The following is a 55,083-nucleotide window of genomic DNA, read 5'->3' as shown; positions in this document are numbered from 1 at the left end:
GGTCGCCGCCGAGTTGCTGGCGCAGGGCGAAAAGCTCGCCGACCTCAGCGACGGCAAGCAGGCATGGCTGTTCAAGGGCGCCGCCGACAGCACCATCCTGCGCGAGATAGGCCGCCTGCGCGAGCTGACCTTCCGCAAGGTGGGCGAGGGCACCAACGCGCGGCGCGACCTGGACGCCTTCGACCCGCACTACGAGCACCTGCTGCTGTGGGATCCGGCAGCGCTGCGCATCGTCGGTTCCTACCGTTTCGGCCACGGCGGGCGGCTGATCGCCGAGCGCGGCCTGGCCGGGCTCTATACCGCCAGCCTCTTCAATTACTCGCCGGCGCTCGAAGCGCGCCTGGCGCAGGGACTGGAACTTGGCCGCAGCTTCATCGCGCCGGCCTACTGGCGCTCGCGTGCGCTGGACCAGTTGTGGCAGGGCATCGGCCTGTACCTGCAGCGGTATCCGGAACTGCGCTACCTGTTCGGTCCGGTGAGCATGTCGGTCAACCTGCCGCGCGAGGCGCGCGAATGGATCGCCGCGGCGCACCAGCATTACTTCGGCGCGCCGGGGCTGGCCTCCGCGCGGCAGCCGTTCGTGGTGTCGCCCGGCGTGATCGGGCTGGTGCGCCGGGCGCTGGAAGGGCTCGATGCGCAGGCCGGCCTGGGCAAGCTCAAGCATCATCTCGATGCGCTCGGCGTGAGCATGCCGGTGCTCTACCGCCAGTACGTCGACCTGGTCGAGCCCGAAGGCGTGCAGTTCCTGGACTTCGGCGAGGATCCGGGCTTTTCCGGCTGCGTCGACGGCCTGGTGATGCTCGATCTGGCCAACCTCAAGCCCGCCAAGCGTGCGCGCTACCTCGGCAAGAGCGGCGCGTGAATCCGATCACCGCAAGGGGTGATTCGGTCGTCGTCTTGTCATAAACTATCGTTAAGTTTGCTTAACAACTGGTCGGTAGATGGGGTGGCCCCATCGCTGCTGGACGATAGCTGCGCCAAGAAGTTAGGGGTGACGAAAAACACGAGACATGCCAGGCCTGCGGCCCGGCATCGGCGTGCTTTTTTGTCCCGACATCGAATTTTCCGTTGCAAACCAATACAGGTCGATATGACGATGAAAAATCCAATTCGTGCCAAGGCCCTGCCGTTCGCCATCGCTTCGTTGCTGGCGGTCGCGGCGGCTCCCGCCCTCGCGCAGAACGTGACGTCCTCGGCGGTGAGCGGCCGCGTGGTCGACGCCGCGGGCCAGCCGGTGGCCAACGCCACCGTGCAGATCGTGCATGAGCCTTCGGGCACCACCAAGGTCGTCACCACCGACGCCGACGGCCGCTACACCGCGCAGGGCCTGCGCGTCGGCGGTCCGTTCGACATCACCGCGACCAAGTCCGGCATGGCGCAGGGCGAGCAGGGCAACGTCTACCTGCAGCTGGGCCAGGTTTCCGCCGTGAACCTGAAGATGGCCGCGGTCGAGGCGCAGAACCTCGGCGGCGTGACCGTCACCGCCTCGGCGCTGATGAACACCTTCACGCCCGACAACAAGGGCATGGGCACCAGCGTCTCGCATCGCGAACTGCAGGCCGCCCCGTCGCCGAGCCGCTCGATCACCGACATCGCCCGTCTCGACCCGCGCGTCTCCATCACCGATCCGGGCGACAGCTCGATCTCGATGATGGGCATGAACAGCCGCTACAACTCGATCAGCGTCGACGGCGTCGGCCAGGGCGACCCGTTCGGCCTGAACTCCAACGGCCTGCCGTACGTCGGCTCGCCCATCTCGGTCGACACCATCGACGAGTACAACATCTCCACCGCCAACTACGACGTCACCTCCGACGCCGTGGGTGCCAGCATCGACGCGGTGACCAAGTCCGGCACCAACGATTTCCACGGTTCGGTCTACTACGCCTACCGCAACGCCAACACGCTGGTCGGCGAACTGGATGACCAGCCGTACAACGGCTACAAGCGCGACTGGACCGCGGGCGCCACGCTGGGCGGCCCGATCGTCAAGGACAAGCTGTTCTTCTTCGTCAACTACGAGAAGGAGAAGACCGTCGGCCTGGGCGCCGACTCGGCCAACGGCCTGGATACGAGCCTGGGCAACGGCCCGTCCACCGACAACAAGGTCTCCCCGGGCGACCTGCAGCGCATCATCAACGCCGCCAACGCGCTGGGCCTCTCGCCCGGCACCTTCAGCGGCGGCAACGTGGACCTGGAAGACAAGCGCTACCTGGCCAAGCTGGACTGGAACATCTCCAACAACCACCGCGCCAGCCTGACCTACCAGCGCACCAAGGAAACCCAGCCCATCGTGCAGGGCAACAGCTCCAGCGCGATCGGCCTGACCAGCTACTGGTACACCAAGAACAGCGACACCAAGAACACGGTGCTGCAGTTCTTCGACGACTGGACCGACAGCTTCTCCACCGAAGCCAAGATCGGCTACCAGCGCTTCCAGCAGGTGCGCACGGTCGACACCCAGCAGCCGCAGGTGTTCGTCGACGTCACCCGCTTCGACAACGACGACGGCACGCAGAGCGGCGGCACGCCGTTCGTGGACCTGGGCGAAGACCAGTACAGCCACTACAACGTGCTGGACGTGAAGACCTGGCGCGGCTTCCTGGCCGGCACCTACTACCTGGGCGACCACACCCTCAAGGGCGGCGTCGACTTCCAGCAGAACAAGATCTACAACCTGTTCGGCCGCACCCAGTTCGGTGCGTACACCTTCTACGGCATCGACAACTTCGAGAAGGGCATCTACGGCTCGTACAACATCTACCAGCCGGCGCCGGGCTACACCCTGGACGACGTGGCCGCGCAGTGGACGATGCGCCAGTACGCGTTCTTCCTGCAGGACACCTGGCAGGCGAACGACAACCTGTCGCTGCAGTACGGCGTGCGCCTGAACATGGTCAAGACGGGCGACAAGCCGGTCTACAACCCGACCTTCGAGCAGACCTTCGGCTACCGCAACGACAACACCATCGACGGCATGCGCGTCGTCGAGCCGCGCCTGTCGTTCAACTACACCTTCAACACCGAGCGCATGACCCAGCTGCGTGGCGGCGTGGGCCTGTTCCAGTCGAACCCGCCGACGGTGTGGGCGACCAACCCGTACCAGAACAACGGTATGACCACGGCCACCTACCAGATCTACAACGACTGCGGCTTCGCACCGAGCGGGACCGACAACGGTCAGGTCTGCGACGGCGACCCGGTGGGCGCCCTGCCGGTGTTCAGCCCGGATCCGTTCAACCAGAACCTGCCGCCGCCGGCCGGCTCGCAGATGACGGTCGACACCATCGACCCGAACTTCAAGCTGCCGTCGGTGTGGAAGTTCAGCCTGGCGCTGGATCGCGAGCTGCCGTTTTGGGGCGTGATCGGTTCGGCCGAGTACCAGCACATCGACGTGCGCAACGGCATCCTGTACCAGAACATCAACATCGGTGCGCCGACCGGCGTGCTTCCGGACGGCCGCAACCAGTACTGGGCCACGCCGGGCGAGCCGGGCAGCTCGCGTGACGCACGCGCCAACCAGGAGCGCGCGTTCTCGGGCAGCTCGACGCTGCTGACCAACACCCACAAGGGTTCGGCCGACAGCCTGACCCTGTCGCTGAAGAAGCCCTTCTCCGAGTCGTGGTTCGGCAGCGTGGGCGTGACCCTGGGTCACTCGACCGAAGTGAACCCGGGCACCTCCAGCCAGGCCAGCTCCAACTACAGCAACAGCGCCTGGGTGAACCCGAACGACGACGTGGCCTCGACCTCGAACTACAACGTCGGCCGTCGCGTCACCGCCGCGCTGACCTGGCAGCACAAGTTCTTCGGTGACTACACCACCGCGATCAGCGCGTTCTACGATGGCCACGAAGGTCAGCCGTACAGCTGGGTGTTCAGCAACGACGCCAACGGCGATTCTTACAGCGCTTCGGACCTGGTCTACATCCCGACCGCCGGCGGCGACTCCAAGGTCACCTTTGCCGATGGCACGGATCCGGCCGTCATCCAGCAGTTCTGGAACTTCATCAAGAGCGACAGCTACCTGAGCAAGCACCAGGGCGAGATCGCCAAGCGCAACGGTACCCGTGCCGCGTGGGTGAACCAGGTCGACCTGAGCTTCCGCCAGGAGATCCCGGGCATCTTCAAGGGCAACAAGGGCGAGCTGCGTCTGGACATCTACAACTTCCTGAACATGCTCAACCCCGACTGGGGCCAGCAGAGCTACGTCGGCTTCCCCTACACCCGCAACCTGGCCAGCTACGCGGGCGTGGATGCGCAGGGTCGCTACATCTACGACCTGCCGACCGACGAGAACGGCAACTACCAGCCGGAACAGAAGATCATCTACGACGCCGGCCGCAACACCAAGACCAACGTGGTTTCGCGTTGGTCGGCGATGCTGACGGTGCGTTACAGCTTCTGATCCACCTAAAGTTGCACCACCTCGAACCGGCGCCCGCGAGGGCGCCGGTTTTTTTCTGCTTGACCCTTCACGTGTGTGCGCGGGAAGCTAAACGGTCCGCCACGGCCCCGGCATCAGGCCGGACACCGTCAGCGGCAGGAGAAGGCAACGCATGAACGACACCCACGCCGGCCGCGCCGGCAAGCCCGCCACCGTCAGCGCGCGCATCTCGCCGGCCGGCGGACTGGACATCCTCTCGCGCAACGAAGTCGCCCGCCTGCGCGATGCCAGCGGCTCGGGCCTGCACGCCCTGCTCCGCCGTTGCGCGCTGGCCGTGCTCACGTCCGGCAACATCAGCGACGACCCGCGCTCGATGTTCGAGCAGTACCCCGACTTCGACATCCAGGTGCTGCAGCAGGACCGCGGCATCAAGATCGAGCTCTCGCACGCGCCTGCACAGGCGTTCGTCGACGGCCAGATCATCCGCGGCATCAACGAGCTGCTGGTCGCGGTCATGCGCGACATCGTCTACGTGTCCAGCCAGCTGGAGCAGGGCGGCTTCGACCTCGACGACACTGTGGGCATCACCCACGCGGTGTTCGAGATCCTGCGCAACGCGCGCATCCTCAAGCCGCACATCGATCCCAACCTGGTGGTCTGCTGGGGCGGCCATTCGATCTCGCGCGACGAGTACGAGTACACCAAGTCGGTCGGCTACCAGTTCGGCCTGCGCGGCATGGACATCTGCACCGGCTGCGGCCCGGGTGCCATGAAGGGGCCGATGAAGGGCGCTACCATCGCGCACGCCAAGCAGCGCCGGCGCAACAACCGCTACATCGGCATCACCGAGCCGGGCATCATCGCGGCCGAATCGCCGAATCCGATCGTGAACCAGCTGGTGATCATGCCGGACATCGAGAAGCGCCTGGAGGCCTTCGTCCGCATGGCGCACGGCATCGTGGTGTTCCCCGGCGGCGTGGGCACCGCCGAGGAGATCCTCTATCTGCTCGGCATCCTGCTGCATCCGTCCAACGCGGGCACGCCGTTCCCGCTGATCTTCACCGGACCGAAGCAGTCGGCCGCCTACTTCGAGCAGATCGACCGATTCCTCAAGCTCTCGCTGGGCGAAGAGGTGGCGCAGCACTACCAGATCATCGTCGACGATCCCGCCGCGGTGGCGCGCGCGATGGTCAAGGGCATCGACAAGGTGCGCAACCATCGCCTGGACACCAAGGACGCGTTCTTCTTCAACTGGGCGCTGGACATCCCGTTCGCCTTCCAGTTGCCGTTCCGCCCGACCCACGAGGCGATGCGCGCGCTGGCCCTGCACCGCGGCCGCCCGCGCCACGAGCTGGCGGCGGACCTGCGCCGCGCGTTCTCCGGCATCGTCGCCGGCAACGTGAAGGAAGAGGGCGTGCGCGCGATCGAGCAGAACGGCCCGTTCGACATCGACGGCGAGGCGGACATCATGCGGGCGCTGGATGCGCTGCTGCAGGCCTTCGTCAACCAGCACCGCATGAAGCTCCCCGGTGGCTCGGCCTATGTGCCGTGCTACCGCGTGCGTGCGGAGGGCAAGGAGACCGCTCCGGCCGCTTGACAGCCTACGCAGCGCTATTCAAACTACGCAGCTCGCCCCGCCCGAATAGCTCAGCTGGTTAGAGCACTTGACTGTTAATCAGGGGGTCGTTGGTTCGAGTCCAACTTCGGGCGCCATATTGAAGGCCTTGCAGCGATGCAGGGCCTTTTTCTTTATGGGCTATTCGCACTGCCATCCATCGGTCGATGGGTCGAATCTGCCCGGCCTCACGAAACATTTGCCTGACATCACGGCGACTCGCTGCACGCCGTGGCGACGTTTGGATACGCCGCGCGGAAAGATCGTGAAATCTTCCTGATACGAGTGGATCACGACACTCGCCATGGCGATGCAAACCCCGGCTAGGTGCGCCAGGTCACAAAAGCCGTCATTGTGGCGGCGTATATCGCTTCTTGCCCGGTGGATCTTTCTCACCTCACTCCGACCATCGGGCCATCGGGCGCCCGGGGCCACACCGGGCGCCCTTCCTTTATCGGGCGAACAAATGGCCCGCCCGCGACGCCGAGTTTTCGGCCCGCTCTTCGGATTCGCAGGCAAGCTTATCGAGCCGTGCGACCCCCCATGGGTCAGCTCGAGCTCCCATGTGGCGCGCTGAAGGCACACGAACCTCGTCCCTCGTATATCCCCGCACTCGTGCAGCCTTCAATCGCCGGCGCCACCTTGCGCTGGCAAATGGCTGGCCAGCATGGCGAACAGCTTGTCGGAGGGCGAGCCGATGGCAACCAGCAGGTCGCCTTCCGTGCTGCGCACGAGGCAGGCCGACATGCCCGCGCTTTCCAGGTGCCGCTGCGCGGCCTCCAGCAGCGGGCCGGCGTCGGGCGGCGGCTTGGGCGGTTCCGGGCGGCGGCGGGAGGCATCTCCGTAGGCCATGGCGAAACTCCGGTGCAGGGTATTGGCCGCTTGTGGCACCCCATCCGTGAACAGCCGGTATAGCGCCCGACAAGGCGTGCACCCACGCCGGCAGTCCCGTCTTCATCCCTCCTGGGAACAGCCGGCCGCCTGCTTGCCGCGGGGCCGGCTTCCACGGGCCCGCCCGGAGTTGGAAACCACGACGCCCAATGCCCCTTCCGCGTGGTCGCGGCTGCAGAAGAGCAGCGTGAGGTTGCTGCCGCTGGCGCTGCCATCGGACAGGAACGTCACGTGCCGGCGCGCCTCGCTGCTCAGTATGAGCAGCCGCGCATGGGCCTCGCCGATCCGCAGTGGCGCCCCATCCGGCTGGTTGTCGCGATCGTTGTCGACGCCGACCAGCCAGCCGCCGTCCCAGCGGCTTTCCTCGCTGCAATGGACCTTGTCCAGGCTCGGGCAGAACAGCACGCGCGAGCGCCGCAGCACGGCTTCGCCGCGCGCAAAACCGAGCGCTTCCAGGAAATCCATCTGCGCCGATTGCACGCGCGCGCGGCGCACGAAGGCGGCCAGTGACGGGCTGGCGATGCCGGCGAGCACCGCCAGGATCGCCACCACCATCACCTGCTCGACCAGCGTGATGCCGCGCGAACGGCCGCGCCCGCCTTGCTGCATCCCTGCCATGCCATCGCTCCCTGCGAGGAGCGGGCATCATCGGCGGCCCGGCCGGCCCACCGTAAGCGGCGCCCAGGCCGCCAGCCTGTGCGCCTGTACTGACAGGTCCTGTCAGCAGGGCGCCTTTAAGATCGACCCATCCGCCCGCATATCCGTCAGCCATGACCGACCGTTTCGAACTCGTCTCCCCGTACCAGCCCTCCGGCGACCAGCCGCAGGCGATCGCCAAATTGAGCGAGGGCTTCGAGGCCGGCCTCGCCGCGCAGACGCTGCTGGGCGTCACCGGTTCGGGCAAGACCTACACCATCGCCAACGTGATCCAGCAGGTGCAGCGTCCCACCGTGGTGCTGGCGCCGAACAAGACACTGGCCGCGCAGCTCTACGGCGAGTTCAAGGAATTCTTCCCCAACAACGCGGTCGAGTACTTCGTCAGCTACTACGACTACTACCAGCCCGAGGCCTACGTGGTTGCCTCGGACACTTTCATCGAGAAGGACGCCTCGATCAACGACCACATCGAGCAGATGCGCCTGGCCGCGACCAAGGCGCTGCTCTCGCGGCGCGACTCGATCATCGTCGCCACCGTCTCGGCCATCTACGGCCTGGGCGATCCGGAGGACTACCTTTCGCTGCGCCTGATCCTCTCGGTCGGCGAGCACATGGACCAGCGCAAGCTGATCCACCAGCTCACCGAACTGCAGTACACCCGCAACGAGATGGAGCTGCGCCGCGGCACCTACCGCGTGCGCGGCGAAATCATCGACGTGTTCCCCGCCGAATCGGAAACCGAGGCGCTGCGCATCGAGCTGTTCGACGGCGACGTGGAAAACCTCTCGCTGTTCGACCCGCTCACCGGCGAGACCATCCGCAAGATTCCGCGCTACACCGTCTACCCGCGCACCCACTACGCCAGCACCCGCGAGAGCGTGCTCAACGCCATCGAGACGATCAAGGTCGAGCTCAAGGAGCGGCTGGAGCTGCTCTACCGCGACAACAAGCTGGTCGAGGCGCAGCGGCTGGACCAGCGCACCCGCTTCGACATCGAGATGATGGCCGAGGTCGGCTTCTGCCAGGGCATCGAGAACTACTCGCGCCACCTCACGCGCCGCGGCCCCGGCGAACCGCCGCCGACGCTGTTCGACTACCTGCCTCCGGATGCGCTGCTGGTGGTGGACGAATCGCACGTCACCGTCCCGCAGCTCGGCGCCATGTACAAGGGCGACCGCTCGCGCAAGGAGACGCTGGTCGAGTTCGGCTTCCGGCTGCCCTCGGCGATGGACAACCGCCCGTTGCGCTTCGAGGAATGGGAACAGCGCGCGCCGCGCACCATCTACGTCTCCGCCACGCCGCGCAACTACGAGCTGGAGAAATCCGGCGACGCCGTCACCGAACTGGTGGTGCGCCCCACCGGCCTGGTCGATCCGGAAGTGGAAGTGCGCCCGGTGCGCACCCAGGTCGACGACCTGCTCGGCGAAGCCAAGAAGCGCATCGCCATGGGCGACCGCGTGCTGGTCACCACGCTGACCAAGCGCATGGCCGAGAACCTCACCGAATACCTCTCCGAGCACGACGTGAAGGTGCGCTACCTGCACTCGGACATCGAGACGGTCGAGCGCACCGAGATCATCCGCGACCTGCGCCTGGGCGAGTTCGACGTGCTGGTCGGCATCAACCTGCTGCGCGAGGGCCTGGACATGCCCGAGGTCTCGCTGGTGGCGATCCTGGACGCCGACAAGGAAGGCTTCCTGCGCTCCACCGGCTCGCTGATCCAGACCATTGGCCGCGCCGCCCGCAACGTGCGCGGCAAGGCCATCCTCTACGCCGACGAAGTCACCCGCTCGATGCAGGCGGCGATGGACGAAACCGCCCGCCGCCGCGAAAAACAGATCGCCTGGAACGAAGCCAACGGCATTACCCCGCAGACCGTCGTGCGCCGCATCGCCGACATCATGGAAGGCGCCCGCGCCGAGCCCGCCAGCCGCGGAAGGGGCAAGGCCGCCAAGGGCGTGCGCGGCAAGGCCGTGGCCGAAGGGGCAGGGGAGTACGCCAACCTCACCGCCACCCAGGCCGCCGCCGCCATCCGCAAGCTCGAAAGCCAGATGTACAAGCACGCCCAGAACCTGGAGTTCGAAGAAGCTGCCCGCCTCCGCGACCAGATCCACAAGCTGCGCGAACAGGTCATGCAGAGCTAGCAAGCTCTGCTCCCTCTCCCCTCCGGGGAGAGGGCCGGGGTGAGGGGCCACTCTTGCGTTGAACCATCATCGGGCCCAAAGGCTTGGCACCGCCCCCCACCCTTGCTAAACTTCGCGGCTCTTGGGCGGTTAGCTCAGCGGTAGAGCACTACCTTGACATGGTAGGGGTCACAAGTTCGATCCTTGTACCGCCCACCAAGATTTCGAACAGGCCGGCAGCAATGCCGGCCTGTTTGCATGAGGGCCACCGGTTTTCGCTTTAGGACAGCGCCCGCGAGCCAGTGAAAACCGTTGCGCGTTTCCATCCGGCGCAACCGGCATCGAGGGGTGCTGCGACGGGCTTCAGATCCGCCACGCTCGATACCGGTTTTCTCCAAGGGCTCCCTCCGACCAAGGAGGCCGTACCGTGTCCGCTTCTCCCCGATTCCGTCTCGCGTTCGCCACGTCCGTGCTGGTGCCTGGCATCCATCCGGACGATGCGCACCTCGCCGCCTGCCTGCGTGACCGCAGCATCGAGCCCGTCGCCTGCGTGTGGAACGACCCGGCCGTGGACTGGACCGGCTTCGACGCAGTGCTGATGCGCACGACCTGGGACTACTTCCAGCACTACGCCGCCTTCCTGCAATGGCTCGACCTTTTGCCCGTGCCGCTGATCAACGACCGCGCACTGGTGCGCTGGAACAGCGACAAGCGCTACCTGCTGGACCTGGCCGCGCAGGGCGTGGACATCATTCCCACCCGGCTAGCCACGGCTGCCGAGCTGCCGGCCTGCACCCGGGCGATGGCGGGACAGGAGCTCATCGTCAAGCCGACCGTCAGCGGCACCGCCTGGCACACCGTCCGCGGCCGCGCCGGCGATTCGGCGTTCGGTACGGAGCTGGCCGCACTGCCGCGGGACTTCCGCTACCTGGTGCAGCCCTTCCTCGCGGAAGTGCTCGGCGCAGGCGAGTGGTCGCTGCTCTTCTTCGATGGCCGCTATAGCCATGCCGTCATCAAGCGTCCAGCCGCGGGCGACTTTCGCGTGCAGGGCGAGTTCGGCGGCACCTCGCGGTTGGCCGAGCCACCGGCGCACGTGCTCGCCAGCGCGCAACGCGCGCTCACTGCCACCGCTGCGCTTGGCCACGCCGGCGTCGCCTACGCCCGCGTGGACGGTGTGGTGGCCGACGGCGGCTTCCGGCTGATGGAGCTGGAAATGATCGAGCCCTACTTGCACCTTGGCGTGCGGCCCGAGGCGGCCGAACGCTTCGCCATGCATTTGGCCGAGCGGTTGACCAAGCGGACGATCGTATCCTGAAGGTGCGGAGCCTGGCATGTTTACGGGCGTGGCTAGTTAAGGCAATTTAATTAGCCAACGTCCCCTTTGGCTCCAACCGCGCGACATTCCCGAGGAACGATGAACGTCAATTCGCCTCCGCCGATGCACATGACGTCTTCGGTCCTCGTACGGAGCAACCTGGAAAGGGTTTGGTCGTTCATCGTGGACGAGCGCAATGCCCCGCGGTGGGACCGCAGCGTGGCGCGCGCGGAGCTTCTCTCGCCATCACCACTTCGTGTTGGCTCGATCGTGCAGACCACCGCGCCGTCGGGGATGGTGCAACAGTTTCGCGTCGACGAAATCTCCCCGTCCCGTGTTCTTCGGTTCAGTCTGCTGCGCTCTCCATGGTTTCGTACGGCACAACTGACTTTCAGGCTGGCGCCGGTCGAAGATGGCGTGTCCATCACCCACGACATCGCAGTCGCGTTCCGATTCCCCTGGGCGATCCTCATGCCCGTTCTCGCTCTTTTCAAGAAGCGCGCCCTCGGTGCGGATCTCGAATCGCTCCGACGCGCGATTGACGAAGGACTCGACTTGACCGTTCGGAACGGGGCGTAAAAGCAGGCGTGACGCCTAGCGAACGCTGCGGCAGACGGGCGCGTGATGGCGGCCGAGATAAAGGGGACAGATAAAAGGGGCGGAGGGAATTAAACCTACCGATAATCCCTTGCCAGCGGAAAAAGATGTATCTGGTTTAGCTGGCGAGCGTGGGCGGCAGGAACCGGCAGGAACGGGGGCAGGAACGGGGTCAGAGCCCCTTATCACGCACAGAAACCAAAAGCGTGGATAGGAGTGCCCTTTCATATGGGAAGGCGGATGCGAGCTGTCATCTTGGCTTTAGTGTGTGTTCTCTGCGCGTGCTCGAGCAGGCCAGCGCCCCTGTTTCCGGATGCTGGCGAGGTGGCCTATGCGACGGTGGAGGAGGGCTACACCGATCAATCCACCCGCGTGGTTCGGCAACACCTTGTGATCGAACGGGCTCTGGAGTTGGTCCAGCATCGCCAGTGGCACGCGGCCAGCACGACTTACCCTACGGGCGAGACGAGCGTCGCCTTCCAGGCTCTGGACGGTCGCGTCTTGTGCATGCTCTGGTTCGGCCCCGGATGGGTCGGCGCGGCTTCTTCGCTCGATCATTCGGGGCCTGTGCTTCTGGACGCCGACAAAGAACTGCGTGGCGAGCTACGCAGGCTGTTCGGGCTGCAACCCGAACGCTAGACGGCACTCCGAAAAAAAGGGACGGAGGCAATTAAGTCCCACGTCGACCGCCTCCAGCCAAAGGCCCAAGCGCCAGTATGTTCAGCGCTCCGCGGCCCCGTCAGGGCGTTCGCCATCCCAAGCCGCGGCCCTTCACTTGCAAGGCATGTCGACTACGCTGGCCTGGCGCGCCAGAAAGCGCCAGGCGCCGTGGTCGAAGATGAAGACGTTGGTGAAGCGGCGGGTAAGGTCCCTGCTGCCGAACTTCTCGCCGAGGTTGCTGCCTGCGGCCGGTTTGACGGTTTCCCTTCCCATCACGATGCCGACGTTTCCGGTGATCGCCGTGCCCTCGATCGTCCGTTCGAAACGGTCGCTCGCCATCTTCCCTTCGCCCAGCATCTTCACCAGGACGGCCTTTCTCAGTACACGGTTCGAAGGTCCGTTGAGGATGTAGTTCGGGTGCATGAACCTGCTTTGTGCCTCTGCGTCGCCCTGCACGATGATCCTCATCTGTTCCGCGTCGGCGGCCCGCAGCGAATCCTCGGTGGGCCCGGCGGCCAGGCAGGGGAAGGAAGGCAGGGCAGCGCAAAGCATGAGCGCGAGTCTTGCGACGGTCGGCATGGGAGCCTCCACGGCGTGCGTGTAGTCGTGCATCGGCCACGCCATGCATGGATGCTCGCGTGATGGACCCCAGGCCAGTGGTCCATACGCCCAGGCGCGGGTGGCAGCGGCCTTGTAGTCCCGGCCGCGTGAAGGGCGTGGCACCAGGCTTGCGGCAGTCCGGGTGTGCCCCTCTTGGCGAAAAACACGGCAAGACGGGTGAAAGCAGGAACGGGATCAGGGTCACTCATCGAGAGCAGGTTAGAGTCCTTATAGTTTTTCCTCCTGGATTCGCCGCCGAACAGGGTTAACCATGACTCTCACATGCATCAATCCCGATGATCTGCCGCCTCAGCAAACCTACACTCAGGTCGTCGTTGCCACGGGCAGCAAGCTGGTGTTCGTCTCGGGTCAGGAGCCCGAGGACATCCATGGCAATCTCGTTGGCCACGGTGATCTCGCGGTCCAGGCGCGCCAGGTCTATGCCAACCTCGGCCGTGCGCTGACTGCGGCTGGTGCTGTACCGGAGCAGGTCGCAAGAATCACGATCTACGTCGTCAACTACGAACGCGACAAATGCTTGCCGATTATTGAAGAAGCGCGCAGAACGCTGTTCGGAGATCACAAGCCTGCGGACGTGGTGCTCGGTGTGGCGTCGCTGTCCCCGGGCTACCTGATCGAGGTCGATGCGATCGCAGTCATTGATTGACCGATAACCGACGGGGCTGGCGACGCTTGGTCGCTTGGCCTGGTTGCCATGCCAGCGAGCTGGGATTCGTCCATGGAGATCTCCGCCTACATCCAGAACGCCGCCGCCGGCCAGTCCGTGCGTGTGTCCACCGCCGGCCGTTCCCGGCTCCTGGGCGTACCGGGCAAGCCCGAGGGGCGCGGGAGTGCGGTGAATGGTGGCGAGTTGCTCATGGCGGCCCTCGCCACCTGTTACTGCAACGACCTTTACCGGGAGGCCGATCGGCTCGGGATCGGGATCAGCGCTTGCGAGGTGATCGCCACGGCCCGGTTCGATGGCGTGGGACTTGCCGCCACGTCGATCACTTACGCGGCGAGGGTCGAGTCGCAGGCGCCAGCGGAAGAGGTCGAGCGCCTTCTTTCGGAAACGGATCGGTTGGCCGAAGTCCACAGCACGCTTCGGGCCGGTTGCCCGGTCGAGCGCGTCGCCTGGACACCGTTGGCGACCTGATCCCGCAGCCGCAAGCGGCCTTCACGCGCAACGGGTCGCTCGGATGCATCAAGGCGCAAGGTCGAACAAGGCCTTGCCGCTCGCGACCTCGATCGGTACGGAAACATGCTCGTGCGTCGCCTGCCACCGGCCGTCGATCAGGCGGAAGCAGACGGTCCAGCGAAGCCAGCGCTCGGTGGTGCGCCCGTCTTGCAGCGTTCCACGCATCCAATTGAGGCTGTGGCTGAAGGACAGCCGGTCGCTCGCCTCGATGGCGAGGTCGTGGATCTCATAGGCGACCGGCCCCTGCAAGGCAGCGAACGTCGCCTCCCAATGCTTCCTGAGCGCTTCGGCTCCGACGCACCGCAAGGGCGGCGCGAGGTCGAACGAGATGATCGTTGGAGCGAACAGCGACATGACGCCGCCGATGTCTTTCGCGCGAAACGCCGCGGCGAAGCTCTGGATCGCTTCACGGATGCGAGCTTCGCCGACGGTCTCGTGTTCATCGGGCATGGTGCGCATATCCCCTGGCGGATGACGCGGATCTTCCACGGTGCCGCGTGCATTCATGGTTTAAGGGGGCGCCGATCAGGAGGGCGCAAACCGGGTCCGGTCCATTTGCCGCACGGCAACAAGCGGACCGGACCCGGTTTCGGGCCTTTACGCTGCCGCTTTGAACATGTCGTCCAGGCGGGTGTAGCTGTGCTCCATGCCGTCGGTCATGCCGGTGGAGGCCGCGCCGTCACGCGCTTCCTTCGAAGCGAACTTCAGGTTGCAGACGAGCGTCGTGACACCGTTCTGCTCGGTGAGTTCGACTGACACGATGCAGGGATCGCCGGCGGGCATCGTGAGGTCCATGTTGCCCGGGTCGAAGTATTGTTCGTGCGCGATCCTGGACGGGCGATCGACTTCGGTGAACGTTCCGAAGAAGCCGAATTCGTTGCCGTCTTCGCGGTTTTTCCAGCGCCACTTGTACGTGCCGCCGACGCGCACATCCATGTCGCACACCGGCATGTCCCAGCCTTCATAGCCCTGCCATTTCTTCACGAGTTCGGGCTTGGTGTGCGCATCCCACACCAGTTGGCGGGGCGCGTTGAAGGTGCGTGTGACGCGAACTTCGCGATCGCTCGGCAATGTGACTTCTGCGGGCTTGGGCATGGTGTTCTCCTTGGTGCGTCAGGGTGATTGCGCGCCGCCCCGGGCAGGGAAGAGCGAACGGCGCGTCGACAGGTCCGCGCTATTTCTTTGTTCGCTTGCGCCTGGACGGTTTGGCCTGGAGTTCTCCGAGCAACGCATCGAGGCGCTGGTAGTTCTGTTCGAAGATCTCGCGGTAACGGTCGATCCAGCCCACGGCTTCCTCCAAGCGCCTCGGTTCCAGCTTGCGCGGACGCCGTTGCGCATCGACGTCGACCGAGATGAGGCCGGCGCGCTCGAGCACTTTCAGATGCTTGGAAATGGCCGGCTGGCTCATCTCGAACGGCTCGGCGAGTTCCGTCACCGTGGCTTCTCCCGTCGCCAGCCGCGCCAGGATGGCGCGCCGGGTGGAGTCGGCCAGGGCGGCGAAGGTCAGGTCGAGGCGTTCCGAGGAGTTCATAACCATCTATTTAGATAACCTATTGGTAATATAAAGAGGCGAGACACGCCCAGTCAAGACCCCGGAACCGGGTTGAGGCCACTTACTGCAGGGGCGATAAGCGAGCCCGTTTCTCTTCGGGCCGCGGGCGCGTCTCCGGCATGGCCAGGAGTACGGGCAGTACGGCCAATGCGACCGCGGCGATCATGGCGCCGGGCGCGGCGTGCCAGCCGGTGCGCCGGACCAGCAGTTCGGCGAGGAAGGGCGTCAGGCCGCCGAAGAGCGCGGTCGCCACGGTGACGCCGAGCGCCAGGCCGCTCAGGCGTCCTTCGCCGGGGAACTGTTCGGCGGTGGCGGGCGCGCCGACGGCGCTGACGCCGCCGGCCAGGCAGGCCAGCGTGATGGCGCCGCCTGCGATGGCCGATTCGCCGCCGCCGCCCATCAGCCCGAACATCGCCAACGGAAGCAGCATGCTGGCGACGGCCAGCCAGACCAGCACGGGCCTGCGGCCCACCCGGTCGCAAAGCGCGCCGGCCAAGGGCGTGACAAGGATGACCGCCACGGCGGCGAGCGTGGACATCCACAGCGATCGGCTCTCGACCAGGAGGCCCGAGGACACCAGGAACGTCGGCACGTAGGTGATGCCCACGTAGTAGGTGATCGAACCCAGCGCGGAGATGGCGAACGTGCGCAGCAGGGCGGGGCGATGGTGGGCGAGCGTGTGGCGCAGCGGCGACTCGGGCAGGCTCTGCTGCCGCACCTGGCGGAGGAAGTCGGGCGATTCCTCCATGGTGGACCGGGCAAACCACACGCAACCGGCCAGCGCCGCGCCGACGAAGAAGGGAATGCGCCAGCCCCAGGCATCCAGTTGCGCGGGACTCAGCAGGCCGACCGTCAACGCGGAGACGGCGACCGCCAGCAGCGCGCCGACCTCGCTGGCGGCGGAGGCCAGCGACGTGATCAACCCGCGACGATCCGCCCGGGCGCCTTCCAGCAGGTAGGCGACCACGCCGGTGTACTCGCCGCCGACCGAGAACGCCATGAAGCAGCGCAACAGCATCAGCACCGCGCCCGCGGCCGGGCCGATCGCGGCGTAACCGGGCAACAGCGCCGTGGCGAGCATCGCCAGGGTCATCAGCATCATCGACAGCAGCAGCGTGCGTTGCCTGCCGATGCGATCGCCCACGTGCCCGAAGACCATTGCGCCCAGCGGCCGCATCGCATAGGCGATGGCGAAGCCGCCGAGCGTGGCGAGCAGCGAGGTTTCGCCGCCACCGAAGAACACCCGCGACAGCACGGTGGCGAAATACAGGTAGAGCGTGAAGTCGTACCACTCCACCACCGTCGACAGCGCGGCGATGACCATGGAGGCGCGTGAGATCTCGCCGACGCCGTGCGGATGGGGGAGGGGCATGCGGAGCCGGGCCGGAAGCTTGCGGTGGTCCGATGGTAACCGCCGCCCGCGCGATCGACCCAACTGACGGGGCAGGTTGACCGGAACGGTTCCGCTCGAGCGTCCCGCCGGTGTGTCTGCCTCGGGCCGGGCGAGGCGCTGCAGGGCGAGGCGATCTCCGATCCGCTGTCCGCCGCTTTGCGCCGGCCCGGAGGAGGCCTTTACCGGAGTACGGCACGGACACAATCGACGGTGGCCGCAGGCGTGCCTCCCGCGCGCCTGCGGCATCGGTTCATGGACTCACGGGGTGGGTACGTGCCAATCGTAGGCCGCACCATCAGCGACGTAACGGGCGCTGCCATCGGCCAGGTTGATGACGTACATCTGGGTGGGCAGGCGCACGTACGGGGTTTCCTGTTGCACGTAGCAATTGGCGAGCAGTTGTTGCCCATCGGGCGAGAGGCGCACGGCTGCCCAGGTCACGACGATGTTCCCGTTCGGGTCCAACGGGACGCAGGGCTGGGTGAGCTGACGCAGCCCGGTACCGTCCGTATTGATCACATAGAGCTCTTCCGTGCTCGAGTAACGATCGATGGTGTTGACGATGGCCTGCGAGCCGCCCGGCGTGAGCAGCAGTTGTCCGCCTGCAAGGATCAGGGCGCCGCTGGGGTCGACGAGCGCGACCTGCTGGCCCGTCAGCATGTTCCTGGCGCACAGGACCATCTGCTCCTGTTGGTCCGGTGTGCAGGAACCGGGCGTGTTCGTCTGGAACACGATTTCGTGGCCGTCGTAGGACAGGTCGCCGCCCGGGCCATGCAGGTTGGAAGTGACGTTGGCCTGCACCAGCGTCGCGGCGCCCGTGGCGACATCGACGCGGTAGAGGTCCGAGCCGTGCGGGAACGGGCTGTCCGGCGTTGTCAGCTCCACGTAGGCGAGCAGGCTGCGGCCGTCGCCCGACCAGCGCAGGCTTTCGACCGCCTGGTTGTACTGCGGGTAATAGCCTTGGGGACACCACAGCTTGCGTTCGCCCGTGCCGTCCGGGTGGATCACGCCCACGCAGGCGTGGTTCACCGGCGCACCGTTGGCCGAGTTGCTGAAGGCGATCAGGTGAGTACCCGCCGGGCCCCAGGTGAGATAGCCGTAGCTCGGGCTGTTGTTGCCTGATGGGAGGTCGTTGCCGTCGTGGAAGAGGGGCAACCTTTGCTGACCCGATGCATCCATGACGTAGTACTTGCCGGAAACGTACGGGTTGTTGCTGGTGGAGCCGCTGCCGGTATATGCCTGGAGGAACTGGCTGTAGTGCCCGCCGGGAGAGAACGCGCTGCCGACCCAGTTCTCCAGGGCATCGAAGGGAGCGGGCCAGGCATCGGGCACATTGAACACGCCTTCGGCGTAGGGAGTGAGCTGGAGCAGGTCGGAGCCGTCGTCGTGGATGCTGAAGATCGCGCTGCCGATGATCTGCTGATGTCCGTTGACCGTGCTCGCCAGCGGCCGTACGAGGATGATCGTGCCGGGCGAGGTCGAGTCGATCGAGGGTTGCGCGTTCTGTGGAAGAACCCCTGGCCCGGCCGCCGCCGCGGCTGCAAAGGTGAGGGTTGCTGCAAGGGTGGTAAGCGAGAAAACACGCATGAGCGTTTCCTCCATTTTTTGGGGGCAATACCCCTTCGCTGTCGCAACGTTGCGTTGCGGCATCAGTTCGGTGCCTGGTTTTCCCCTGCAGTCAGGATGCATTAATGCATGTATCGGCGCCGTGACAATTACTGTCGGGGCTGACGTCGGCCAAAGAAAGCAGATCAGCTTCATTCAAGGCATCTGGTCGACGGCCAGCGAAGCAGACCCATCCGGGGACGCTGACAAAATCCCGATTCAGAGCACACTTTCAGCCGGCGTGGCGTATCGAGCCGTGCCCCGGACCGGCCCATGCCACGGCGACGCGCGAGCTTCGCCGGGCCCTACGGAGGATGTAGCGATGATTTCGTCCAGCACGATCGCCTTGACCGGCTTCATCACTTGGACGCTGCTGTTGCTGGTGCTCATGGAAGTCATCCGCACGCAGCTCGTCCTGCGCGGCAAAGTGCCTGCCAACGGCTTCACTCCCGGCAACGCAGGTTTGTCTCCTTTCATGCAGAGGCTGGCCAGGGCGCACGCCAACTGCATTGAAAGCCTGCCGGTCTTCGGCGGCCTGTTGATCGTCGCCATCGCTACGGACCGCACGGCCATCACGGATTCGCTCGCCTATCTGCTGCTTGGCGCGCGGCTTTTCCAATCGCTCGTGCATCTGTCCTCGGTCAGCTCGAGGGCCGTGACGATACGTTTCAGCGCGTTTGCCGTGCAGATGGCGATTGGCCTGTATTGGGCGTTCGAGCTGCTGGGTACGGCATGACTCACCACGGGAGCACGGTCTGACCCAGCAGCTACGCTACTGCGCCGGATCTCGCGCTCACTGGAGTCAGTCGTGGATACCTTCCCCAAGTACGCGCTCGCCGAATGCGAGCGCCGATGGCGTGTGGACCTGCCAGCAGTGGGCTCGCTGGCGTCGCTGCCTTTCCGCGAGATCGACGACGTATACCTGCGCGACACCCGGTTGCGGCTGCGCAAGGTGCGCTCGGCGGAAGGCGTGGTGTTCAAGCTCGGCAAGAAGTACGGCAGGAAGCCGGATGGCGTCGAGCCGATCACCAACATCTACCTGACCGAACAGGAATACGCCGCGCTGTCGCTGCTGCCTGGCCATGCGGTGAGCAAGCGGCGCTACGCCCTCGGCGAGGGCGCGCTGGACGTCTATGACGGGCCGGTGCCGCTGGCGTTCTTCGAGCGGGAATTCGCTTCCGCCGCGGAGGCTGCCGCCTTCGAGCCACCGCCGTTCGCGCTCGAGGAGGTCACCCGTGAACCGGAGTACTCCGGCTTTGCGCTGGCGATGGCCGCATCGCAAAGGCGTTGAAAAACGCGACCGCTTCGTGAACACCAGTCGCCGGGGTTTCGCATCACGTCCGCGCGGCCTCGGCGAGGTCCTGCAGGATGATCTGCGCCAGACGCTCCACGGCCGGCGCCGGCCTGGCTTCGGCGCGGTACAGGGCCAGCCCGAGCGCGGGCAGGGCTGGCAGGCCGGCTTCCTTCGGGGTCAGCGCGCGCACGCCCGCGGGCAGGCCGAGCGGCGTGCGTACGCTCATGCCCAGGCCCGCCGTCACGGCCGCCCAGTTGCCGGCGAGGCTGGCGCTGCTGAAGGCGATACGCCAGGAGATGCCCGCGCGGTCGAGTGCGGCGGTCGTCGCGCTGCGCACCAGGCAGGGCGGATCGAGCAGGACCAGCGGCAACGGCTCGCCGCGCTTGCGTCGCACGACGGGCAGGTTCGCCGGCCCGATCCAGCGCATCGGCAGGCGGGCGATGCGCTCGGCGCGGGAGTGGCTCGCGTCGGTCTGCCACGCGAGCGCGAGGTCGAGCCCTCCCTTGGCGATGCCTGCCATCAACTCGGCATTGCGTGCGATGCGCGCCTCGACCCGCAGCTTCGGGTGCGCGCGTGCGAAGCGGCCGAGCACCGCCGGCAGCAGGTGCTCGCCGAAGTCCTCCTGCAGCCCGAGCCGGACGCGGCCTTCCAGTTGCACGCCGCGCACCGCGGCGGCGGCTTCGTCGTTGAGATCCAGCAGGCGACGGGCGTAGCCGAGCATCGTCTCGCCCGTCTCGGTGAGCGCGAGTCCGCGGCCGGCCTTGCGCAGCAGGGGTGCGCCCGCCTGCTCCTCCAGCTTCTTCAGTTGCGCGCTGACCGCGGAGGTCGAGCGATTCAGGCGTTCGGCAGCCTGCGCGAAGCTGCCCAGTTCGACCCCCAACGCGAAGCTGCGCAGCACGTCGATGTCGAAGGTGGTGGTGCGGGGCATCGGACGATCCCGTTTTGGTGGGCGAACGGTCCGGAAGATTTCGATTTTCCGGATGGCGGCAGGTGGCTACCGTAAACCCGTTCCCCCGCACGATCAACGAGGAAGCCGATGGCCCATGATCCCCACTATGCCGCCCGCAGCATCGGCGACATCGCACCGAAGCTCGCCCAGCTCACCGACGAAGTGCTGTTCGCCGACGTCTGGGCGCGACCGCAGCTTTCACCACGCGAGCGCAGCCTGGCCACCGTGTCGGCGCTGGTCGCCCTGAACCGCACGGCGCAACTGCCGTTCCACCTGCGTCGCGCCCGCGACAATGGACTGGCCGATGGCGAGCTGGTCGAACTGATCACGCACCTCGCTTTCTACGGCGGTTGGCCGGTGTCTTTTTCGGCGCTGGAAACGCTGCGCGAGCTGGACCGCTGAGGCCGCCATGCTCGCCATGCAATACAGCATCACGCTGCCGGCCGATTACGACATGGGCATCATCCGCCGCCGCATCGAAACCAAGGGACCGCTGCTGGACGGCTTTCCCGGGCTCGCGTTCAAGGCGTATCTCAGTGCCGAGCGCGGCGACGCCACGCTACCGAGCGAGGAGAACCTGTACGCGCCCTTCTACCTGTGGCGCGACAACGAGGGCATGAATGCCTTTCTCGCGAGCGCGGGCTTCGCCGCACTGGCGCGGGATTTCGGATGGCCATCGGTGCATGTCTGGTCGGTGTGGCAGGCGCGGACCCTGGAGGCGCTGGCCGGCGCCGCGTGCGCCTCGCGGGAGATCGTCCGGCTGCCGCCCCATCCGGCGCTGGGCGACCGCCTCCGGCGCGAGGAGGAGGCGATGGATGCCGAGCTGGCCGAGGGCGCCCTGGCCGTGGTCTGCGCCTATGAGCCGGCCGACTGGACGCTGCTGCGCTTCTGCCTGTGGCCGGAGCTGCGTGGCGACCTGGCCCGCAGCGGCCGGCAGTTGTATCGCGTCGGGCACGTCTCGACCTCCACCCACTGACTCCGCAGGAAACGCCATGCCTCTCGTCCGCATCGACCTTCGCCGCGGCAAGCCCGCGGCTTACCTCGCCGCCCTGCGCAACGGCGTCTATGAAGCGCTGCGCGAAACCTTCGAGGTGCCCGAGAACGACCGCTTCATCCTCGTCAATCAACACGTCGCGGAGGAATTCGACTGCGACCCCGGTTATCTGGGCATCGCGCGCGGCGAAGACCTGGTGATCGTGCAGATCTTCTGCGCGAACACGCGCGGCGTCACCCAGAAGAAGGCGCTGTACCGATGCATCGCCGCAAAGCTCGCGGCCGACCCCGGTCTCCGGCCCGGGGACCTCTTCATCAACCTGGTCGAAACGGCAAGGGAAAACTGGTCGTTCGGGCACGGCATCGCGCAGTACGTCGAGGCCGCTGTTCCGCCACGATGAGGCAGGAGGCGGGAAGCGGCGGCTTCGCCGCTCCTGCGCGCGGACCTCGTCAGGGAAGCTCGATCGTCGGGTGCGTGGCGATGAAGGACTGCAGGAAGGCCTGGCGGGCCGCGCCGGTGTCGCGGATGGTGCGGGTGTCGACGTCGATGCGCTGCCGCGGCACCGGGCCGTCCGCTTTGCTCACCGCCGGCCAGGCGGGCAGGCCGGGACCGTTCGGGTTGCCGGTCTTGATGAAGCGCTCGACGTAGCCCTCCATGACGTGCGAGACCGCGTGGTCGGCGGGCGTCCAGTCATACACCGGGTTGCTGTCCAGGTTGCCGAGCGCATACTCGATCTCGCCGCTGTGCACGGCGCCCGGGTCGGGCTGCTCGCCGGGCAGCGGATGGCGCTTGGCCGGGCGCGGCCGGGCGAACAGGTAGAAGTACACCGGCGCGTCGGCAGTGTGTCTTTGCAAATCCATCCAGCGCCAGGTGCTGTGCGCGATGAACAGGTCGCCGGCCAGCTCGCTGGCCGAGCGTTCGACCTGCGCGCGATCGCGGCCGGGATACAGCGCCAGCGCCCGTCCGGCCTGGTTGCCGAACAGCCGCGCGAGGGCCGCGCGGTAGTTCGCCGGCGTCGGCGGCAGCTTGTCGAGCAGGTTCGGGTAGAAGCCCTCCTGGGTGTTGCTGCCCAGCAGCAGCGGCACGCCCGCCTGGTCGCCGCGCGCGAAGGTGGCGGCGGGCGGCTCGGTGAGGAACAGGCCGTCGATATCCGGCCCGACGTCCGGCGCCGGCTCGGCGCTGGCCGCGAGCAGGGCGGTTGCGGGCATCGCGCGCAGCGCCACGAGCGTCGTGGCGCCGGCCTTGCGCATGAACGCGGCTCCCTGCGTCTGCGCCTCGACCTGGGTTTGCGGGGCGATCGGCGCAATCAGTGCGCCGCTCTCGCCGATCGCGCCGGCGATCAGTCCGCGCGACAGCGGCGAGGCCATGTGCGCGCTGACCGAAATGGAGCCGGCCGATTCGCCGCCGATGGTGATCCGCCGCGGGTCGCCGCCGAAGCGGACGATGTTGGCCCTGACCCAGCGCAGCGCGGCGTTCTGGTCGAGCAGGCCGTAGTTGCCGCTCGCGTGCGCGGGCGATTCCTCGGCGAGCGCGGGCAGGGCCAGGAAGCCGAACACGCCAAGGCGGTAGTTGACCGTCACGGTGACGATGCCGCGGCTGGCCAGGCTGGCGCCGTCGTAGCGGTTCTCCGAGCCATCGCCGCCGGCGAAGCCGCCGCCGTAGAAGTAGACGAGCACGGGCAACGCCGCATGCGCATCGCCGGCGGGCGTCCACACGTTGAGATACAGGCAGTCCTCGCCCATGCCGTCGGAGCGGAACACCATGTCGCCGAACAGCGGCAACTGCATGCAGCGTGGCGCGAAGCGCGTTGCCTGCCGCACGCCTTGCCACGAGGCCGGCGGTTGCGGCGGCTTCCAGCGCAACGGCCCCAGCGGCGGCGCCGCGTAGGGGATGCCCTGGAACTCCCGCAGCACGGTACCGTCCAGACGTGCCAGCTTGCCCTCGAGCGTGCCCTGGTCGACCGTCACCCGCGGCGGTGCGTCGGCGCCGTGCGCCGCGGGCAGGGCGATCGGGCTGGCCAGGGCGAGCAGCGCGCCGAGCATGAGGCGCGTTCCGTGGAAGGGGAGAACGGATCGACGGTCGGCGCGGTTCATGGGGCTCCTCGCTTTTTCCAGGAATGCCGGGGGACGGAATGCCCTGCGGGTACCGGATCGTGGCGGCGCTGGCGAAGCACCCGCCGGATACGCTTTCTGCGGGACGGACCGCACGGCTACTCTCCCGTCCCGGCGATTCCGCATCGTAGGACTTTATGCGCCCTTTGCGCCGGGAAAGACGTTGGATGGCGGTGGCCGGCGCAGTGGCCTGCCTGTTGGGGGCCGTTGCGGCCTACCTGGCATTGCAGCGCGAGCTGGGGGCCAAGTTCCACGGCGGCGTGCTGGACGAGGATCGGGCGTGGGTGTTCTGGCACGACGTCCGGGTGGCGGCGGTGGCATTCGCCGTCATGGCGTCGGCGATTTTCGCTGCGTTCGGCCTGATGCCGGTCCTGTTGCATCGCCTGCTGCGCGGCGCACGCGGATAGCCGGCTCCAGCCGTCGCTGTCGATCATCCCCTGGCGCCTTCCCGCTTGGCTGGATCGATCCGGGGCCCGCTTCCCCGGCCCGAAAGCGTGCAACACTTGCGCGCCGCATCGGCACCGGTAATCGGCAGCAGCCCAGGGCTGGAGTGGACCATGGTCGGTTGGACACGCAGGCAGCTGATGGTGGCGCTGGTGGTCCTGGTCGCCGTGGCCGTGCTGGTGCCTGTACTGCTGAGCCTGGAGCTGGCGCAGCGCCAGGCCCGCGCCGAGCTGGCCCGGCGCGCGGCGTTCTATGCGGCGGACGTGCTGCGCCGGACCGAGGCGACGGGCGACCAGATGGTCGCCGCCTTCGCGCGGCTCGGGCGTATTCCCGAAGCGGAGAGGTGCGGCGCGGCAGGACTCGCGCTCATGCGGGATCTCGACGCGCAATCGCAGTACCTGCAGATGCTCGGCGTCGCCCGCGACGGCGCGCTGGTGTGTTCGTCCTATGGCCTCCACGTCCCGGCGATTCCCCTGGGGCCGGTGGACTACCTGGCCAGCACCGGCTTCAGCCTGCGCCGTGACGTGAGCTTCCCGTTTGCCCCGGGTGCGCGCCTGGCCGTGTTCCAGCAGGGTCCGTTCGTGGCGCTCGTGCATTCGGCGTTGCCGGTGGATACCACCGTGGCCGATCCGGGCACCGCGCTGGCCGTCGTCGGGGTGAACCGGCAACTGGTGTTCGCCCAGCGCGGTGCCATCGATCCCCAATGGCTGCAGGACCTGGGACGCCTCGCGCCGGGCGCTTCGGTGGCGCAGGTCGTCGCGGGCCGGGCGATCGCGCGCATGCGCTCCCGCCGCTTTCCCGAGGTCGCGGTGCTGGCCGCGCTGGATGCACGCGCGACGGACGGCGTCACCGACCGCGAGGTCTGGGTGCTGGTGCCGATCGGGTTTGCCATAGGCGCGTTGCTGGCATGGGTGCTGGTGCGACTGGCCCGCATCCAGGCCAGTGCGGCGGCGGCGATACGCGCGGGTCTGCGCCATGGCGAGTTTTTCCTCGCGTACCAGCCCATCGTGCGGCTCGCCGATGGGCGGTGGGTGGGCGTCGAGGCATTGCTTCGCTGGCGCCGTGACGACGGGCGGCTGGTGGCTCCCAGCCTGTTCATTCCGATCGCCGAGGAAAGCGATCTGATCTGCGCCCTCACGACGCGGCTGGTCGGCCTGGTCGAGCCCATGCTGAAGGAGTTCGCGGCGCAGCAGGATTTCTTCGTCGCACTCAATCTCTCGCCCAGGGACCTGCACGCCGCCGGAACGCTCGACCTTCTGTGCGGACTGATCGAGCGCACGGGTGCGAGGTCGGAGCAGCTGCATCTGGAGATCACCGAGCGTGCCTTCGCGGACACCGCGGAGGCGCGCTCGATGGTCCGACGCCTGCGCGAACTCGGTTTCCACGTCGCCATCGACGACTTCGGAACGGGGTATTCGAGCCTGTCGGAACTGACCAGCTTCGAGCTGGATGCGATCAAGATCGACAAGGCCTTCGTCGACACGATCGGCAGCGATGCGGTCACCAGCCACATCGCTTTCCACATCGTGGAAATGGCCCACAAGCTGTCGCTCGACCTGGTGGCCGAAGGCATCGAGCACGAGCCGCAGGCCGACATGCTGCGGGCCTGGGGCGTGGCATGGGGTCAGGGCTGGCTGTTCTCGCCGCCGCTGTCGCTCGAGCAACTGCGCGAAGGCATGCGCCGTGGCGGGAAAGGGGCGGGAGGAAGCTAGACCGCGGCGAACGGGCCCGCGAAAACGCGGGGTGCAGTCAATCGGGCTGCGAACGGAAAAAAGGAAGGCGGGCTCGCGCCCGCCTTCGTCCGGATGCCCAACCGGGTGGTCGCTAGTTGCCCTTGCCGTGTGGCTCGAAGTCCACGGCCGCCTCCACCGCTGCTGCCGAATCCACGATGCCCGCGCCGATCGAGTACTTGCCCTTGGCCCGGATCATCGGCTCGTACGCGGTGTCCCGCAGCACCTGCAGCACCTGCGCAGGTTTGAGCAACGGCAGGTGCAGGGCCTTGCGCGCGCTCTGCATCAGCGCCACGGTGCCGGTCACGTGCGGTGCCGCCTGCGAGGTGCCGGCAAAGCCGCCGTAAGTGGTGCCCACGGGCACCGGGGTGGTGGTGCCGTTGTTGAGCGCCTGCCAGACGAAGCCGTCGTAGGAGACCACGCCGGTGTTCGGGTCGTCGTCCTGGTAGACGCCGCCGCCGGGCGCGGCGATTTCCACCGCATGGCCCCAGTTGGAGTAGTAGGCCCGCTGGCTGGTGATGCCGGTGGAGGCGACGGTGACCACCCCGGGGCAGCCGGCCGGGGTGTACTTGGCCGCGTCGTCGCCGCTGTTGCCGGCCGAGACCACGACGGTGGCGCCCAGCGCGTTGGCCTTGGCCACCGCCTTGGCGGTCACGTCCTGCGGGTTGCAGCGGCCCGAGCCGCCGAGGCTGAGGTTGATCACCTGCGCCGGATGGAGATTGCGCGGCACGCCGACGACGTCGCCACCGGCGGCCCAGACGATCGCATCGGCGATGTCGCTGGTGTAGCCGCCGCAATGGCCGAGTACGCGTACCGGCAGCACGCTGGCATCGAAGGCGATGCCGGCCATGCCGGCGCCGTTGTTGGTCAGTTCCGCGCCGGCGGTGCTGGCCACGTGGGTGCCGTGCCACGAGCTGTTCTCGGGCGGGTTGTTGGCGTCGGTGCACTCGGACAGCCACGGCTCCGTGGTGGTCCAGTCGCCCAGGTCCCAGCCGCCGGGCACGCGGTCGTCGGTCGGGCGCCCGGACACGAAGGCGTCGGTGATGAAGTCGTAGCCCGCGTCGCCGAGGCTGGTGTTCACGTCCACGTGGCGGGTGATGCCGGTGTCCAGCACGGCGATCACGATGCCGGTGCCGTCGGCCAGGTCCCACGCGTCGTTGACGCGTGCGCCGCCGTGGTTGGCGTCGCCGAAGTAGGTGATGCTGCCGTCCGGTGCCTTCAGGTGCCACTGGTAGATCGGGTAGTAGCTGTCGCTGGGGGTGAAGGTGGCCGGCGCGAGGTTGTCCGGCGCGCGGAGGTCGCGGATCCGGTGCAGCATCACGTCCGGTGTCACGTAGGCCACCGCCGGGTCGGCGGCGATCTGGCGGACCAGGGCGGCCGCTTCGCTGCTGCCGAGCTTGCGCGAGGTGCGGACCAGGTCCGCCCCGGTGGCGAGCGTGCGCTGGAAGGACGCCTGTACCGCCGCGCCGCGGCCGGCCGCCGTGGCCCGATCGAGCCCCGCGCGGCTGATCGCCGCGCTCACGCCCTGCAGCGCGGCCGAGCGATTGCCACGCTCGGTGCTGCCGTCGCGATAGGTCACGATGAAGCGGTCGTACTGGCCACCGGGCGCCAGGCTGCTGAGGTCGAAGCGCGTGGTCGCCGGATCCTGCGGCGTGGCCGCCTGGGCGGAGAGAGACAGGGCAAGGGCGATGGAAGCGCCCAGCAGTGCCTTGATCGCGTAACGGTGTGTCATGCGGTGGTCCTCCGGTAGTGACGCCGCTCACGCGGCGCAAACGCAACGACGGCACCAGGTGGTGCCGCTTCGTCAAAGGAAACGCCAAGCGCCGGAGAGTCCCCGCCCCAGCCAAACCCCGCCGCGTTTTGCGCGCGGCGCCCTGCCGGGACACTAGCAGACGTTCGTGGGGGCGTCGTGAAAACTTGCGAAAGGGAGCCCCGGGTGGGTGCACGCCTTGTGCCGCCGGGAAAAACGAGCCGTAGGAAGTCGAAGGTCCCCGGTCGGGCTAGTTGGCTCGCGCGTGGCGCGCGACGAAATCGCCCGCCGGTTCGGGGTGGCCCAGGTGGTAGCCCTGGGCGTAGTCGCAGCCCATCGACGTCAGCAGCTCCTGCGTGGCCTGGTCTTCCACGCCTTCGGCGACCGTGGTCATGCCCATGTGGTGCGCCATGCGGATGATCGATTGCACCAGTTTGACGGTGCGCGGATCGCCGCGGAGGTCGCACACCAGCGAGCGGTCGATCTTCAGTTCCGAGGCCGGGAAGCGGCGCAGGTAGGCGATGGAGGCGTAGCCGGTGCCGAAGTCGTCGATGGCGATGCGCACGCCGCGATCGCGCATGCGCTGCATCGCCCGCGCGCTCGAGGCCAGGTCGTTCACCAGTGCGGTCTCGGTGATTTCCGCCACGACCACGCTGGGCGGCAGGTCCCAGATTTCCAGCACGTCCATCAACTGTTCCACCAGTCCGGGCCTGGCGAACACCCGCGGGGAGAAATTGATGGCGAAAGTGAGACCGGGGGCGCGCAGCATCGCGGCGTGGCGCAAGGTGGTACTGATGCTCCAGCGGGTCAGCGCCTGGATCAGGCCGCTCTTCTCGGCGAAACCGACGAAGCTGGCCGGCGAGACCAGGCCCAGCCGCGGGCTGGTCCAGCGCGCCAGCGACTCGACGCCGGCGATGGCACCCCGCTGCAGGTCCCACACCGGCTGGAAATACGTCAGCAGGCGGTTGGCTTCGATCGCCTCGCGCAACTCCTCGTAGACGATCTCGTCGTGCGCCTCGCGCGGCTCGTAGAGCACGCAAGATTCGCCGCGCGCATGCGCGTCGGCCAGCGCCAGCTCGGCGCGGCGGCACAGCAGGTCCGGCGTGTCGGCATGGCCCGGATGGAGCGCCACGCCCATTTCCGGACGTCCCTGCCACGGGTAGGGCAGGCCGTGCAGCGGCAGCTCGAAGGTCTGCAGCAGCCGCGCGGCGGCCAGCAACACGTGGTTGTGGCCGTGCAGCCCTGGCAGCACCAGCGCGAAGCTGTCTTCGCCGGCGGAGAACACGCGGTCGATCGGGCGCAGCGCTCCGCGGATCAGGTCCCGCGCACGCACGTGGGCTTCTTCGCCGATCGCGTAGCCGAAGCGCAGGCTGACCTCGCGCAGTCCCTCCACGCGCAGCATCATCACCGCCAGGTGGCCGTCGACCGCGGAGGCCGGCGACAACTGGCTTTCGATGGCGTCGAAGATGTCCGCGCGGTTCAGCATCACGCGCCCGGACTCATGCCACGAACAGGTCGGAGGTGTCGATCGGACATTCGCCCGGAGCAAGGCTGCGCACGATGTTGATCGCGGCGGGACCCTCGTGGTTCATCAGGTCGATCACCTGGAAATCGTTGACGCGCTGCTTCTGCGGCGTGCTCAGCAGCACGACACGCGGGCGCAGCCGGCGCGCCTGGTTCTGCGCCATGACGATGGCGATCTCGCCGGTGCTCAGCTCCACCAGCGATCCGGTGGGATAGACGCCCATGCACACCTGGAACTGTTCGACCAGTTCGGCCTGAAACAGCCGGTCGCGCTCGGCGTAGATGTGGCGCAGCGCGGTGTGGCGCGAGACGGCGCCACGGTACGGGCGCGGGCTGACCATCGCGTCGTAGGCGTCGACGATGCCCAGCATGCGACCGGGCAGCGGGATGTACGAGCCCACCAGGTGCTCCGGATAGCCGCTGCCATCGTAGTGCTCGTGGTGGTGGCGCACGATGTCGAGCACGTCCGGTTCGACGATCCGCGAGTTGGCGAGGATGTCGACGCCCTCCAGCACGTGCGAGCGCACCTGCTCCATCTCCTGCGCAGACAACGGGCCGGGGCGCTCCAGCAACTCGCGCGGCACGCGCGCCTTGCCGACGTCCATCAACAGGCCGCCGGCGGCCAGGCTGATGATGGTTTCCTCGGCGAAGCCCATGTGCCGGCCGAACGCGGCGGCCAGCGCACTGCAACTGACGGCGTGGCTGTAGCTGTAGCTGTCGTGGTCGCGCAGGCCTTCGACCCAGAAGAAGGCATCGGCGTTGCGCAACACGCTGGCGACCAGCGGGCGCACCGCGCTTTCCACGTGTTCGGCGGAAAGCTCGCGGCCGGACGTCACGTCCTCGAAAATCCGGTCCAGCATCGCGATGGCGTTGTCCAATGCCTCCTGCGCCTGCGGCACCTCGTTTTCGATCGGCATGGCGCTCGCGTAACGGGTCGCCGCGTTGAAGCGCTGGGCGGACACCTGCGAGCGGATGATCACCGACGCTTGCGGTTGCGGGTCGATGACCAGCCGCCGGGCGTCGACGTAGACGTGTTCGCAGTACGTGCGCAACGCCTCGATGTTGTCCATGCAGGTGAGTTCCACGCCCTGCAGCGGAAACGGGGTTTCTTCCCATGGCCGGTCGAGCCGGCACACGTACATGCCGACCTGCAGGTCGGCCACGTCCATGCGGCGTTCCTCCAGCTCGTAGGTCATGGGGTGCACCGTGGATGGCTGGCGATACACATGGTTCAGATGACTGCGGACGTCGTGGAATCGACGGGAATGGCCGGAGCCATGGGTCGTCTTCCTGCATCGGCGCCAGGCCGCTTTTCTTGAGCTGCAGAACGGGAGCCCGACCGAGCGGAGAACGCACGAAAAGGCATCGAAAAGGGGTGCGCCCGGTAACATGGCGGCCCTGCACCGTCACCCTGGCCCTTCCACATGCGCCTGAATTTCTCCGCCCGTCTGTTCGCCGGCATCCTCGGCCTGGTCGTCTCGTTGCCGTCGGCGGCGGGCGGGCAGGCGGCTCCGACCATCGGACAACAGCGCGAAGGGGTGCTGTTCTGGACCCAGGCGCAGCGCGAGGCGCGCTTCCCGCGGATGTACACGTTGTTCCCGAGCGATCGCGTCGCGCGCGGTGCGCACGTGCATGCCCTGCCGCAGGGTCGGCCGCTGGCCGTGGATGGCCGGGACGCGTCGGCCTGGCTCGCCGGCTACATGGACCGCTACCACATCGCCGGCGTGATGGTGCTGCAGGATGGCCATGTCCGCCTGCAGCGGTATGCGAAGGGCTTCGGGCCCGAACAGCGCTGGACATCGTTCTCGGTCGCCAAGTCGGTCACCTCGACCCTGCTCGGGATCGCCCTGCAGCAGGGCTACATCCGCAGCATGGACGACACGCTGGGCAGGTACATCCCGGAACTGCGCCATACCGCCTACGCCGAGGTCACGGTGCAGCAGTTGCTGACGATGACCTCCGGCGTGCGCTGGAACGAGGACTACGCCGACGCCAAGTCCGACGTGGCGCAGATGTACCTAGGCGCCTGCGTCGACGGCCGCGCGCATGTGCTCTCGTATCTGGCGAAACTGCCGCGCCAGTGGCCGGCCGGCACGCACTTCAACTACAACACCGCCGAGACCGACCTGCTCGGCATCCTGGTGCAGCGGGCCACGCACCGCTCGCTGGCAGCCTATCTCTCGCAGACGCTCTGGCAGCCCTACGGCATGGCCGCGGACGCGTACTGGATCAAGGACGAGTGCGACGGCAGCGACACCGGCGGCAGCGGCCTCTCGGCCACCCTGGGCGATTACGCGCGGCTGGGACAATTCATGCTCGAAGGCGGCCGCATCGACGGCAAGCCGATGATCGCCGACGCCTGGTTGCAGGGCGCCGTGCGCCAGCAGACCGGCGTCGACGAGCCGGACCGCGGCTATGGCTACCTGTGGTGGACCGATGAGGACGGCAGCTATGCGGCGATCGGCATCTTCGGTCAGCTCGTCTACGTCAACCCCGCGCGCAAGCTGGTGATCGCCCAGGTGGGAGCGTGGCCGCAGGCCACCAGCAAGGAGCTGATGGCGGCGCGACGTGCGTTCGTCGCCGCGATCAAGCGTGCCGTGGATCGCGAACACGCACGGCCGTTACCGTGAAACGCCGTGCGCCTTCTCAGTGCTTCAGCGCCCGCTCGACGTCCTTGGCCATGACGCCCACGCGGTCCACCGCGGCGCGCAGCTCCTCCATGCTGACGTGCCATTTGTCGGCCCAGTAGCGGGCCTCGTAGTCCTCGTTCACGTTGACGCGCGTGCGGTCGGCAGGTCCTCGGTTGTTCAGGTCGTCGCTCATGACAGGCTCCCGGTTGGCTGTCTGGACCCGTTGTGGCATCGGCGCGGTGAACGGTCAGTCGAACTCCGGTAGTCGCACGCGTGTGCCGTTCAGCAATGCCGGAGCGTTCGTTCAATCGCCGCGGGTGATGTCGGCCACCTGCGGCCGGGCGATCCGCAGGTAGTCGTCGACCGCCAGGACGATGGAACGGTCGAGCCGGCCGGCGTTGAACGCGATCTCGAGGTTGGACGAAAACAGCGCCGGGTCGGCGATCAGTCGGATGCCCGGCGAAAGGGCGAACGGCGGGACGGCGCCCATCACGCAACCGGTCAGTTCCTGCGCGAGTGCAGGATCGGCCAGCGTCGCCTTCTTCGCGCCGATGGCTTCGCCGAGCTTCCTGAAGTCGAGCCTGGCCGGACCCGGGAGCACCGCGAGCACCGGCGCGGGCGCGGCTCCCTTGACGACGCAGAGCATGGCCTTGGCCCCTTGCTCCGGCCGCGTTCCACGGATGCGCGCGACGGCCTCGGATTGTCCCTCGGCCGGGTGTTCGAGGACGCGGAAGCTGGCGTTTCCGGCATCCAGCAGGCTCACCAGTTGGTCGAAGACCGGCGCCTGATCTTGCGCATCCCGATCCGTGATGGTCATGCACGCTCCTGTCGTAGTCCCAGGCCAGCGTCCGACCATAGCAAAGTGCCGAGGGTGCGCCTTTTCGTTCTCAGCATCGATGGATCGCTGGACCCCCGCGGCAGCAGGAGCACGGCTATGGCACGATGGGCGAATGCGATCGAACCACGGCGCAACACGTGTTCCACCGTCCCGGACCCGCTTCGACCTCGGTCTCGGCTACCCGCAATGGCAAGGATCGGGACGGCACGAAAACCTGCCGCGTGGTGCCGCCGCGGCGGCCGCCGTTGTCGGGCGCTACGCGCCGCTGGTGCATGTGCCGTCGGGCGGCGAAGGTACGGAAGCCGCCTATGGCGTCCGATGCTGGGATGCGATCTTCAAGCAGTTCCACGGCGCCCGTGACATCCTCGCGCGATCCGGTGCACGGCGCGTGCTCACCGCCGGCGGTGACTGCGCGGTGGACGTGGCGGTCATCGCTTATCTCAACGGCCTGCATCCGGGACTGCGCGTGATCTGGATCGACGCCCATCCCGACGCGAACACGCCCGAAACGTCCCCCAGCGGCAACTTCCATGGCATGCCCGTGGGCGCGATCCTCGGGCGCGGCCCCGGACCGATGCGCCCCTTGCTGGGCGCGCCGGTCGATCCCCGCCGCTTTCATTACTTCGGCATCCAGGTCGGCGACGAAGGCGACCGGGCGCTGCAGCGCGAACTCGGTCTGCAGCCGCTGGATCTGCAGTCGCCCATCGATGGCCCCGTCCATATTCATTTCGACCTGGACGTGCTCGATTCGCGCGAATTCCCTTTCGTCGCCTACCCCGATGGCAAACTCGGGCTCGACGATGCGATCGGCCTGGTCCGCCGTATCGCGCGGGAGGCCGATCTGGTCGGATTCACGGTCACCGAATTCGCCCCCGCCGATGACGATGAGGCGCGCGTGGGCAGCGAAGTGATCGCGAGGCTGTGCGATGCGGCGGTCGATCCATGAGCTGAAGGAGTACCAGAGCGGACGCCGATGCGGCCCATCGCATCCACGTGCCGAGGCATCATTCCACCGTTGCGATGCCCCAGGTCACGATCCATCGCACTCAACCGGAAGCGTCGTACATCTTCGAGAACATCCATGCCCGAAACCGACTACCTCCTGGAAAACCGCAAGGCCGAAGCCGCGCAGCGTTTCGCGGCACTGTCGGCGTTGTTCGACCCGGCCACGCTTCGCCAGTTCGACGCCTGCGGCATGGCCGAGGGATGGCGGTGCTGGGAAGTGGGTGCCGGGGGATCGGCGCTGGTGCGGGCGATCGCGGGTCGCGTCGGGCATGCCGGGCACGTGCTGGCGACCGACATCGATGCGTCGTGGACGAAGGAGGCGGCCTCCGCGAACGTGGACATCCGCATCCACGACGTGGCGCTCGATCCGCCGCCTGGCGAAGCCTTCGACCTGGTGCACGCCCGGCTGGTGCTGGTCCACGTGCCAGAGCGGGAGCGCGCCCTGCGCAACATGGTTTCGGCCCTGAAGCCCGGCGGCTGGCTGGTGGTCGAGGACGCCGATCCCGCGCTGCAGCCCCTGAGCTGCATCGATGTCCATGGTCCCGAGCAGGAGCTCGCCAACAGGATCCGGCAGGGATTCCGGGCCTTGTTGTCGAGCCGCGGCGCCGACCTCGGCTTCGGCCGGACGTTGCCGCGCCTGTTCCGCCAGGCGGGCATGGCGGAGATCGCGGCCGAGGCGTATTTCCCAATCACCTTGCCCGAGTGCGCGCCGCTGGAAGTGGCCACGATAGCGATGATCCGGGACGACCTGCTCGGCCATGGCATCGCCACGGCCGAGGAGATCGAACGTCACCTGCGGAACGTGCGCGCCGGCGTGCTGGATCTTTCGCAACCGCCGATGATTTCCGTTCGCGGGCGCAAGCCACGGTAGTCATCGCCGATCGCGGACGCCGGGGCGTCGGCAGCAGTGGCGAGGCCAGGTCCCGGCGCTTTCCGGACGGCAAAAGGCGCCCAGACGATTTCGATCACTCTTTGACGATGCGGTCCGGCGCGACGCCCGTCACAGACGCTCCCATGGTTGGGCGCCTGGTTGTTTGGGCATACTTCCCGTCGGCCACGAAGGCCGGAACCAGGGGAAAACGCGATGAGGAAGTTCATGACGGCCGCGCTGCTGGCGTTTGGCATGTTGCAGGCTGCGCAGGCGGCCGACGCGGTGCATGTGCAGAGGCCGGTGCCTTTCAACGAGGACGCTGACGTGCCCGGCGCCGTCAAGCGCGAATGCAAACTGGACGAGCAGCTCGCCGATTTCGTGGCGCAGTACGCGCGCGAGAAGGGAATGACGGTGGAGTTCGCGCCACAGGTCACCGCGACCACGCCCGGCCAGGCGCTGGTGATGGAGATCACCGACGTGGTGTCGGAAGGCAATGCGTTCCTCGGCCACCACAAGTCGGTGACGGTGAAGGGCAAGCTCTACCGCGATGGCCAGCTCGCCGGCAGCTTCAAGGGGCGGCGCAATTCGATGGGCGGAGCGTTCGGCGGCTTCAAGGGCTCCTGCTCGGTGCTCGGCCGCTCGGTCAAGGCGCTGGGCGAGGACATTGCGGGATGGCTGGCTGCGCCGACCGAGGGCGCGCAACTGGGCGACCTGGAATAACGGGAGCGACCGCACGGAACTTGACCCATCAGGTTCGCGGTCGACTTGCCCGAAGGCCTCGGCCGGTGCAGGCAAGTCGTGGGCGGCAGTTTGCCGCCCATTCGTTCGAGGCCGCGAACGTCAAGTTCGCCTGCCTGGCATGCGCCTACAGCGCCCCGGTGATCTGCGCGGGCGCCACGGCGCGACCATAGAACCATCCCTGCGCGAGGTCGCATCCGATCTTTCCCAGGAACGCAGCCTGGCGGTCGCTCTCCACGCCCTCGGCCACGACGGTGAGGTTCAGCGCGTGGCTCATGGCGACGATCGCACCGATCACCTCCACCGCAGCCGAGTCCTCGGGGGCGCCGTCCAGGAAGCTCTTGTCGATCTTGACCACCGTGACCGGCAGGTGCCGCAGGTAGGCGAGCGAGGAGTAGCCCGTACCGAAGTCGTCGATGGCGATGCGTACGCCCAGCGCGCGGATGGCTTCCAGCGTGGCGCCGATCTGCGCTTCGCTGCCGACCAGCGCGCTCTCCGTGATTTCCAGTTCCAGCAGGTCCCCCGGCAGCTTCGCTTGCGCCAGGGCGGTCTGCACCGCCGAAACGAGTCCGGGGCTGGTCAACTGGCGGGCGGAGAGGTTGACGGCCATGCGCAGCGTGGGCGCGCCGCCGGCAAGCCAACTGGCCAGTTGCTGGCAGGCGGTGCGCATGACCCATTCGCCCAGTTCCTCGATCAGCCCCAGTTCCTCGGCGCACGGGATGAACTCGGACGGCGGCACCAGTTCGCCGCCCCGGCGCCAGCGCAGCAGGGCTTCGACGGCCTTGATCCGCCCGGATCGCAGGCAGTGCTGCGGTTGGTAGTGCAGTTCGAATTCCTCACGCTGCATCGCGTGGCGGATGGAGGCGCCCATGGTGACGAAGTGGCTCGCCTGCGCGCTCAGGCTCGCGCGGTAGAAGCTGATCGCGTTGCGCCCGTCCTGCTTGGCGCGTGACATTGCCGCGTCGGCGTTCTTCAGCAGCGTCACGCCGTCCTCCCCGTCATGCGGATACAGGCTCACGCCCACGCTCGCGCTGAGGAACACCTCCTCGCCCTGGAGCACGATGCCCTGGGCGATCGCCTGGCGCGCCTGTTCGGCCAGGGCGGTGACCTGGCTGACTTCGGCCGAGCGCAGGATCAGCACGAAGTCGTCGCCGCCGAGCCGGGCGACCGTGTCGATCGGTCCGGCCAGGGCCTGCAGCCGCTCGGCCATCTGCTGCAGCAACTGGTCGGCCAGCGGGTGGCCGAAGCGATCGTTGATGCGCTTGAAGTTGTCCAGGTTGACCAGCAGGACGGACAGCGCGATGCCGGGCTGCGCCAGGGCATGGTTGATGCGGTCCAGCAGCAGGTGCCGGTTCGGCAGGCGGGTGAGCGGATCGTAGTGGGCCAGGAACCGCAGGTCGCGCGTGCGCTTCTTGACCGCCCGCCGCAGCGAATGGACCCAGGCCAGCAGCAGCACGCCGACGAGCGCCAGCGCCGACGCGACCGTCTTGAAGAGGCCGGCGTAACCGGTCAGGTCGACGCGCTGGCCCATCCATTTGTCGTGCAGTTGCTGGCGTTCCTGCGAGGTGATCTTCGCCATGCCCTGCTGGACCAGCGCCAGGGTCGCCGCATCGCCCTTGCGGACGCCACGGCGGAAGCGGTCGGTGTAGAAGTCGAACGCCTTCACGAACTCGTCCTGGGCGTGCAGCCGGTAGAGGTAGTACTCGGCTGGCGAGCGGTCCATGCAGAAGATGCGGATGTCCCCGGCGCGCGCGGCGTTGATGATGTCGGCATAGCCGGTGTATTCGCGCATGCTCGACACGCCCGCCTGGTGCAACCGTTCCACGCAGGCATCGCCGCGCTGGACGCCGACCACGAAGCCCCTCAGGCCGGAGGCATCGGCGATGCCGGTCAGGTCGCGGTCGGCGTAGATGTCCGTTTCGACGGTGGCGAAGGAGCGCGTGAAATCCAGCCGGGCCGCGCGCTCGGGCGTGCGGAAGATCATGTCGATGACGTCGGCCTGGCCGGACCGGATGCGCTGCTGGGCGTCGGCCCAGTTGGTCGCCGTCAGTTCCACCTTGACGCCGGTTTTGCTCTCCCAGAGCTTCCATTCATCGACCACGTAGCCTTGCGGCTTGCCGTCGGGGCCGATGAACAGATAGGGCGGATAGTTGTTGTCGCCGACGACCCGCAGCGTCTTGCCGGCAACGGCGGCGAGCGGCAGGCAAAGCGCCAGTGCGAACACCGCGAACGTGGGCATTCTGGCCATGCTTCCCCCTCGTCCCTGATCCCGGCCAGAGTTAACCCACGAGCGGCTGCGGGTCAACCACAATCCGGCGGGCGAAGCGGACGCCGCCTTTCCCGGCAGGGCGGGCGTGCAGTGGCCGCGGGGCTCGCCAGGGACGCTGCCGCCAGCGACGCCGTTTCTTCCGGTTTCACTCTCCGCTGATAGCGCGGGACTATGCTGCTCTGACCCGCGGCGTACACCGCTCAACCGGAGGTGTGTCATGGCTACGAAATGGCTTCGTCTGGCACCGGCGCTCTTGTTTGCGATCGCCTCGCCACTGGCGGCTCATCCGAAGACAAGTGGCGCCGTGGCCAAGCAGGTCAGCACGGCCGCCGCCCACGCCGGCATGGCGCTCGGCGCGGCGGACCTGAAGATGGCGCACGCGCACCTGCAGCACGTCGTCAACTGCCTGGTCGGACCGTCCGGCGCGGGCTACGACGCCCAGCAGGAAGATCCATGCAAGGGCATGGGCCAGGGCGCGATGGTCGACGCCAAGGGCGATAGCGCGCGTGAGTCGCAGTTGCAGGCTGCGCTGATGCAGGCCCAGCAGGGCGTGAAGGCCACGACGGTCGACGAGGCCCACGCCGACGCGAAAAGGGCCATGGACACCCTTCAGGCGCATTAGCGGCACGCACCGGATGCGTGGGACGAGCCAGGGCAGGTATGGTGGCGGGTGAACGGTGCGGGTGACGCGGACTGGCATTTACGTCTCGCGCCCGCCGGCCCGCCCGAACGGAGCCCGTCATGCCCGCAAGATGGATCGCCTGCCTGTCGTTCCTGCTCGCCTGCGCCGCAGCGCAGGCGGGCGAGCCCGTCGCCACCGTGCGCGTCGCCTTCGATCGCGACGGCATTACCGCCACGCGGGTCCACGGCCTGGCCGACAAGGCCACCGGCCGCAAGGTCACCGCGGGCGACCCGGTGCGCATCGCCTCGATTTCCAAGCTGGTCACTACGCTGGGCGTGATGCGGCTGGTGGAGGCCGGCAAGCTCGACCTGGATGCGGACGTGTCCGGCCTGCTCGGCTGGCGGCTGCGCAACCCGGCCTTCCCGGATACGCCGATCACCCTGCGCCTGCTGCTGTCGCACCGTTCCAGCCTCACCGACGGCGCCGGCTACTGGCAGACGCCGCTGGGCGGCAGGCTGCGCGACATCGTGGAAGATCCGCACGCCTGGGACAGCGCGCATGCGCCGGGCACGTATTTCCGCTACACCAACCTCAACTTTCCGCTGGTGGCGCAGGTGATGGAACGCGCCACCGGCGAGCGCTTCGACAAGCTGATGGAGCGGCTGGTGCTGCGCCCGCTGGGCATCCACGGCTGCTTCAACTGGGACCGCTGCGACCCGGCCACCGCCGCCCGCGCCGTCGTGCTGTACGACCCCGACGGCAAGCCGGTGAAGGACGACAACCACGGCCGCAAGCCCGATTGCCCCGTGACGCCGGCCAGCGACGGCAGTTGCGACCTGTCGCGCTGGCGCGCCGGCGAGAACGGCGCGCTGTTCTCGCCACAGGGCGGCCTGCGCATTTCCGCCGATGGCCTGGTACGCATCGGCCGGCTGCTGCTGGGCAAGGGCACGCTCGACGGCAAGCGCTTCCTCGAGCCCGCCTCCCTCCAGGCGATGGTCACGCCGCAATGGACATACCGCCCCGGCAACGGTGAAACCTACGAGGAGGACACCGGCGACGTCGACAAGGGCTTCTTCTGCCGGTACGGCCTGGCGGTGCAGACGCTGGCCACGCCGGAGCAGGGATGTCGCGACGATCCGTTTGGCGACGGCGTGGCGCGCGTGGGCCATTCCGGTTCCGCCTACGGCCTGCAGGCCGGATTGTGGGTGGATCGCAAGAGCGGCACAGGTATGGTGTGGTTCGCCACCGGGATGCCGGACGAACGCGAAGGCGGGAAGTCGGCGTTCAGCGCGGTCGAGGAGGCGCTGGCGCACTAGGCCAGGGCCAAAGGGGGGGGAAGGGAATGCGAAAGACATCTGGCGCGATGCTGACGGTCATGTTGCTGGCGGGATGTGCTTCGAACGTGCATCCCGTGGTGAATCATCCGGCGGCCGCCGTGCGCGACGGCAGCAGCATGGACGACGCGATCGTCATCGATGCGGCGGACGAGCAGGAAGGCGTGAGGGCCGAGTACCGGTGGATCGCCGACCATTATCCGGGCTACACCCGCGGAAGCCAGGCGCTCCTGAGCGGCGGCGGGCACATGTACGACGCGATCGACTTCACGACCGCATCGGGAGAGCACGGGAAGGTGTACTTCGACATCACCGGGTTCTTCGGCAAGTTCTGAGCCGTCCGTACTCCGTTGATCCCTGCGATTGCGCCGCTTGCCCCCCGGCGATCGCGCGGGGCGAAGCGTCGGTGCATGGTGGCGGGCTCCTGGCCAGGAATCATCCATGTCCTCCATGACAAGCCTCTGGTTTGCCGGCCTCCTCGCCATCTCGTGGCAGGCGGGAACCGCAAGGCTCCAACAGTCGTTCGACCTGAGCGTTCCCGACACGCCGCACGCGACGAGGACCGATGCCGGCGAGCAGGTCTTCGAGGAACTGCACCTGACCAATTTCGCCGGGACGCCGCTGCGTCTCGCCCGCATCGACGTGGTGGATGCGCGCAGCGGGCGTGTGTGGGCGAGCTTCGCGGGCGATGCGCTGGCGGGACGGTTCGCCCTGATCGGTCCGCCGGGGCAGGCGTCGGGCGCCATCATCGCGCCTGGTCGCCGCGGCGTGGTCTATCTCGAATGGCCGACGCAGGGGCAGCACCCGCAGACGCTCGAGCACGTGGTGACCTATGCCGCGCTGTCCGGGGCGGCAACGGATACCGTGCGTGGCGGCCTTGCTGCCGTGTCGTACGACCTCGGGCCGCCGCTGGGACCGCCGCTCCGCGGAGGTCCGTGGGTGGCCATCCACGGCGCCGATTGGGCGCGCGGCCATCGCCGGGTCTTCAACACGGTCGACGGCAAGGCGCGCATCCCGGGACGCTTCGCCGTCGACTGGGTGCGCGTCGATGCGGCCGGCCATACGGTGCAGGGGGATCCGGACGTGCCACGCAACGCGCTGGGTTATGGCGCCGCCGTGCTGGCCGTCGCCGACGCCACCGTCGCCGCCGTGCGCGACACCATGGCCGAATCGCCGAGCGTGTCCGGCAATCCGAAGCACAGCCTGGACGAGGACGCCGGCAACTATGTGACGTTGCACCTCGACGACGGCCGGTACGTCTTCTACGAGCACCTGCGTCCCGGCAGCATCGAGGTCCAACCCGGCCAGCGGGTGCATCGGGGCGACGAACTCGGCGAGCTCGGCTTCACCGGTGCATCGACCGGGCCGCACCTGCACTTCCACGTGTCCGACGGACCGTCCACGGTCGGCTCGGAAGGCCGACCGTTCGTGCTCGAGGCCTTCGATCTGCTTGGACGCTACGAGGACATGGGCAGGCTCGGCAAGGCCGGCTGGACGCCGCGGCCAACGGGGGAGGCGGCCTCGCGTCGCGACGAATGGCCGGCGGAAAACGCGGTGGTCCGTTTTCCGGAATGAGCCGGGGACGGTTGCCGGAGAGGGCTGCGGCCGCCTGGCGACGCGTGCATGACCTCGCAGGTCATGGCGCCCGTGGTCCGCTGCTGCGGAAAATCGGCTTCCCCTCCCACAAGGCTTTCCCATGCGCCCGATCGTGCTGGTTTCGGCAATGCTCCTGTGTCTCGGTACCGCGCAGGCTTCGGCCCGCGCGCCCGCTCCGGCTCCCACGCGGCTCGACCACATCCTGCTGTGGGGGCGTGGCATCGACGAGGCGACCTCGGTGATGGCGGTCAAGCTCGGCTTCCAGGTGCGGCCGGGGCGCGATCCCGGCGGCGTCGCCAACCGGTACGTGCGTTTCGCCGACGGCAGCTTCGTCGAGCTGCTGGGCATCACCCGTCCGAATCCCGCCTTCGACCCGGGCATGAAGGAAGACCAGCAGGCGCTCAAGGGCGGGCCGGGATCGCGCACGTTCGGCTTCCGCTCGGCGGCGCTCGACGCGGTGTATGGCAGGCTCAAGGGGCTGCACTACGCGGTCACGCCCTTCTTCACCGGCCCCGATGGCGCGAAGCCGGGCTGGCGGTTGTTCGCGTTCGACCGCGCGCCGCTGTCGAGCAACACCTTCTTCATCGACTACGCCGCCGACTACGCGCCCGACCAGTTCGATCCGGGCAACGCCGGCGACTACCGTGTGACGCGCGAGCACCCCAACGGCGCGCGCGAGCTGTCGTCGATCTGGCTGGTGTCGGGCGATGCGGAAGCGGACCGCAGGCAGCTCGAGAAGATGGGTTTCGGCAACGCGGTCCCGGTGAAGCTGCCCCAGCTCGGCGCTGCGGGTTTCTGCGTGCCGGTCGGACCGACGGCGCTGCTTGCGCTGCAGCCGGACGGCAACGGCATCGCCGCGGAAACCCTGGCCAGCGGCGGTCCGCGCGTCCTGGGCGTGAGCTTCGGCGTGGCCGACCTGGGGCGGGCGCAGCGCTGGGTCGAGCGCGGCTACGAACGCAGGCTGGCGACCTATCGCGGCCTGTCCGGCGAATCCGTCCTCGCGCCGACGCGGGACGACCTGGGCCTGTCGATCGAGTTCCACGCGATCGTGCCGGGCAGGGCGCCGTGCGCCGGCGCGAACGGCTAGATCGGGCCGCCTCGCCGCCGCGGCCTATCGGGCGAGCACCACGTGCGTGGCCAGCTCGGTGGCGGCGTGCTCGACCACCCTGAATCCCATGGCGTGCAGGTCCAGCCCGGCGAACATCGCTTCACCACGGCCGAGCACGACGGGCGAAATGGCGAAGTGCAGTTCGTCGACCAGGCCTGCTTCGAGGTACTGGCGCACGGTGCTCACGCCGCCACCGATCTTGACGTCCCCGTCGCCCGCGGCGGCGCGCGCCTGCTCCAGCGCCGCCCCGATGCCGTCGGTGACGAAGTGGAACGTGGTGCCACCCTCCATCACGAGCGGCTCGCGCGGATGGTGGGTGAGCACGAAGGTGGGCGCGTGGTAGGGCGGGTTGTCGCCCCACCAGCCTTTCCATGACTCGTCCGGCCACGCGCCACGGACGGGGCCGAACATGTTGCGCCCCAGGATGAAGGCGCCGAAGCCGGCCATCGACCGCGCGGCGTAGGTTTCGTCCACGCCCTCCGATCCGTCGGCCAGCCCCTGCATTGCGCGGAAGGTGCGGGTGCCGAAGAACCACCGGAACGGCTCCGGGCCGCGCTTGCCGAGCGGGTCGTGCAGGCTTTGCTCGACCCCGGCGCCAAAGCCGTCGATCGAGAGGGAGAAACCGGCGACGCGAACCTTGCCCATGGCATGCCTCCTGGAATGGCGCTTGAGGTTAACCTGACGTCGTACGATCCGCTGCCGATTCGACGGCGGTAAGCCCGCCACACCGAATTCCCATGATCATCTCGCCAGGCCATCTCGACGATCCACGCGTCATCGCGCTTCTGCGCCTCCATCTGGAGAGCATGCACGTGCACTCTCCGCCGGGCACCGTCCACGCCCTGGACCTTTCCGCACTGAAGCGGCCCGAGGTGACGTTCTTTACCGCCTGGGACGGCGGGGAACTGCTTGGATGCGGCGCGTTGCGCGAGCTGTCCGCTGGCCACGGCGAGATCAAGTCGATGCGCACCGCTCCCGCGCACGTGCGCAAGGGGGTGGCGGCGGCGTTGGTGCGGCACATCCTCGAAGAGGCCAGCCGGCGCGGCTACCGCAGGGTCAGCCTGGAAACCGGTTCGGGCGACGCCTTCGACGGCGCGATCGCGCTGTATGGCAAGTTCGGTTTCGTCAGGGGCGAGGCCTTCGGCGGCTACGTCGCCACCGACTTCAACCAGTTCTTCCATCTCGACCTGCACGCAACGGAAGCCCAGCCGACGCTCCGCTGACCATCGGGCCTCAATGGCCGACGAGTGCGGCGATGCGTTGCGCCTCGATCCCTATCTCCCTCAGCTGCCCGGTCGGAGACGGGATCTGGCCGCAGAAGAACAGGCCGGGGTGTCCGGTGGGCTTGCCGGTGGCGCGTGGCGCGCCGCGCTCGTCGAGCGCGTCCGACGCTTGCGGAAGCAGGCCGCGCAGGTCGGCGCGGAAACCCGTGGCCAGGATCACGGCATCGAACGGCTCGGTGCCGTTCTCGCCCTGCGCGCCGGTGAAAACCACGCCGTCGGTGGTGAAGCGGTCGATGCCGCCGCGCACGCGGATGGCGCCTTGGCGGATCCGCTCCAGCGTACCGACGTCCAGCAGCGGTACGCGTCCGTCCTCGGCAATCATCCGGCGCGGGCCCTTGCGCGCGATGGCCAGGCCCAGTCCCCGCGTCGGGCCGACGGCAAGGCGGATCGCCGGCGCGTTGATCGCATCGGCCAGGCGCGGCGGCAACCACGCCTGGGCGATCGCCCAGGTGAGGATCGGCAAGCCGAGCAGCTCGCGCGGCAGGATGCCGACCGGACCGCGCACCGACAGCGTGACGTCCACACCGGCTTCCGCCAGATCGAGTGCGATCTCGCCGCCGGAGTTGCCGAATCCGACCACCAGCACGCGCTGGCCGAGGTAGGCCGCAGGACAGCGGTACTCGCTGCTGTGGATCACGCTGCCCTGGTATCGATCCTCGCCCGGCCAGCGCGGCCGATGCGGAAAGTCGGCCCAGCCGGTGGCGACGACCACCGCTGGCGCGGCGTAGCGGCCGGTGCTGGTTTCGGCGTGCCAGAGGCCCGCTTCGCGGTGCAGCGCCTGCACGTTGCAATGGAACGTGGGCGCCAGGCCGAAGTGCTCCGCGTAATTCTTCAGATAGGCCACGACCTGGTCGCGCGAGGGATAGCGCGGATACGTGCGCGGCATCGGCAGGCCCGGCAGGGCGGAATGACCACGGTCGGTGTGCAGGTGCAGGCGGTCGTAGTGGCGACGCCAGACCGACCCGACACTGCCTGCCTTTTCGAGCAGCAGGGTGGTCAGGCCACATCCGGCGAGCTGGGCTGCGCAGGCCAGGCCGGCCGGACCCGCGCCCACCACGATGACGTCCGCGTCGCTCATGCAGCACTCCGGCGAGTCTTCGCGGCAGCGTACGCCCAGACTCGCCCGTCAGGTACCGGTTCCTGCGGCTGCGGAAGGGGCCTGTGCGAAGTACCTCGCCCGACGGCTACCAGATCAGATCGTCGGGCACCGGGAACTGCCGATAGTAGGCATCGTCATCGTCGGCCGTGGAGGCGGGTTCCGCACGGCCGTGGTCGAGCACGATCAGGCCCGGGTCGCGTTCGTCGAGCTTGCCGGCGACGGCGCGCGGGACCAGTTCGTAGCCTTCGCCATGCCGCACGATCACCAGCGCGCCGCTGGCCAACTGGGCGCGCAGCCGTGCATCGACCCACAGGCTGGCGATGCGCTGGCCGTCGGCGAAGCGATAGGCGATGTCGCCGCTGCGTTCCACCTTGTGCGCCTCGATGATCTGCCGCGCCTGTGTGCGCAACTCGGCGGCGCGCGCCTGGGCGTTGCGCTCGGCGGCCAGGGCACGGTCGCGCTCGGCCCGCTCGGCCTGCAGCCGCTGCGCCTCGATCTGCTCGCGGCTGGGCCCGGCCGGCGCCTTGCCCTGTCGCTGCTTCGATTGCTCGCGTGCCACCTGGTCGACCTTGCCCTTCTTCACCAGGCCGGCCTTGAGCAGTTGGTCCTGCAGGGGATTGCGCATGGGAGAACGTGGCACGGTGTCGTCGGGAAGGCGGATTGTAGCGTCGCCTGCGCGACCGCCGCGTCCTTTGCGGGCATGATGTGGCGTCATTCGGCCATCCAGGAGTCTGCATGCCCGACATCCCCAAGGCACCGCGTCCGGCGCTCGGCGAGCTCCTGCGCGAGTGGCGCGCGGCACGCAAGTTCAGCCAGCTCGACCTGGCGCTGGCGGCCGACATGTCCACGCGCCACCTGAGCTGCGTGGAGACCGGCAAGGCGCGGCCGAGCCGCGAGACGCTCGCGCGCATCGCCAGCGTGCTCGAGATGCCCCTGCGCGAGCGCAACGCGTTGCTGCTCGCCGCCGGTCACGCGCCGGAGTATTCCGAGGAGGGTTGGGGGGCGCCCGCGCTGGAACGGATGCGGCAGGCGGTGGAGCTCATCCTGGCCCACCAGGAGCCGTATCCCGCCTTCGTGCTGGACCGCCAGTGGAACGTGCTGATGGCCAACGGCGCCGCGGCGCGGATCAACCGGTTGCTGATGGACGGGAGGGAGAGCCGGCACGGCAACCTGCTTCACCAGGTATTCGATCCGGCCGATTTCCGTGCGGTGATCGTCAACTGGCCCGAGGTGGCGGAGAAGTTCCTGCACCACCTGCACGCACAGATCGTCGCCGCACCCACCGACCCGATGCCGCGCATGCTGCTGGAGGCGGTGTCGGCCTATCCGGGCGTGCCGTCGCTCGGGCGGCTGCAGGGAGCCCAGGCGCCCGCGCCGGTGCTCACCCTGGTGTTCCGCAGCAGCGTCGGCGAGCTCAAATTCTTCGAAACGATCACCACCTTCTCCATGCCGCGCGACGTGGCGCTCGAGGAGTTGCGGATCGAGTCCGCGTTTCCCGCCGACGACAGGACCGCCGCCGTTTGCGCGCAACTGGCGAGGCAGCAGGCGGCCTGACGTCGGATGAGCTCGCGGGTCGTTACCCGAAAGCTGGCGACGTCCCGGGCCCGCCGCGCGATGTGATGGGGTGCCGCCAGTCGCGACCGTCAGCCGTGCTGAAAGCGCCGCAAGGCATGTTCGTAGAGACGCAGGTCCAGCGCGTTTTCCTCCTGCAACCGGTCATACAATTCCCGGCCCAACGCCGTTTCGATGTCCCGCAGCCGCTCGTCCAGGGCCGCCTTCCTGCCTTCGCTGCTGTTCTCGACCGTGTACTGGCCGGGCAGGCTGCCTATGTAGGGCGAGAGCCAGGTACGCAGCCGGTCGAGCGAAGCGCCAAAGCGCTCGACCAGTCCGAAGAACGGCAGCGCGTCCAGGCGGGCGCAGGCTTGCGCCAGGTCGGTAGGCGTTGCGCGGGCCGTTCGCATGTCCGCTTCGCGGGCGCTCAGGTGGGTGGTCTGGAAATCGCGGATCACCGCCCCGTTGCCCGGAGTGAGGCGCCACCTGACGTAGGCCGCAAAGTCCTGTTCCCGCGCGATGCGCGCACCGAGGCTCGGGCTGTCCGGCGGTTGAAGCCGCTCGAACTCGTAGACCGAGCCGACCCGGTCAATCGGATGGCGCAGGAACAGCACCGGATGGAAGGCCATGTCCGCCGCCTCGGGCACGGGAAGTCGCGCCTGGTGGCTCGAAATCGCGCGCAGATCCGGATGGGCGCGGGCATAGTCGGCAATGTCGGCCGGTGTCAGCGTTTCCCATGGATGGGCGCCCTCGACGGCGCCGCAGGCGTCGCCGAAATGGTTCTGCAGCACCGTATCGATGGTGGTGCCGGCGTTCTTGAAGAGGTGGTAGTGGACGACGATGTGTCGCATGGGTCCGTTCGATGGCGCCGCCATCCGATCCGCACCCTGCGGATTCGGAACGTTCGGTCAGGCGTGGCCCGCGAGTCTGTGGCCTTGTCGCGTCCGAGGCAAATCGGGCGTTCGATTCTGCCTGGCCGCGGTAGCGTGATCGCCGGAAATGCAGTGCCGGCCAAGCGCGTGGATTCAGCGCTTGCCTTTGGCTTCCAGCATCGCCTTCAGGTCGGCGAACGGGTTGCCGGTGGCGGGCGCCTGGGCGGCGGTCTCGTAGCCGGCGCCGCGCACGTGGTCGATGTAGCGCGAGTGCTCGTTGTCGTGGCAGTACACGCACAACAGTTCCCAGTTGCTGCCGTCGGGCGGGTTGAAGTCGTGGTCGTGGTTGCGGTGGTGCACGGTCAGCTCGCGCAGGTTGCTGCGGGTGAACTCGCGCCCGCAGCGGCCGCAGACCCACGGATACATCTTCAGGGCCCGCTCGCGGTAGCCAAGCTCGCGCTGCTCGGCAGCACGGCGGGCTTCGGCGACGATGCGGTCGAGCTTGGCGGAATCGGGTGTCTGCGGACTCATGGCGCCGGATTATGCCAGCGGCCAGCCCCATCCGATGCGGTGAGCCGTGACGGGCGCGGCGCGTGGCAAGTGGAGCGCGCCCTGCAGGGTGCGCCACAATGGCGAGGTCTTCCCCTGGGCCCTCGACCATGACCTATTTCTGGATCAAGTCCTTCCACCTGCTCTTCGTCATCGCCTGGATGGCGACGGTGTTCTACCTGCCGCGCATCCTGGTGAACGTGGCCGAGGCGGGCGATGACGCTTCGGTGCGGGCGCGCCTGTTGCTGATGGGCCGCCGGCTGTACAAGTTCGGGCACAACATGTTCGGCCTCGCCTTCCTGTTCGGGCTGGTGTTGTGGCAGGGCTGGCGGGTGTTTCCCGCGACGCTTCCGAACGTGGTGGCGGGGATGCACTGGATCGACCTCAAGCTGGGCCTCGTCGCGGTGTTGCTGGCTTACTTCGTGGTGGTCGGCCGGATGCTGAAACGGTCGGAGCAGGGCGGGGCGCTGCCCTCGACGGTGGCGTTGCGCTGGCTCAACGAGCTGCCGGTGGTGGTGTTGCTGGGCGTGATCTTCCTGGTGCTCGCCAAACCGTTCTGAAGCGCCTGGGCATCCGGAGGCGCGCATTGCCACTTCGGCGTGTGAAACATCAGCGGGCCGCGGATCCGTCCTGCCCGGACGGATTCTGTCCACGGGATGCGGGAGCCGTCGGTGCGCCCGTCGGAGGCCGGGTGATGCGCGCCTTGCCGTAGTCGCCCTGCAGCCGTCCGGTACGCGCAAAGTCGGCGAGCATGCGGAAGTAGTCCGGCGGATAGACGGTGGAGATGCGCTGGCCGTCCTTGCCGGTTTCGAACCGGGTCATGCCGTGCTCGGTGTCCGGATAGAGCGCAAGGGTGATCGGACGGCCGCGGGCGATCAGCCCTTCCAGCCGGCGTGAGGTTTCGGCACTGGGCGCTTCCAGATCCTGTCCGCCGAGAACCCACAGTTGCGGCGTCGCTACGGCTGCCAGCGTCGGCATCGGGTCGTAGTGGAACGGCGTGCCGAAGCGGAAGGCGGGCGCCGCCTTGGCGAGGATGTCGTGCCGGCTCAGCGGCAGGATGAACCAGGTGTAGTTGCCGTGCACGTCCTTGTACCAGGGTTCGTGGCGGTACCTGGCGCGGATCGCGTCGAAGTCGTCCAGGCCCTCGGTGAAGCCGCTGGCGAACACCCGCTCGGCCGCCGCGCCGATCGCCTGGGCCTTGGCGATGACGTCGGGACCGTAGCCCTTGAGCCGCATTTCGAGCGCGATCTCCTGCTGGTCCTCGTCGATCACCGACACCGCCAGGCCGAAGCTGACGATGGCGAAGTCGACGCGCTCGCGGCGCGCGGCGATCGGCACTACCCATCCGCCCTGGCTGCCGCCCTGGTAGCCGATGCGGCCCAGCCGTGCACCGGCCAGGCGGCGTGCCTCGTGCATTGCCGCGATGGCGTCGCCGGCGAGCAGGTCGAAATCCTGCGTGTAGCTTCCGCCCGAGCCGCCGGTGCCGCGCTTGTCGTAGACGAAGGCGCCGACACCCTGCGCGGGCAACAGGCGCTGCAGCGCGTAGATGCTGCGCGCGGAGGCATGCTCGGCACCGTGCACCAGCACGACCACCGGCACGCGCGCATGACCCGGCGGAAGCAGCAGCCGGCCGACCAGCCGGGTGCCGTGCGAAACGAAGCTCGTCTCGGTGATCTGCAGCGGCAGGCGCCGGCCAGGCTGGCCGGCGAAACGCAGTCCAGCGGCGGGGCAGGCGTCGAACGTCACCTCGATGCCGTCGGGGCGGCCGGTCCAGCCGTAGCTGCTCTGCCAGCGACCGGGGGCGATCTGCTTCAGTGCACCGGTACTGCCGTCGAGCTTGCGCCAGCGCAGCGTACCGCCTTCGGCGGCCGTGACGTCGACGACCTGGCCGTCGGCAAGGCGGTACGCGCCCACCTGGCAGGGCTCGGAAGCCTGGACCAGCCGTGGAGCCGTCGCGGCCACAAGGCAAAGGAGCAGGGCAAGCACGGGATGCAAACATGGGCGACGGGGCATGGCCGGCTCCGCTGGGGGAAGCGATGGGTGTGTCAGCCAGGAGACATCAACCGGGTGCGCGGTTGCGTTTCGCGGTCGACCCGCGACCCCGTGTGGCGGCCGTCCCGGTCAAAGGCCTCGGGTAGGCCGGGTCGCCCTCGCAGGGCTCGTGCCTGTCGAGGGCGTTGATTGCACGCGTCCATGACTTTTCTCGACCGGCGATTTACGTCGACGGGTATCTAATCGGCGAACGGTGCAACGGGAGTGCTGCGCCGTTTCCGTTCCAGTCAACGTAAGGTCCCGGCATACCGCGAGCGCTTGCGCATTGTGGCGGCACGAGCGTTCCCGGTATGACGGGTTTCCGGAATCCATACCGCAGCACCCCGCATTCATCGCGGGATGTGTGATCGCGTCATACGAAAACGCCGGGACGTGGCCACGGCGCCCCCGGCGGGCTTCTGCCGCTCGTTCCCAAGCGCTGCGCCTCTGCGCCCGGGACTGGCTCTTGGCTCGAAGCATGGAGCAATGCGTGGCCCGGTGCGAATGGTCGAAGCTGGCCCGCGGCGTCCGCCGCACGCTGGTGCCGCCGTCACGGCGGCCCACCCTTCCGTGGTTCGACCCATGAACATCTTCCATCCAGCCACCTTCGACGATTTGAATCAGGCGCGGAAGATACGGATGCGGAATGCATTGATCGCCGCCGCCGCCCCCGCCGCATTGGCCCTCCTCGAGATATTCCATCCGCATCCCGGCCACCATCTGCTCGCGCTGGACGTCCGCACCTGGCTGGTCGTCCATTACTTCCAGGTTCCGCTTTTCGCCATGTCGGCCTTTTCCGTGGCGAGCCTGGTGCATGCGCAGGTTGGCTTGCCCGCGCAACTCTGCCGCACCGCCTTGTTCGTGTTCGCCTTGTGCTTCGTGGTTTTCGATACCGCGGCCGGACTGGTCGTCGGCAGCCTCGTGGAAGCGGCGCATGCCTCCGGAAGGCCGGATGCGTGGCAGGCACCCATCAATGCCATCTGGACGCACCCGATCCTGGGCGGAACCAATCATCCCCTGCTGGCCCTGGTCGGGCGGATGTCGTTGTTCGTCGGCACGATGTCGGCCGCCGTCTCGCTGTACCACGCGGGACGGCCCTGGCGGCCGATCCTCCTGCTCGCCCTTTCCGGCGGCGTGATGTACGTGTTCCCCGGGCATTCCTGGCCAGGCGGACCCCTGACCTTCGGCACCATGGCCGTGGCCATCGCCTGGCTGCATGCGGCGCGGCCGCGGATGACGCTGGATCAGTGGTTTCCCGGCATGCGCGGGCAGGATCCGGAGAGGCGCCCGGCCCCTCGCGCCAGCATCCGCGACAACCGTCAGCGTCCGTGATACTGCCGATACCAGTCCACGAAGCGGGCGACGCCGTCCTCGATCGAGGTGTCCGGTGCGTAGCCGACGTCGCGGCGCAGGGCGGACACGTCGGCCCAGGTGTCGGGCACGTCGCCGGGCTGCATGGGCAGCAGGTTCTTCTCCACCGTGCGGCCGAGGTTGCGCTCCAGCAGTTCGATGAAGTGCAGCAGTTGCACCGGCTGGTCGTTGCCGATGTTGTACACGCGGTAGGGCGCGCTTGACGTGCCCGGAGCGGGCCGTTCGGGATCGTAGGCCGGATCGGGTCGCGCCGGATGGTCCAGCGCGCGGACCACGCCCTCGACGATGTCGTCGATGTAGGTGAAGTCGCGGCTGTGGTTGCCGAAGTTGAACACGTCGATCGGCTCGCCACGGCTGATGCGATCGGCGAACAGCATCGGCGACATGTCCGGCCGGCCCCACGGGCCATACACGGTGAAGAAGCGCAGGCCGGTGGTGGGCAGGCCGTAGAGGTGGCTGTAGCTGTGCGCCATCAGCTCGTTGGCCTTCTTGCTGGCGGCGTACAGGCTCACCGGATGGTCGACCGCGTCCTCCACCGCGAAGGGCATCTTGCGGTTGGCGCCATAGACCGAGCTGGAGGAGGCGTAGACCAGGTGTTCGACCTTGCCGTGGCGGCAGCCTTCGAGCACGTTGAGGAAGCCGTCCAGGTTGCTGCGCACGTAGGCGCGCGGATTCTTCAGCGAATAGCGCACGCCGGCCTGCGCGGCCAGGTTCACCACGCGCAGCGGCTGGAAGTCGCCGAAGGCGCGGTCGATCGCCTGCGCATCGGCAAGGTCGGCGCGCAGGTGGGTGTAGGCCGGGTGCTGGGCGAACTGCGCCAGTCGCGCTTCCTTCAACGACGGGTCGTAGTAGTCGTTGTGGTTGTCGATGCCGAGGACTTCGTCGCCGCGCGCGAGCAGTCGCTGGGCGAGGGCGGCGCCGATGAAGCCGGCGGTGCCGGTGACGAGAATGCGCATCCGGTACGGTTCCTGTGGTGGACGGGGCATTCTAGCGGGCGGAGCCGTGAGGACCGGGGCTACGCGCGCTTCACCGGCCGGGTTCTTCGGCTAGACTAGGGACTCTTGCGGATGACAGGTGGCCCGCGCGTAAGCGCCGGTCGAGCGTGCGACATGGCAACTACCACTTTCCATCGCTGATCCCACGACGCCTTTGTTCCGTACAAAAAGGGCGTTTCGCCCTTTTTTGATTTCCGGGGTTCCATCCATGATCGAAGTGACTCTCCCGGACGGCAGCAGGAAGCCGTTCGACCATCCCGTGACCGTGCAGGACGTGGCCGCCTCGATCGGTGCCGGCCTGGCCAGGGCGACGCTCGCCGGCAAGGTGGACGGCAAGCTGGTGGACTCAAGCTTCCCGATCGACCATGACGCCCGCGTGGAGATCGTCACCGAGAAGAGCCCCGAGGCGCTGGAGATCCTGCGCCATTCCACCGCGCACCTGCTGGCGCAGGCCGTGCAGCGGCTGTACCCGGGCGCGCAGGTCACCATCGGCCCGGTGATCGACAACGGCTTCTATTACGACTTCGCCTACGAGCGGCCCTTCACGCCCGAGGATCTGGTGAAGATCGAGGCCGAGATGGAGAAGATCGTCAAGGAGGCGCTGCCGGTGTCGCGTTCGGTGAAGTCGCGCGACGAGGCGGTGAAGTTCTTCCGCGGCCTGGGCGAGGTCTACAAGGCCGAGATCATCGAGTCGATCCCCGCCAACGAGGAACTCTCGCTCTACACCCAGGGCGAGTTCACCGACCTGTGCCGCGGCCCGCACGTGCCCAGCACCGGCAAGCTGCGCGCGTTCAAGCTGATGAAGGTCGCCGGCGCCTATTGGCGCGGCGATTCCAGCAACGCGATGCTGACCCGCATCTACGGCACCGCCTGGCTCAACGACAAGGACCTCAAGGCCTACCTGCACCAGTTGGAGGAGGCCGAGAAGCGCGACCACCGCAAGATCGGCAAGGCACTGGACCTGTTCCACCAGCAGGAAGAAAGCCCCGGCATGGTGTTCTGGCACCCCAACGGCTGGGCGATCTGGCAGCAGGTCGAGCAGTACATGCGCCGCGTGTACCGCAAGAGCGGCTACCAGGAGGTGCGCTGCCCGCAGGTGCTGGACGTGTCGCTGTGGAAGAAGTCCGGCCACTGGGACAACTACGCGGAGAACATGTTCTTCACCGAGTCGGAGAAGCACACCTACGCGTTGAAGCCGATGAACTGCCCGGGCCACGTGCAGGTGTTCAACACCGGCCTGCACAGCTACCGCGAGCTGCCGATCCGCTACGGCGAGTTCGGCGGTTGCCACCGCAACGAGCCCTCCGGCGCGCTGCACGGCATCATGCGCGTGCGCGCCTTCACCCAGGACGACGGCCACATCTTCTGCACGCCCGAGCAGATCGAGCCGGAAGTGACCGCCTTCCACCAGCAGGCGATGCAGGTGTACGCCGACTTCGGCTTCCAGGACATCGCGCTGAAGATCGCGCTGCGCCCGGACAAGCGGATCGGCTCGGACGAGGTCTGGGACCGCGCCGAGGACGCGCTGCGCAAGGCACTGTCCTCCGCCGGCGTGCGGTGGGAGGAACTGCCCGGCGAGGGCGCCTTCTACGGTCCGAAGATCGAGTACCACATGAAGGATTCGATCGGCCGTGCCTGGCAGGTCGGCACCATGCAGGTGGATTTCATGATGCCCGAGCGCCTGGGCGCCGAGTACGTGGACGAGAACTCGCAGAAGCGCCATCCGGTGATGCTGCACCGCGCGATCGTGGGCTCGATGGAGCGTTTCATCGGCATTTTGATCGAGCACCACGCCGGAAATCTGCCGGCCTGGCTGGCGCCAGTGCAGGCGGCGGTGTTCTCGATTACCGACGCGCAGGCCGGTTATGTCCGCGAAGTGGCGCAAGCCCTTGTCGACAAAGGCTTCCGGGTCCAGGCCGATTTGCGCAATGAAAAGGTCGGCTATAAAATCCGCGAGCATACGTTGCAGAAGGTCCCTTATCTCCTCGTGGTCGGTGACCGCGAGAAGGAAGCGGGGGCCGTTTCCGTGCGTACGCGTTCCGGCGAGGACCTGGGCAGCATGCCGCTGGCCGCCTTCGTCGAACGACTTGAGGCCGAAACGCGGCGTTGATGTTCCGCGTGGCCTAATCCAACAACTCTTCTGGAGGATAGTGGTATCGCTACCACCGACAACAAGGGCAATCGCCGTAACCTCGAGATCCGCGTACCGCGCGTACGCGTGATCGGCGCTGATTCGGAACAGCTCGGGATCCTGTCCCGCGACGAAGCGCTGGCCATGGCGCAGGAAGCAGGCATGGATCTGGTCGAGATCCAGCCCAACGGCGACCCGCCGGTCTGCCGCATCATGGATTACGGCAAGTTCAAGTTCGAAGCCCAGAAGAAGGCCCAGGCCGCCAAGAAGAAGCAGAAGCAGGTCGAGATCAAGGAAGTGAAGTTCCGTCCGGTCACGGATGTGGGCGACTACCAGATCAAGCTGCGCAACATGCTTCGCTTCCTGGAAGAGGGCGACAAGGTCAAGGTCACCATCCGCTTCCGCGGCCGCGAGATGTCCCACCAGGATCTCGGCCAGAACCTGGCCAGGAAGATCCAGGAGGACGTCGGCGACAATGGCCAGGTGGAATCCTTCCCCAGGCTGGAAGGGCGCCAGATGGTCATGATGATCGGACCGAAGAAAAAGCAGTAAAAAAAGCGGCCGCCAAGGCCGCTTTTTTTTTCCTTCGCCGTCGACTTTGAACCCTCTCCCCTGCGGGGAGAGGGCAGGGTGAGGGGTCGGGGCTCGCGGGAAAGGTTGGCGTGAAGGGCGCTTGAGAAAGTCACGTCCTGGAGCGGTTTCCCCGCAAGAGCGGCCCCTCACCCCAACCCTCTCCCCGGAGGGGAGAGGGAGCGGATCGCGATGGTCCACGGTTCCCGAAAGTAAAGTAGTGATGAAAAGGCG

Annotated in this window: 54 protein-coding genes and 2 tRNA genes (1 of these 56 only partly in view); 33 read left to right on the top strand and 23 right to left on the bottom strand. The window is 67.7% G+C overall.

The genetic code is table 11. From position 1 onward, the window contains the following. The 4 genes from AAIL17_RS03725 to AAIL17_RS03710 form a co-directional block, all read left to right on the top strand. Positions 1-862, top strand: partial view of a GNAT family N-acyltransferase gene (locus tag AAIL17_RS03725; protein ID WP_424681473.1) — the 3' portion only. 857 nt of this gene lie to the left of the window's left edge; the window shows 862 of its 1,719 coding nt (coding positions 858-1,719); the start codon falls outside the window, past its left edge; the stop codon is at positions 860-862. Between the two features lie 234 nt (positions 863-1,096). Beyond that, entirely contained in the window at positions 1,097-4,405 is a 3,309-nt protein-coding gene (locus tag AAIL17_RS03720; RefSeq protein WP_424681472.1) for a TonB-dependent receptor, read from the top strand. 151 nt (positions 4,406-4,556) lie between these two features. Further along, entirely contained in the window at positions 4,557-5,981 is a 1,425-nt protein-coding gene (gene ppnN / locus AAIL17_RS03715) for a nucleotide 5'-monophosphate nucleosidase PpnN (RefSeq protein WP_424681471.1), read from the top strand. 39 nt (positions 5,982-6,020) lie between these two features. Then, positions 6,021-6,097 (top strand) — tRNA-Asn (locus AAIL17_RS03710). Between the two features lie 526 nt (positions 6,098-6,623). Here the strand turns inward: AAIL17_RS03710 and AAIL17_RS03705 are convergent. Together AAIL17_RS03705 and AAIL17_RS03700 are read right to left on the bottom strand one after the other, a co-directional pair. Then, the gene (locus tag AAIL17_RS03705; RefSeq protein ID WP_424681470.1) at positions 6,624-6,851 is read right to left on the bottom strand and encodes a hypothetical protein; all 228 of its coding nucleotides are present in this window, start codon (positions 6,849-6,851) and stop codon (positions 6,624-6,626) included. Between the two features lie 102 nt (positions 6,852-6,953). Next, a complete protein-coding gene (locus AAIL17_RS03700; protein ID WP_424681469.1) occupies positions 6,954-7,508 on the bottom strand; it encodes a GspH/FimT family pseudopilin in 555 nt (184 codons plus the stop codon). Positions 7,509-7,660: 152 nt separating this feature from the next. On the opposite strand from AAIL17_RS03700, the gene uvrB reads away from it, so the two are divergent. The 5 genes from uvrB to AAIL17_RS03675 all read left to right on the top strand — a co-directional run bounded on the left by uvrB (position 7,661) and on the right by AAIL17_RS03675 (position 12,221). Further along, positions 7,661-9,691, top strand: coding sequence for an excinuclease ABC subunit UvrB (gene uvrB, locus AAIL17_RS03695; RefSeq protein WP_424681468.1), 2,031 nt, complete (start codon positions 7,661-7,663; stop codon positions 9,689-9,691). A 123-nt stretch (positions 9,692-9,814) separates the two neighbouring features. Beyond that, positions 9,815-9,889, top strand: a tRNA-Val gene (locus tag AAIL17_RS03690). 208 nt (positions 9,890-10,097) lie between these two features. Then, entirely contained in the window at positions 10,098-10,985 is an 888-nt protein-coding gene (locus AAIL17_RS03685; protein ID WP_424681467.1) for an ATP-grasp domain-containing protein, read from the top strand. 99 nt (positions 10,986-11,084) lie between these two features. Then, positions 11,085-11,564, top strand: coding sequence for an SRPBCC family protein (locus AAIL17_RS03680; protein WP_424681466.1), 480 nt, complete (start codon positions 11,085-11,087; stop codon positions 11,562-11,564). 342 nt (positions 11,565-11,906) lie between these two features. Next, positions 11,907-12,221: a hypothetical protein gene (locus AAIL17_RS03675; protein WP_424681465.1), complete on the top strand. Its 315-nt coding sequence runs from the start codon at positions 11,907-11,909 to the stop codon at positions 12,219-12,221. Positions 12,222-12,353: 132 nt separating this feature from the next. Here AAIL17_RS03675 and AAIL17_RS03670 read toward each other — a convergent pair whose 3' ends face one another. Then, complete coding sequence (locus AAIL17_RS03670; protein ID WP_424681464.1) at positions 12,354-12,854, bottom strand: nuclear transport factor 2 family protein; 501 nt, start codon at positions 12,852-12,854, stop codon at positions 12,354-12,356. A 259-nt stretch (positions 12,855-13,113) separates the two neighbouring features. On the opposite strand from AAIL17_RS03670, the gene AAIL17_RS03665 reads away from it, so the two are divergent. Both AAIL17_RS03665 and AAIL17_RS03660 read left to right on the top strand, forming a co-directional pair. Further along, a complete protein-coding gene (locus AAIL17_RS03665; RefSeq protein ID WP_424681463.1) occupies positions 13,114-13,509 on the top strand; it encodes a RidA family protein in 396 nt (131 codons plus the stop codon). A gap of 72 nt (positions 13,510-13,581) precedes the next feature. Next, a complete protein-coding gene (locus tag AAIL17_RS03660; RefSeq protein WP_424681462.1) occupies positions 13,582-13,998 on the top strand; it encodes an OsmC family protein in 417 nt (138 codons plus the stop codon). A 48-nt stretch (positions 13,999-14,046) separates the two neighbouring features. Here AAIL17_RS03660 and AAIL17_RS03655 read toward each other — a convergent pair whose 3' ends face one another. The 5 genes from AAIL17_RS03655 to AAIL17_RS03635 form a co-directional block, all read right to left on the bottom strand. Continuing rightward, complete coding sequence (locus AAIL17_RS03655) at positions 14,047-14,490, bottom strand: YybH family protein (protein ID WP_424681461.1); 444 nt, start codon at positions 14,488-14,490, stop codon at positions 14,047-14,049. Positions 14,491-14,637: 147 nt separating this feature from the next. Next, the gene (locus AAIL17_RS03650) at positions 14,638-15,135 is read right to left on the bottom strand and encodes an SRPBCC family protein (RefSeq protein ID WP_424681460.1); all 498 of its coding nucleotides are present in this window, start codon (positions 15,133-15,135) and stop codon (positions 14,638-14,640) included. Between the two features lie 79 nt (positions 15,136-15,214). Beyond that, a complete protein-coding gene (locus tag AAIL17_RS03645) occupies positions 15,215-15,577 on the bottom strand; it encodes an ArsR/SmtB family transcription factor (RefSeq protein ID WP_424681459.1) in 363 nt (120 codons plus the stop codon). Positions 15,578-15,653: 76 nt separating this feature from the next. Then, complete coding sequence (locus tag AAIL17_RS03640; RefSeq protein WP_424681458.1) at positions 15,654-16,964, bottom strand: MFS transporter; 1,311 nt, start codon at positions 16,962-16,964, stop codon at positions 15,654-15,656. A gap of 279 nt (positions 16,965-17,243) precedes the next feature. Continuing rightward, positions 17,244-18,572 (bottom strand): hypothetical protein, encoded by a 1,329-nt coding sequence (locus tag AAIL17_RS03635; RefSeq protein ID WP_424681457.1) that lies wholly within the window; start codon positions 18,570-18,572, stop codon positions 17,244-17,246. Here AAIL17_RS03635 and AAIL17_RS03630 point away from each other — a divergent pair. Further along, the gene (locus AAIL17_RS03630) at positions 18,571-19,326 is read left to right on the top strand and encodes an MAPEG family protein (protein WP_424681456.1); all 756 of its coding nucleotides are present in this window, start codon (positions 18,571-18,573) and stop codon (positions 19,324-19,326) included. The genes AAIL17_RS03635 and AAIL17_RS03630 overlap by 2 nt on opposite strands. Positions 19,327-19,398: 72 nt before the next feature. Continuing rightward, positions 19,399-19,881, top strand: a complete 483-nt coding sequence (locus AAIL17_RS03625) for a hypothetical protein (RefSeq protein WP_424681455.1) — start codon at positions 19,399-19,401, stop codon at positions 19,879-19,881. Positions 19,882-19,924: 43 nt separating this feature from the next. Here the strand turns inward: AAIL17_RS03625 and AAIL17_RS03620 are convergent, their stop codons facing one another. Then, entirely contained in the window at positions 19,925-20,812 is an 888-nt protein-coding gene (locus AAIL17_RS03620; protein ID WP_424681454.1) for a LysR substrate-binding domain-containing protein, read from the bottom strand. Positions 20,813-20,920: 108 nt separating this feature from the next. On the opposite strand from AAIL17_RS03620, the gene AAIL17_RS03615 reads away from it, so the two are divergent. Genes AAIL17_RS03615 through AAIL17_RS03605 form a run of 3 tightly spaced genes read left to right on the top strand, consistent with a single transcriptional unit; the run spans position 20,921 to position 22,227 of the window. Continuing rightward, positions 20,921-21,235: a carboxymuconolactone decarboxylase family protein gene (locus tag AAIL17_RS03615; protein WP_424681453.1), complete on the top strand. Its 315-nt coding sequence runs from the start codon at positions 20,921-20,923 to the stop codon at positions 21,233-21,235. Positions 21,236-21,242: 7 nt separating this feature from the next. Continuing rightward, a complete protein-coding gene (locus AAIL17_RS03610) occupies positions 21,243-21,809 on the top strand; it encodes a DUF4865 family protein (protein WP_424681452.1) in 567 nt (188 codons plus the stop codon). 16 nt (positions 21,810-21,825) lie between these two features. After that, positions 21,826-22,227, top strand: a complete 402-nt coding sequence (locus AAIL17_RS03605) for a tautomerase family protein (RefSeq protein WP_424681451.1) — start codon at positions 21,826-21,828, stop codon at positions 22,225-22,227. A gap of 49 nt (positions 22,228-22,276) precedes the next feature. Here the strand turns inward: AAIL17_RS03605 and AAIL17_RS03600 are convergent, their stop codons facing one another. Beyond that, complete coding sequence (locus AAIL17_RS03600; RefSeq protein ID WP_424681450.1) at positions 22,277-23,869, bottom strand: carboxylesterase/lipase family protein; 1,593 nt, start codon at positions 23,867-23,869, stop codon at positions 22,277-22,279. A gap of 236 nt (positions 23,870-24,105) precedes the next feature. On the opposite strand from AAIL17_RS03600, the gene AAIL17_RS03595 reads away from it, so the two are divergent. Together AAIL17_RS03595 and AAIL17_RS03590 are read left to right on the top strand one after the other, a co-directional pair. Then, positions 24,106-24,345 (top strand): hypothetical protein, encoded by a 240-nt coding sequence (locus AAIL17_RS03595; protein ID WP_424681449.1) that lies wholly within the window; start codon positions 24,106-24,108, stop codon positions 24,343-24,345. Positions 24,346-24,522: 177 nt separating this feature from the next. Further along, complete coding sequence (locus AAIL17_RS03590) at positions 24,523-26,094, top strand: EAL domain-containing protein (RefSeq protein ID WP_424681448.1); 1,572 nt, start codon at positions 24,523-24,525, stop codon at positions 26,092-26,094. A gap of 112 nt (positions 26,095-26,206) precedes the next feature. Here AAIL17_RS03590 and AAIL17_RS03585 read toward each other — a convergent pair whose 3' ends face one another. The 3 genes from AAIL17_RS03585 to AAIL17_RS03575 form a co-directional block, all read right to left on the bottom strand. After that, complete coding sequence (locus tag AAIL17_RS03585; protein ID WP_424681447.1) at positions 26,207-27,844, bottom strand: S8 family serine peptidase; 1,638 nt, start codon at positions 27,842-27,844, stop codon at positions 26,207-26,209. 268 nt (positions 27,845-28,112) lie between these two features. After that, complete coding sequence (locus tag AAIL17_RS03580) at positions 28,113-29,348, bottom strand: putative bifunctional diguanylate cyclase/phosphodiesterase (RefSeq protein WP_424681553.1); 1,236 nt, start codon at positions 29,346-29,348, stop codon at positions 28,113-28,115. 13 nt (positions 29,349-29,361) lie between these two features. Beyond that, entirely contained in the window at positions 29,362-30,582 is a 1,221-nt protein-coding gene (locus AAIL17_RS03575) for an HD-GYP domain-containing protein (RefSeq protein ID WP_424681446.1), read from the bottom strand. 228 nt (positions 30,583-30,810) lie between these two features. Here AAIL17_RS03575 and AAIL17_RS03570 point away from each other — a divergent pair, with 228 nt between their 5' ends. Beyond that, entirely contained in the window at positions 30,811-32,016 is a 1,206-nt protein-coding gene (locus AAIL17_RS03570) for a serine hydrolase domain-containing protein (protein ID WP_424681445.1), read from the top strand. A 16-nt stretch (positions 32,017-32,032) separates the two neighbouring features. Here AAIL17_RS03570 and AAIL17_RS03565 read toward each other — a convergent pair whose 3' ends face one another. Both AAIL17_RS03565 and AAIL17_RS03560 read right to left on the bottom strand, forming a co-directional pair. Next, on the bottom strand, positions 32,033-32,209 hold the full coding sequence (locus tag AAIL17_RS03565; protein ID WP_424681444.1) for a DUF3606 domain-containing protein: 177 nt from the start codon (positions 32,207-32,209) through the stop codon (positions 32,033-32,035). A 111-nt stretch (positions 32,210-32,320) separates the two neighbouring features. Next, positions 32,321-32,833 carry a YbaK/prolyl-tRNA synthetase associated domain-containing protein gene (locus tag AAIL17_RS03560; protein ID WP_424681443.1) on the bottom strand — a complete coding sequence of 171 codons (513 nt, stop codon included), beginning with the start codon at positions 32,831-32,833 and terminating at the stop codon, positions 32,321-32,323. A 133-nt stretch (positions 32,834-32,966) separates the two neighbouring features. Between AAIL17_RS03560 and AAIL17_RS03555 the strand changes: the two genes are divergently transcribed. The 3 genes from AAIL17_RS03555 to AAIL17_RS03545 all read left to right on the top strand — a co-directional run bounded on the left by AAIL17_RS03555 (position 32,967) and on the right by AAIL17_RS03545 (position 35,450). After that, entirely contained in the window at positions 32,967-33,800 is an 834-nt protein-coding gene (locus AAIL17_RS03555) for an arginase family protein (protein WP_424681442.1), read from the top strand. 135 nt (positions 33,801-33,935) lie between these two features. Then, positions 33,936-34,730, top strand: a complete 795-nt coding sequence (locus tag AAIL17_RS03550) for a methyltransferase domain-containing protein (protein ID WP_424681441.1) — start codon at positions 33,936-33,938, stop codon at positions 34,728-34,730. A gap of 213 nt (positions 34,731-34,943) precedes the next feature. After that, positions 34,944-35,450: a hypothetical protein gene (locus tag AAIL17_RS03545; RefSeq protein ID WP_424681440.1), complete on the top strand. Its 507-nt coding sequence runs from the start codon at positions 34,944-34,946 to the stop codon at positions 35,448-35,450. Positions 35,451-35,595: 145 nt separating this feature from the next. Here AAIL17_RS03545 and AAIL17_RS03540 read toward each other — a convergent pair whose 3' ends face one another. Next, complete coding sequence (locus tag AAIL17_RS03540) at positions 35,596-37,707, bottom strand: EAL domain-containing protein (RefSeq protein WP_424681439.1); 2,112 nt, start codon at positions 37,705-37,707, stop codon at positions 35,596-35,598. A gap of 247 nt (positions 37,708-37,954) precedes the next feature. On the opposite strand from AAIL17_RS03540, the gene AAIL17_RS03535 reads away from it, so the two are divergent. The 5 genes from AAIL17_RS03535 (at position 37,955) to AAIL17_RS03515 (ending at position 42,376) form a co-directional block, all read left to right on the top strand. After that, positions 37,955-38,359, top strand: coding sequence for a hypothetical protein (locus AAIL17_RS03535; RefSeq protein ID WP_424681438.1), 405 nt, complete (start codon positions 37,955-37,957; stop codon positions 38,357-38,359). A 119-nt stretch (positions 38,360-38,478) separates the two neighbouring features. Continuing rightward, positions 38,479-39,675: a serine hydrolase domain-containing protein gene (locus AAIL17_RS03530; RefSeq protein ID WP_424681437.1), complete on the top strand. Its 1,197-nt coding sequence runs from the start codon at positions 38,479-38,481 to the stop codon at positions 39,673-39,675. Between the two features lie 26 nt (positions 39,676-39,701). Continuing rightward, a complete protein-coding gene (locus tag AAIL17_RS03525) occupies positions 39,702-40,028 on the top strand; it encodes a hypothetical protein (protein WP_424681436.1) in 327 nt (108 codons plus the stop codon). Positions 40,029-40,134: 106 nt separating this feature from the next. After that, positions 40,135-41,268 (top strand): M23 family metallopeptidase, encoded by a 1,134-nt coding sequence (locus AAIL17_RS03520; RefSeq protein WP_424681435.1) that lies wholly within the window; start codon positions 40,135-40,137, stop codon positions 41,266-41,268. A gap of 121 nt (positions 41,269-41,389) precedes the next feature. Continuing rightward, complete coding sequence (locus AAIL17_RS03515) at positions 41,390-42,376, top strand: VOC family protein (protein WP_424681434.1); 987 nt, start codon at positions 41,390-41,392, stop codon at positions 42,374-42,376. Between the two features lie 24 nt (positions 42,377-42,400). On the opposite strand, the gene AAIL17_RS03510 is transcribed toward AAIL17_RS03515, so the two are convergent. Further along, complete coding sequence (locus tag AAIL17_RS03510) at positions 42,401-43,042, bottom strand: dihydrofolate reductase family protein (RefSeq protein ID WP_424681433.1); 642 nt, start codon at positions 43,040-43,042, stop codon at positions 42,401-42,403. A 92-nt stretch (positions 43,043-43,134) separates the two neighbouring features. Here AAIL17_RS03510 and AAIL17_RS03505 point away from each other — a divergent pair, with 92 nt between their 5' ends. Then, on the top strand, positions 43,135-43,620 hold the full coding sequence (locus AAIL17_RS03505) for a GNAT family N-acetyltransferase (RefSeq protein ID WP_424681432.1): 486 nt from the start codon (positions 43,135-43,137) through the stop codon (positions 43,618-43,620). Between the two features lie 10 nt (positions 43,621-43,630). Here AAIL17_RS03505 and AAIL17_RS03500 read toward each other — a convergent pair whose 3' ends face one another. Both AAIL17_RS03500 and AAIL17_RS03495 read right to left on the bottom strand, forming a co-directional pair. Next, positions 43,631-44,758: a flavin-containing monooxygenase gene (locus AAIL17_RS03500; protein WP_424681431.1), complete on the bottom strand. Its 1,128-nt coding sequence runs from the start codon at positions 44,756-44,758 to the stop codon at positions 43,631-43,633. Positions 44,759-44,864: 106 nt separating this feature from the next. Continuing rightward, positions 44,865-45,404 (bottom strand): DUF2058 domain-containing protein, encoded by a 540-nt coding sequence (locus tag AAIL17_RS03495; RefSeq protein WP_424681430.1) that lies wholly within the window; start codon positions 45,402-45,404, stop codon positions 44,865-44,867. 110 nt (positions 45,405-45,514) lie between these two features. On the opposite strand from AAIL17_RS03495, the gene AAIL17_RS03490 reads away from it, so the two are divergent. Continuing rightward, entirely contained in the window at positions 45,515-46,333 is an 819-nt protein-coding gene (locus tag AAIL17_RS03490) for a helix-turn-helix domain-containing protein (RefSeq protein ID WP_424681429.1), read from the top strand. 89 nt (positions 46,334-46,422) lie between these two features. Here the strand turns inward: AAIL17_RS03490 and AAIL17_RS03485 are convergent, their stop codons facing one another. Next, the gene (locus tag AAIL17_RS03485) at positions 46,423-47,205 is read right to left on the bottom strand and encodes a hypothetical protein (protein WP_424681428.1); all 783 of its coding nucleotides are present in this window, start codon (positions 47,203-47,205) and stop codon (positions 46,423-46,425) included. Positions 47,206-47,355: 150 nt separating this feature from the next. Then, on the bottom strand, positions 47,356-47,733 hold the full coding sequence (locus tag AAIL17_RS03480) for a YajD family HNH nuclease (RefSeq protein ID WP_424681427.1): 378 nt from the start codon (positions 47,731-47,733) through the stop codon (positions 47,356-47,358). A 128-nt stretch (positions 47,734-47,861) separates the two neighbouring features. On the opposite strand from AAIL17_RS03480, the gene AAIL17_RS03475 reads away from it, so the two are divergent. Next, on the top strand, positions 47,862-48,311 hold the full coding sequence (locus AAIL17_RS03475; RefSeq protein ID WP_424681426.1) for a CopD family protein: 450 nt from the start codon (positions 47,862-47,864) through the stop codon (positions 48,309-48,311). A gap of 49 nt (positions 48,312-48,360) precedes the next feature. Here the strand turns inward: AAIL17_RS03475 and AAIL17_RS03470 are convergent, their stop codons facing one another. After that, positions 48,361-49,665: an alpha/beta hydrolase family protein gene (locus AAIL17_RS03470; RefSeq protein ID WP_424681425.1), complete on the bottom strand. Its 1,305-nt coding sequence runs from the start codon at positions 49,663-49,665 to the stop codon at positions 48,361-48,363. A 699-nt stretch (positions 49,666-50,364) separates the two neighbouring features. On the opposite strand from AAIL17_RS03470, the gene AAIL17_RS03465 reads away from it, so the two are divergent. Further along, on the top strand, positions 50,365-51,114 hold the full coding sequence (locus AAIL17_RS03465; RefSeq protein ID WP_424681424.1) for a hypothetical protein: 750 nt from the start codon (positions 50,365-50,367) through the stop codon (positions 51,112-51,114). Here the strand turns inward: AAIL17_RS03465 and AAIL17_RS03460 are convergent. Next, positions 51,102-52,109: an NAD-dependent epimerase gene (locus tag AAIL17_RS03460; RefSeq protein ID WP_424681423.1), complete on the bottom strand. Its 1,008-nt coding sequence runs from the start codon at positions 52,107-52,109 to the stop codon at positions 51,102-51,104. The genes AAIL17_RS03465 and AAIL17_RS03460 overlap by 13 nt on opposite strands. A gap of 247 nt (positions 52,110-52,356) precedes the next feature. On the opposite strand from AAIL17_RS03460, the gene thrS reads away from it, so the two are divergent. After that, the gene (thrS, locus tag AAIL17_RS03455) at positions 52,357-54,258 is read left to right on the top strand and encodes a threonine--tRNA ligase (protein WP_424681422.1); all 1,902 of its coding nucleotides are present in this window, start codon (positions 52,357-52,359) and stop codon (positions 54,256-54,258) included. 45 nt (positions 54,259-54,303) lie between these two features. Further along, the gene (infC, locus tag AAIL17_RS03450) at positions 54,304-54,831 is read left to right on the top strand and encodes a translation initiation factor IF-3 (RefSeq protein WP_424681552.1); all 528 of its coding nucleotides are present in this window, start codon (positions 54,304-54,306) and stop codon (positions 54,829-54,831) included. Positions 54,832-55,083: the final 252 nt, after the last annotated feature.

It is taken from the genome of Frateuria sp. YIM B11624 (genome assembly GCF_049727805.1).
Taxonomy (GTDB): domain Bacteria; phylum Pseudomonadota; class Gammaproteobacteria; order Xanthomonadales; family Rhodanobacteraceae; genus Frateuria_A.
The sequence above is the reverse complement of the archived record's forward strand: the minus strand, read 5'-3'. Positions and strand labels throughout refer to the sequence as shown.

Excerpts from the sequence above, each read along its gene's own strand:
- thrS (WP_424681422.1), top strand. The coding sequence starts at position 52,357 with ATGATCGAAGTGACTCTCCCGGACGGCAGCAGGAAGCCGTTCGACCAT.
- AAIL17_RS03635 (WP_424681457.1), bottom strand. The coding sequence starts at position 18,572 with ATGCGTGTTTTCTCGCTTACCACCCTTGCAGCAACCCTCACCTTTGCA.
- AAIL17_RS03525 (WP_424681436.1), top strand. The coding sequence starts at position 39,702 with ATGCGAAAGACATCTGGCGCGATGCTGACGGTCATGTTGCTGGCGGGA.
- AAIL17_RS03495 (WP_424681430.1), bottom strand. The coding sequence starts at position 45,404 with ATGCGCAATCCCCTGCAGGACCAACTGCTCAAGGCCGGCCTGGTGAAG.
- AAIL17_RS03650 (WP_424681460.1), bottom strand. The coding sequence starts at position 15,135 with ATGCCCAAGCCCGCAGAAGTCACATTGCCGAGCGATCGCGAAGTTCGC.
- AAIL17_RS03575 (WP_424681446.1), bottom strand. The coding sequence starts at position 30,582 with ATGACCTACGAGCTGGAGGAACGCCGCATGGACGTGGCCGACCTGCAG.
- AAIL17_RS03590 (WP_424681448.1), top strand. The coding sequence starts at position 24,523 with ATGGTGGCGCTGGTGGTCCTGGTCGCCGTGGCCGTGCTGGTGCCTGTA.
- AAIL17_RS03560 (WP_424681443.1), bottom strand. The coding sequence starts at position 32,833 with ATGACCATCACGGATCGGGATGCGCAAGATCAGGCGCCGGTCTTCGAC.
- AAIL17_RS03705 (WP_424681470.1), bottom strand. The coding sequence starts at position 6,851 with ATGGCCTACGGAGATGCCTCCCGCCGCCGCCCGGAACCGCCCAAGCCG.
- AAIL17_RS03670 (WP_424681464.1), bottom strand. The coding sequence starts at position 12,854 with ATGCACGACTACACGCACGCCGTGGAGGCTCCCATGCCGACCGTCGCA.
- AAIL17_RS03720 (WP_424681472.1), top strand. The coding sequence starts at position 1,097 with ATGAAAAATCCAATTCGTGCCAAGGCCCTGCCGTTCGCCATCGCTTCG.
- AAIL17_RS03580 (WP_424681553.1), bottom strand. The coding sequence starts at position 29,348 with ATGCTGAACCGCGCGGACATCTTCGACGCCATCGAAAGCCAGTTGTCG.
- AAIL17_RS03460 (WP_424681423.1), bottom strand. The coding sequence starts at position 52,109 with ATGCGCATTCTCGTCACCGGCACCGCCGGCTTCATCGGCGCCGCCCTC.
- AAIL17_RS03665 (WP_424681463.1), top strand. The coding sequence starts at position 13,114 with ATGACTCTCACATGCATCAATCCCGATGATCTGCCGCCTCAGCAAACC.
- AAIL17_RS03680 (WP_424681466.1), top strand. The coding sequence starts at position 11,085 with ATGAACGTCAATTCGCCTCCGCCGATGCACATGACGTCTTCGGTCCTC.
- AAIL17_RS03660 (WP_424681462.1), top strand. The coding sequence starts at position 13,582 with ATGGAGATCTCCGCCTACATCCAGAACGCCGCCGCCGGCCAGTCCGTG.
- AAIL17_RS03480 (WP_424681427.1), bottom strand. The coding sequence starts at position 47,733 with ATGAGTCCGCAGACACCCGATTCCGCCAAGCTCGACCGCATCGTCGCC.
- AAIL17_RS03475 (WP_424681426.1), top strand. The coding sequence starts at position 47,862 with ATGACCTATTTCTGGATCAAGTCCTTCCACCTGCTCTTCGTCATCGCC.
- AAIL17_RS03645 (WP_424681459.1), bottom strand. The coding sequence starts at position 15,577 with ATGGTTATGAACTCCTCGGAACGCCTCGACCTGACCTTCGCCGCCCTG.
- AAIL17_RS03500 (WP_424681431.1), bottom strand. The coding sequence starts at position 44,758 with ATGAGCGACGCGGACGTCATCGTGGTGGGCGCGGGTCCGGCCGGCCTG.
- AAIL17_RS03545 (WP_424681440.1), top strand. The coding sequence starts at position 34,944 with ATGAGGAAGTTCATGACGGCCGCGCTGCTGGCGTTTGGCATGTTGCAG.
- AAIL17_RS03565 (WP_424681444.1), bottom strand. The coding sequence starts at position 32,209 with ATGAGCGACGACCTGAACAACCGAGGACCTGCCGACCGCACGCGCGTC.
- AAIL17_RS03485 (WP_424681428.1), bottom strand. The coding sequence starts at position 47,205 with ATGGCGGCGCCATCGAACGGACCCATGCGACACATCGTCGTCCACTAC.
- AAIL17_RS03615 (WP_424681453.1), top strand. The coding sequence starts at position 20,921 with ATGGCCCATGATCCCCACTATGCCGCCCGCAGCATCGGCGACATCGCA.
- uvrB (WP_424681468.1), top strand. The coding sequence starts at position 7,661 with ATGACCGACCGTTTCGAACTCGTCTCCCCGTACCAGCCCTCCGGCGAC.
- AAIL17_RS03600 (WP_424681450.1), bottom strand. The coding sequence starts at position 23,869 with ATGCTCGGCGCGCTGCTCGCCCTGGCCAGCCCGATCGCCCTGCCCGCG.
- AAIL17_RS03550 (WP_424681441.1), top strand. The coding sequence starts at position 33,936 with ATGCCCGAAACCGACTACCTCCTGGAAAACCGCAAGGCCGAAGCCGCG.
- AAIL17_RS03490 (WP_424681429.1), top strand. The coding sequence starts at position 45,515 with ATGCCCGACATCCCCAAGGCACCGCGTCCGGCGCTCGGCGAGCTCCTG.
- AAIL17_RS03655 (WP_424681461.1), bottom strand. The coding sequence starts at position 14,490 with ATGCCCGATGAACACGAGACCGTCGGCGAAGCTCGCATCCGTGAAGCG.
- AAIL17_RS03535 (WP_424681438.1), top strand. The coding sequence starts at position 37,955 with ATGGCTACGAAATGGCTTCGTCTGGCACCGGCGCTCTTGTTTGCGATC.
- AAIL17_RS03520 (WP_424681435.1), top strand. The coding sequence starts at position 40,135 with ATGTCCTCCATGACAAGCCTCTGGTTTGCCGGCCTCCTCGCCATCTCG.
- AAIL17_RS03700 (WP_424681469.1), bottom strand. The coding sequence starts at position 7,508 with ATGGCAGGGATGCAGCAAGGCGGGCGCGGCCGTTCGCGCGGCATCACG.
- AAIL17_RS03620 (WP_424681454.1), bottom strand. The coding sequence starts at position 20,812 with ATGCCCCGCACCACCACCTTCGACATCGACGTGCTGCGCAGCTTCGCG.
- AAIL17_RS03640 (WP_424681458.1), bottom strand. The coding sequence starts at position 16,964 with ATGCCCCTCCCCCATCCGCACGGCGTCGGCGAGATCTCACGCGCCTCC.
- AAIL17_RS03585 (WP_424681447.1), bottom strand. The coding sequence starts at position 27,844 with ATGACACACCGTTACGCGATCAAGGCACTGCTGGGCGCTTCCATCGCC.
- AAIL17_RS03570 (WP_424681445.1), top strand. The coding sequence starts at position 30,811 with ATGCGCCTGAATTTCTCCGCCCGTCTGTTCGCCGGCATCCTCGGCCTG.
- AAIL17_RS03630 (WP_424681456.1), top strand. The coding sequence starts at position 18,571 with ATGAGCGTTTCCTCCATTTTTTGGGGGCAATACCCCTTCGCTGTCGCA.
- AAIL17_RS03555 (WP_424681442.1), top strand. The coding sequence starts at position 32,967 with ATGCGATCGAACCACGGCGCAACACGTGTTCCACCGTCCCGGACCCGC.
- AAIL17_RS03530 (WP_424681437.1), top strand. The coding sequence starts at position 38,479 with ATGCCCGCAAGATGGATCGCCTGCCTGTCGTTCCTGCTCGCCTGCGCC.
- AAIL17_RS03605 (WP_424681451.1), top strand. The coding sequence starts at position 21,826 with ATGCCTCTCGTCCGCATCGACCTTCGCCGCGGCAAGCCCGCGGCTTAC.
- AAIL17_RS03595 (WP_424681449.1), top strand. The coding sequence starts at position 24,106 with ATGGCGGTGGCCGGCGCAGTGGCCTGCCTGTTGGGGGCCGTTGCGGCC.
- ppnN (WP_424681471.1), top strand. The coding sequence starts at position 4,557 with ATGAACGACACCCACGCCGGCCGCGCCGGCAAGCCCGCCACCGTCAGC.
- AAIL17_RS03505 (WP_424681432.1), top strand. The coding sequence starts at position 43,135 with ATGATCATCTCGCCAGGCCATCTCGACGATCCACGCGTCATCGCGCTT.
- AAIL17_RS03465 (WP_424681424.1), top strand. The coding sequence starts at position 50,365 with ATGAACATCTTCCATCCAGCCACCTTCGACGATTTGAATCAGGCGCGG.
- AAIL17_RS03610 (WP_424681452.1), top strand. The coding sequence starts at position 21,243 with ATGCTCGCCATGCAATACAGCATCACGCTGCCGGCCGATTACGACATG.
- AAIL17_RS03540 (WP_424681439.1), bottom strand. The coding sequence starts at position 37,707 with ATGCCCACGTTCGCGGTGTTCGCACTGGCGCTTTGCCTGCCGCTCGCC.
- AAIL17_RS03510 (WP_424681433.1), bottom strand. The coding sequence starts at position 43,042 with ATGGGCAAGGTTCGCGTCGCCGGTTTCTCCCTCTCGATCGACGGCTTT.
- AAIL17_RS03515 (WP_424681434.1), top strand. The coding sequence starts at position 41,390 with ATGCGCCCGATCGTGCTGGTTTCGGCAATGCTCCTGTGTCTCGGTACC.